At 68.1% G+C, this 57,671-nt stretch carries 42 protein-coding genes and 8 pseudogenes (1 of these 50 cut by a window edge); 17 read left to right on the forward strand and 33 right to left on the reverse strand.

The genetic code is table 11. The features are described 5' to 3' along the window. Positions 1–469: 469 nt before the first annotated feature. Both C9F11_RS47950 and C9F11_RS45270 read right to left on the reverse strand, forming a co-directional pair. On the reverse strand, positions 470–646 hold the full coding sequence (locus C9F11_RS47950; protein WP_171076223.1) for a hypothetical protein: 177 nt from the start codon (positions 644–646) through the stop codon (positions 470–472). Between the two features lie 116 nt (positions 647–762). Continuing rightward, positions 763–1,640: pseudogene (locus C9F11_RS45270) on the reverse strand (IS5 family transposase). Positions 1,641–2,214: 574 nt separating this feature from the next. Here C9F11_RS45270 and C9F11_RS45275 point away from each other — a divergent pair. From C9F11_RS45275 to C9F11_RS45285, 3 genes are all read left to right on the forward strand, one after another. Beyond that, the gene (locus C9F11_RS45275; RefSeq protein ID WP_269078181.1) at positions 2,215–4,104 is read left to right on the forward strand and encodes a prenyltransferase/squalene oxidase repeat-containing protein; all 1,890 of its coding nucleotides are present in this window, start codon (positions 2,215–2,217) and stop codon (positions 4,102–4,104) included. Between the two features lie 62 nt (positions 4,105–4,166). Beyond that, positions 4,167–4,976, forward strand: a complete 810-nt coding sequence (locus C9F11_RS45280) for a squalene/phytoene synthase family protein (protein WP_138968303.1) — start codon at positions 4,167–4,169, stop codon at positions 4,974–4,976. Next, a complete protein-coding gene (locus tag C9F11_RS45285) occupies positions 4,973–6,250 on the forward strand; it encodes an FAD-dependent oxidoreductase (RefSeq protein ID WP_249402418.1) in 1,278 nt (425 codons plus the stop codon). Before C9F11_RS45280 ends, C9F11_RS45285 begins: the two co-directional genes overlap by 4 nt. Before the next feature lie 156 nt (positions 6,251–6,406). Here the strand turns inward: C9F11_RS45285 and C9F11_RS45290 are convergent, their stop codons facing one another. From C9F11_RS45290 to C9F11_RS45335, 10 genes and pseudogenes are all read right to left on the reverse strand, one after another. Then, on the reverse strand, positions 6,407–7,249 hold the full coding sequence (locus C9F11_RS45290) for a transposase (RefSeq protein ID WP_249402361.1): 843 nt from the start codon (positions 7,247–7,249) through the stop codon (positions 6,407–6,409). A 104-nt stretch (positions 7,250–7,353) separates the two neighbouring features. Next, positions 7,354–7,812 (reverse strand): annotated as a pseudogene (locus tag C9F11_RS50035) (recombinase family protein); the annotation flags it as partial. A 207-nt stretch (positions 7,813–8,019) separates the two neighbouring features. Beyond that, positions 8,020–9,753, reverse strand: a complete 1,734-nt coding sequence (locus C9F11_RS45300) for a hypothetical protein (protein WP_138968307.1) — start codon at positions 9,751–9,753, stop codon at positions 8,020–8,022. A 125-nt stretch (positions 9,754–9,878) separates the two neighbouring features. Then, positions 9,879–10,973: a polyprenyl synthetase family protein gene (locus tag C9F11_RS45305; RefSeq protein ID WP_138968309.1), complete on the reverse strand. Its 1,095-nt coding sequence runs from the start codon at positions 10,971–10,973 to the stop codon at positions 9,879–9,881. 653 nt (positions 10,974–11,626) lie between these two features. Next, positions 11,627–12,139, reverse strand: coding sequence for a hypothetical protein (locus C9F11_RS47955; RefSeq protein WP_171076224.1), 513 nt, complete (start codon positions 12,137–12,139; stop codon positions 11,627–11,629). Between the two features lie 21 nt (positions 12,140–12,160). Then, the gene (locus C9F11_RS45315) at positions 12,161–15,364 is read right to left on the reverse strand and encodes a Tn3 family transposase (protein WP_171076225.1); all 3,204 of its coding nucleotides are present in this window, start codon (positions 15,362–15,364) and stop codon (positions 12,161–12,163) included. 202 nt (positions 15,365–15,566) lie between these two features. Then, positions 15,567–16,778, reverse strand: a complete 1,212-nt coding sequence (locus C9F11_RS45320; RefSeq protein ID WP_249402362.1) for a hypothetical protein — start codon at positions 16,776–16,778, stop codon at positions 15,567–15,569. A 375-nt stretch (positions 16,779–17,153) separates the two neighbouring features. Next, positions 17,154–17,486 carry a helix-turn-helix transcriptional regulator gene (locus C9F11_RS45325; protein WP_138968315.1) on the reverse strand — a complete coding sequence of 111 codons (333 nt, stop codon included), beginning with the start codon at positions 17,484–17,486 and terminating at the stop codon, positions 17,154–17,156. Continuing rightward, a pseudogene (locus C9F11_RS45330) lies at positions 17,483–18,562 on the reverse strand (site-specific integrase). The gene C9F11_RS45325 and the pseudogene C9F11_RS45330 overlap by 4 nt, the downstream one beginning before the upstream one ends. Before the next feature lie 145 nt (positions 18,563–18,707). After that, a complete protein-coding gene (locus C9F11_RS45335; protein ID WP_138968317.1) occupies positions 18,708–19,820 on the reverse strand; it encodes an IS4 family transposase in 1,113 nt (370 codons plus the stop codon). Positions 19,821–19,894: 74 nt separating this feature from the next. Here C9F11_RS45335 and C9F11_RS49400 point away from each other — a divergent pair. Together C9F11_RS49400 and C9F11_RS45345 are read left to right on the forward strand one after the other, a co-directional pair. Next, positions 19,895–20,314: pseudogene (locus tag C9F11_RS49400) on the forward strand (ISAzo13 family transposase); the annotation flags it as partial. 179 nt (positions 20,315–20,493) lie between these two features. Further along, positions 20,494–21,696 (forward strand): IS110 family transposase, encoded by a 1,203-nt coding sequence (locus C9F11_RS45345; protein WP_138968177.1) that lies wholly within the window; start codon positions 20,494–20,496, stop codon positions 21,694–21,696. Positions 21,697–21,813: 117 nt separating this feature from the next. Here the strand turns inward: C9F11_RS45345 and C9F11_RS45350 are convergent, their stop codons facing one another. The 9 genes from C9F11_RS45350 to C9F11_RS45390 form a co-directional block, all read right to left on the reverse strand. Continuing rightward, positions 21,814–22,116, reverse strand: coding sequence for a DUF6233 domain-containing protein (locus C9F11_RS45350; RefSeq protein WP_138968319.1), 303 nt, complete (start codon positions 22,114–22,116; stop codon positions 21,814–21,816). A 135-nt stretch (positions 22,117–22,251) separates the two neighbouring features. Next, positions 22,252–23,661, reverse strand: coding sequence for a helix-turn-helix domain-containing protein (locus C9F11_RS45355; protein WP_138968322.1), 1,410 nt, complete (start codon positions 23,659–23,661; stop codon positions 22,252–22,254). 498 nt (positions 23,662–24,159) lie between these two features. Further along, the gene (locus C9F11_RS45360; protein ID WP_138968324.1) at positions 24,160–24,663 is read right to left on the reverse strand and encodes a hypothetical protein; all 504 of its coding nucleotides are present in this window, start codon (positions 24,661–24,663) and stop codon (positions 24,160–24,162) included. 791 nt (positions 24,664–25,454) lie between these two features. After that, entirely contained in the window at positions 25,455–25,766 is a 312-nt protein-coding gene (locus tag C9F11_RS49405) for a hypothetical protein (protein WP_249402363.1), read from the reverse strand. A 12-nt stretch (positions 25,767–25,778) separates the two neighbouring features. Continuing rightward, a complete protein-coding gene (locus tag C9F11_RS45370; RefSeq protein ID WP_138968326.1) occupies positions 25,779–26,786 on the reverse strand; it encodes a hypothetical protein in 1,008 nt (335 codons plus the stop codon). Between the two features lie 80 nt (positions 26,787–26,866). After that, entirely contained in the window at positions 26,867–28,048 is a 1,182-nt protein-coding gene (locus C9F11_RS45375; RefSeq protein WP_171076226.1) for an aminotransferase class I/II-fold pyridoxal phosphate-dependent enzyme, read from the reverse strand. Positions 28,049–28,213: 165 nt separating this feature from the next. Beyond that, entirely contained in the window at positions 28,214–29,320 is a 1,107-nt protein-coding gene (locus C9F11_RS45380; protein ID WP_249402364.1) for a glutathione synthetase, read from the reverse strand. A gap of 145 nt (positions 29,321–29,465) precedes the next feature. Continuing rightward, entirely contained in the window at positions 29,466–30,725 is a 1,260-nt protein-coding gene (locus C9F11_RS45385) for an ATP-grasp domain-containing protein (protein ID WP_138968332.1), read from the reverse strand. Positions 30,726–30,793: 68 nt separating this feature from the next. Further along, on the reverse strand, positions 30,794–31,885 hold the full coding sequence (locus C9F11_RS45390) for a GNAT family N-acetyltransferase (RefSeq protein ID WP_138968334.1): 1,092 nt from the start codon (positions 31,883–31,885) through the stop codon (positions 30,794–30,796). Between the two features lie 1,364 nt (positions 31,886–33,249). On the opposite strand from C9F11_RS45390, the gene C9F11_RS45395 reads away from it, so the two are divergent. Further along, positions 33,250–33,987, forward strand: a complete 738-nt coding sequence (locus C9F11_RS45395; RefSeq protein ID WP_138968336.1) for a helix-turn-helix transcriptional regulator — start codon at positions 33,250–33,252, stop codon at positions 33,985–33,987. Positions 33,988–34,089: 102 nt separating this feature from the next. Here the strand turns inward: C9F11_RS45395 and C9F11_RS45400 are convergent, their stop codons facing one another. Next, positions 34,090–35,295, reverse strand: coding sequence for an MAB_1171c family putative transporter (locus C9F11_RS45400; protein WP_138968338.1), 1,206 nt, complete (start codon positions 35,293–35,295; stop codon positions 34,090–34,092). A gap of 283 nt (positions 35,296–35,578) precedes the next feature. Then, entirely contained in the window at positions 35,579–36,061 is a 483-nt protein-coding gene (locus C9F11_RS45405) for a toxin-antitoxin system, toxin component (protein WP_138968341.1), read from the reverse strand. Between the two features lie 1,108 nt (positions 36,062–37,169). On the opposite strand from C9F11_RS45405, the gene C9F11_RS45410 reads away from it, so the two are divergent. Then, entirely contained in the window at positions 37,170–38,141 is a 972-nt protein-coding gene (locus tag C9F11_RS45410; RefSeq protein ID WP_138968343.1) for a polyprenyl synthetase family protein, read from the forward strand. A 326-nt stretch (positions 38,142–38,467) separates the two neighbouring features. Here the strand turns inward: C9F11_RS45410 and C9F11_RS45415 are convergent, their stop codons facing one another. Beyond that, positions 38,468–39,346: a protein-L-isoaspartate O-methyltransferase gene (locus C9F11_RS45415; RefSeq protein ID WP_346347497.1), complete on the reverse strand. Its 879-nt coding sequence runs from the start codon at positions 39,344–39,346 to the stop codon at positions 38,468–38,470. 137 nt (positions 39,347–39,483) lie between these two features. On the opposite strand from C9F11_RS45415, the gene C9F11_RS45420 reads away from it, so the two are divergent. After that, entirely contained in the window at positions 39,484–40,731 is a 1,248-nt protein-coding gene (locus C9F11_RS45420; protein ID WP_171076227.1) for an ISL3 family transposase, read from the forward strand. 72 nt (positions 40,732–40,803) lie between these two features. After that, the gene (locus C9F11_RS45425; protein WP_138968349.1) at positions 40,804–41,088 is read left to right on the forward strand and encodes a hypothetical protein; all 285 of its coding nucleotides are present in this window, start codon (positions 40,804–40,806) and stop codon (positions 41,086–41,088) included. Here C9F11_RS45425 and C9F11_RS45430 read toward each other — a convergent pair. Then, positions 41,085–41,333 (reverse strand): annotated as a pseudogene (locus tag C9F11_RS45430) (Tn3 family transposase); the annotation flags it as partial. The gene C9F11_RS45425 and the pseudogene C9F11_RS45430 sit on opposite strands and share 4 nt — an antisense overlap. Before the next feature lie 170 nt (positions 41,334–41,503). Between C9F11_RS45430 and C9F11_RS45435 the strand changes: the two are divergent. Further along, positions 41,504–42,088, forward strand: a complete 585-nt coding sequence (locus C9F11_RS45435; RefSeq protein WP_346347487.1) for a hypothetical protein — start codon at positions 41,504–41,506, stop codon at positions 42,086–42,088. Between the two features lie 43 nt (positions 42,089–42,131). Here C9F11_RS45435 and C9F11_RS45440 read toward each other — a convergent pair whose 3' ends face one another. The 3 genes from C9F11_RS45440 to C9F11_RS49410 all read right to left on the reverse strand — a co-directional run bounded on the left by C9F11_RS45440 (position 42,132) and on the right by C9F11_RS49410 (position 47,262). Further along, complete coding sequence (locus tag C9F11_RS45440) at positions 42,132–44,555, reverse strand: site-specific integrase (protein ID WP_138968355.1); 2,424 nt, start codon at positions 44,553–44,555, stop codon at positions 42,132–42,134. Beyond that, complete coding sequence (locus C9F11_RS45445; protein WP_249402365.1) at positions 44,552–45,445, reverse strand: site-specific integrase; 894 nt, start codon at positions 45,443–45,445, stop codon at positions 44,552–44,554. The genes C9F11_RS45440 and C9F11_RS45445 overlap by 4 nt, the downstream gene beginning before the upstream one ends. Before the next feature lie 65 nt (positions 45,446–45,510). After that, on the reverse strand, positions 45,511–47,262 hold the full coding sequence (locus tag C9F11_RS49410; RefSeq protein ID WP_249402419.1) for a Tn3 family transposase: 1,752 nt from the start codon (positions 47,260–47,262) through the stop codon (positions 45,511–45,513). Between the two features lie 21 nt (positions 47,263–47,283). On the opposite strand from C9F11_RS49410, the gene C9F11_RS45455 reads away from it, so the two are divergent. From C9F11_RS45455 to C9F11_RS45470, 4 genes and pseudogenes are all read left to right on the forward strand, one after another. Continuing rightward, on the forward strand, positions 47,284–48,192 hold the full coding sequence (locus C9F11_RS45455) for a cytochrome P450 (RefSeq protein ID WP_138968359.1): 909 nt from the start codon (positions 47,284–47,286) through the stop codon (positions 48,190–48,192). Between the two features lie 20 nt (positions 48,193–48,212). Beyond that, positions 48,213–49,439, forward strand: coding sequence for a cytochrome P450 (locus C9F11_RS45460; protein WP_138968361.1), 1,227 nt, complete (start codon positions 48,213–48,215; stop codon positions 49,437–49,439). A 57-nt stretch (positions 49,440–49,496) separates the two neighbouring features. Next, a complete protein-coding gene (locus C9F11_RS45465) occupies positions 49,497–50,285 on the forward strand; it encodes a class II aldolase/adducin family protein (protein WP_249402366.1) in 789 nt (262 codons plus the stop codon). Between the two features lie 113 nt (positions 50,286–50,398). Further along, positions 50,399–50,675: pseudogene (locus C9F11_RS45470) on the forward strand (transposase family protein); the annotation flags it as partial. 211 nt (positions 50,676–50,886) lie between these two features. Here the strand turns inward: C9F11_RS45470 and C9F11_RS45475 are convergent. After that, positions 50,887–51,837 carry a CorA family divalent cation transporter gene (locus C9F11_RS45475; RefSeq protein ID WP_138968363.1) on the reverse strand — a complete coding sequence of 317 codons (951 nt, stop codon included), beginning with the start codon at positions 51,835–51,837 and terminating at the stop codon, positions 50,887–50,889. A 44-nt stretch (positions 51,838–51,881) separates the two neighbouring features. After that, a complete protein-coding gene (locus tag C9F11_RS45480) occupies positions 51,882–52,070 on the reverse strand; it encodes a hypothetical protein (RefSeq protein WP_138968365.1) in 189 nt (62 codons plus the stop codon). A gap of 730 nt (positions 52,071–52,800) precedes the next feature. Here C9F11_RS45480 and C9F11_RS49415 point away from each other — a divergent pair. From C9F11_RS49415 to C9F11_RS49425, 3 genes are all read left to right on the forward strand, one after another. Beyond that, a complete protein-coding gene (locus tag C9F11_RS49415) occupies positions 52,801–53,355 on the forward strand; it encodes a transposase (protein WP_249402332.1) in 555 nt (184 codons plus the stop codon). Between the two features lie 61 nt (positions 53,356–53,416). Further along, positions 53,417–54,061 (forward strand): hypothetical protein, encoded by a 645-nt coding sequence (locus C9F11_RS49420; RefSeq protein WP_249402333.1) that lies wholly within the window; start codon positions 53,417–53,419, stop codon positions 54,059–54,061. Further along, the gene (locus C9F11_RS49425; protein WP_249402367.1) at positions 53,994–54,440 is read left to right on the forward strand and encodes a transposase; all 447 of its coding nucleotides are present in this window, start codon (positions 53,994–53,996) and stop codon (positions 54,438–54,440) included. The genes C9F11_RS49420 and C9F11_RS49425 overlap by 68 nt, the downstream gene beginning before the upstream one ends. On the opposite strand, the pseudogene C9F11_RS45490 reads toward C9F11_RS49425, so the two are convergent. The 3 genes and pseudogenes from C9F11_RS45490 to C9F11_RS45500 all read right to left on the reverse strand — a co-directional run. Further along, positions 54,418–55,166, reverse strand: a pseudogene (locus tag C9F11_RS45490) (transposase family protein). The gene C9F11_RS49425 and the pseudogene C9F11_RS45490 overlap by 23 nt on opposite strands. A 318-nt stretch (positions 55,167–55,484) precedes the next feature. Continuing rightward, entirely contained in the window at positions 55,485–56,681 is a 1,197-nt protein-coding gene (locus tag C9F11_RS45495) for a hypothetical protein (RefSeq protein ID WP_138968367.1), read from the reverse strand. 667 nt (positions 56,682–57,348) lie between these two features. Beyond that, positions 57,349–57,671: pseudogene (locus tag C9F11_RS45500) on the reverse strand (IS5 family transposase) (it continues 472 nt past the right edge of the window).

The following is a 57,671-nucleotide window of genomic DNA, read 5'->3' on the forward strand; positions in this document are numbered from 1 at the left end:
CCCCCGGGCCGCCTGCCAGGAACACCCTCGCCACGATGCGCTCCCTTCCGCCCACGGGCACAGACAGGCCGGTACTCCCGATCGCACCGCACCGCTGTCCGCGCCCGGGAGGAACACCTCACACCGCCCGGCGCCCTGAGCGGTAGGGGCGCACGAAAGCACGGAAACGCCCTACCGCCGCGACAATCTCCCCACGCAGACCCGAAAGGCAGTACCCAGGTATATTCTCCGCCAGGACCCTGAAAACCGATCATCGATCTATGCTGCGCAGCCCACAAACGGCATTCAATACGCCGCCGAATACTCCAATGCGCCACTCGGCGCATGTTTGATTTGCGTAATGAATGAACGCGGAATCAACCGGGTCCAACATCCACAACCGGCGGCTTCTGGGCTTACCGCGGCTTTCCCGGCAGCCCAGACCCGACCGCCCGTGCACGTCCGTCTCGGCGGCTGGAGCGTCGCGGCATCAGGCGGCCGTCCGCAGATGGCCGACCGCTTCTTGCTCGGGCGGCTCCATATCCAAGTGCCAGATGCCGAAGCGTCGGATCTTGGAAGTGATGTACGGGGTGATGGTGGCCAGGTCGACGGGGTCGATCTCCCAGTCCTCGGCAGTCAGGTCGTTGACCACCTTGGTGATGTCCACGGCCGTATGGAAGATCAGGCATTCTCTGAACTGGCAGGGCAGTTCGTGAGGTGACATCCGCTTCGCGGTTGAACAGGCGGCGTCTTCAGCAGTCCTAAAGCGTGCTTGAGATGTGGTCACAGTGCTTGCCGTATCAGGGCGAGTTGGATGGTGGCTTCGTAGCGGACGGCGAGCTTGTCGTACCTGGTCGCGATGCCTCGGGCCTGTTTCAGCAAGCCGATTCGGTTCTCGACTTTGTGTCTGGCCTTGTACTTCTCGCGGTCGAAGCCGGGCGGGCGTCCGCCCGCCGGGCCCCGTCGGCGCCGGTGTCCAGCCTGGTCCCGCTTCTCCGGAGTGGTGTCCGGGATCTGCCGCTGGCGCAGGTGCTCGCGGATCGCACGGGAGGAGTACGCCCGGTCGGCCAGCACGTGGACAGGCCGGGTCCGTGGGCGGCCTCTGCCGGGCAGGGGTACACGGATGCAGTTCATCAGCTCGGTGAACAACGGGGCATCGCCCCGCTGGCCGGTGGTGACGGCCGTGGCCAGGTCATGGAAGGAGGAGTCGACCGCGAGGTGGATCTTCGTGGTCAGGCCGCCGCGCGATCGGCCGATGGCGTGGTCGTCCGGCTCGGCCGCCAGCCCCTCGCCACACGGCCGGCCCGGATCGAGGTCCCCCTTTTCCGGGCGCCGGCGGCATGTTGGTGGGCCCGGCAGATGGTGGAGTCGACGGACACCTCCCACTCGAGATGCCCGGCAGTATCGGCCTTGACCTGCAACTTCTTCAGAATGCGGGCCCAGGTCCCATCGATCTGCCAGCGTCGGAAAACCGAGTACAAGGTCTCCCGCGGGCCGTACCGTTCGGGAACATCCCGCCAGGGTGAGCCCGTCCGGGTCCGCCACCAGATCCCGTCGAAGACCTGTCGCCGATCCCGAGGCTTGCGCCCCATCACTGGCAACTCGGGCAACACCGCCTCCAGGCGTACCCACTGTTCATCCGTCAGATCTCCACGAGCCATCCGAAGATCGTTCCACACTGAAGATCAATATCTCAAACACGCCTTAGTACCTGCTGGCCGAGGACTGGATCTCATGGGATGCGGCTTACCCCACTCGAACGGGTGATCCCGTTGAGCATGTTCGACGAACTGCGGCCAGTGTTATTACGTCCCTGCCGTTTCATGGTCTGGCTTTGAGTGTCCATGGATCTGTGCCTCCGGTGCAGCGGCTTCTGTGTTCGCGTGGAGGGCAATCAACCCATGTCTCATCTGCAATCTCTGTGTTCCGGAGCGCCGAACGATCCACCATCCTTTCATGCGCGATGCCGGTGCTGTGCCTGTCCTGGTGCAAAAGGCCACCGCACTCCAGGACGGAGTCGAGGCATGCTAAATCGGCAGCTCGTTTGAGCGGGCCTTCGACGTCTCCGGTAAGCGATCGGCAATTTCACCCCTGAGTCTTGCCACCTCGCGAGGTTGCAGGTACTCGCAGGTTCCAACAGCCGGACATAGGAAATAGTTCAACCGCCCACTGCTTGAACCTCCCTCACACGAGGCTCCCATGACGCACAGCCCCGCCCACGCTCACCAACTTGCCATGTTGCGGTTGCTCTCTCATCAACGTGACGACGGCAGTTGGGAGGGGGAGTTCGTAATGAACACCACCCCTCTGTCACAGTACGTGATCGTCCATCAGCTCACCGGTCGCCCCGTTTCCTCTGCCCGTAGTGGGGCGATGATCCGTCACTTCCGCGCCTCCGTGACGGCCGAGGGCGGCTGGCGGCTGTATCCGGATCCCGACGCGAGTCCGTCTCCGTACTGCACGACGCTCGCTTACATCGCGCTGCGGCTGCTTGGTCTGCCCGTGGATGACCCGCTGACCGCGGGTGCCAGGGCTTGGCTGCACGAACAGCCCGGTAGGGTCGCGGCAGTTCCGACCTGGGGCAAGTTCTGGCTGGCTGTGTGCGGTTTGTACGACTACCGGGCGGTCAACGCCGTGCCCCCGGAATTCTTCCTGCTGCCGCGCTGGTTTCCCGTGCACCCGGACCGGTTGTACTGCTACGCGCGGCTGATCTTTCAGGCCATGGCGTGTCTGTACGGCACCCGGTTCAGGGGAGACCTTGGTCCGCTCTCCGACGATCTGCGCCGCGAGCTCTTCGGTGGGCACAAGCCCCGGCGCTCCGACCGCACCCTGCTGGGTGCAGACGCGAGCCTGCCGCCCTCAGCCGTACTGCGCCTTGGCCAGAGCGTGCTGTCCTGGTATGAGCGCCGTCCGGTCCGAGCGCTGCGCGAGCGGGCGCTGGAACGATGCCTTCGGCGGGTCGAGCACGAGCAACAGGTGACCGACGAGCTTGGGTTGTCGTCGATCACGGGAGCACTGAACGTTCTCGCCCTGCACGCCTCGGGAGCCGGGCCGCATGCTGTCGAGCAGGCGCTGGAGGGTTTGGAGCACTGGCGGTGGGAGGACCAGGACGGCGGCACCCGGTATCTCGGCAATCGATCGGCGACCTGGGATACCTCCTTCGCGGTCGAAGCCCTTCTCGCCTACCCGACCAGCGCCGCGCACGACGCCGTTCGCCGTGCATGCGGCTATCTCCAGGATGCTCAGGTCACCAGAGAAATTGAGAGCCCCGGTATCAACGCGCGTATTCCCGCTCTGGGCGGCTGGTGTTTCACCGACGGAGCGCACCGCTGGCCGGTCAGCGACTGCACGGGTGAAGCCCTGGCGGCACTGTTTCACGCTCGCCGGGCGCCCTGCACAGACCGGCTGGGCCAGGCGGCGGACTTCATGCTGCGGACGCAGAACAAGGACGGAGGATTCGGGACCTACGAGCCGCGACGCGGTAGTCGGCTACTTGAACGGCTAAACCCCTCCGAACTCTTCAGCCATTGCATGATCGAAGACTCCTACGCCGAGTGCACCGCCTCCGTCCTGACGGCCCTGGCTCCGCTGATGGCAGACACTCCCGAGCCCCGGAGAACACGGTTGCGCCAGGCCGTGTCGCACGGAGCCCGCTACCTCCTGCGGCAGCAACACCGGGACGGCTCCTGGCCGGCGGCCTGGGGCATCAACCGCGTCTACGGCACCTTCTTCGCCGTCCGCGGGCTGCTGGCTACCGGCTGTCCCCCGACTCATCCTCGGCTGCAGCGTGCCGCGGCCTGGCTTGAATCAGTTCAACGACCCGACGGCGGCTGGGGCGAACACTTCCAGGGATTCCTGGAAAGACGCTACGTGCCCCACCGACAGAGCCAGCCCACCGTGACGGCCTTGGCCCTGCTCGCTCTGATGGAGATCAACGGTCCGGACCATCCTGCAGTACGCGACGGCATCTGCTGGCTGCGAACACACCAAAATCCCGACGGTTCATGGGATCAGACGGCGGCCACCGGTGCCTGCCTGGGAACCGGTGTTCTCGACTACCTCCTGTACTCGGAGTACTTCCCGCTATGGGCCCTGGGCCGCTGGCTGACGCTCACCAACTGCTGACGAGCTCCAGCCTGTTCCAGTGCACTCATGCCTCAGACTCATTGGTTGGAAAGGATAATTCGATGAACACTGCTGTCGCAGATGACGTCGACGATGCTCTGCTGACGACGAGCCGCACTTTCTACCTGCCTATCCGGCAGTTGCCGCCGGGCCTCTGTGAGGCAGTGAGCTCGGCTTATCTGTGTCTGCGTGCCATCGATGAGATCGAGGATCATCCTGGGCTGCCGACCGTGGATAAGGCCCGCGCGCTGCGAGCTGTCGCTCAGGCCTTTCAGGCGGCGGTGACGCCTGCCGCCATCGATACGGCTCTGCAGCCCTATGAGGGCGTCCTTCCCGAGGTGACGCGACAGCTGTCACGATGGGCCTACTACAGCCCGTCCAGCGTCGCAGCCAGGATCTGGGAAGCGACAGCGGTCATGGCATCTCGCATGGCGGAATGGGCTGAGCGTGACTGGCGGATCGCGACGCCTGACGACCTCGACCAGTACACCTTCGCCGTGGCCGGGTCGGTCGGCCTGCTGTTGAGCGATCTGTGGTCCTGGTTCAACGGGACCGATACCGACCGGACTGCCGCCGTCGAGTACGGCCGCACCCTGCAAGCGGTCAACATCCGCAAGGACCTGCACGTCGACGCCAATCGCGGCGTAACGTTCCTCCCTGCTGGCTGGACGGCCGACGACCTCGACATCTACATCGACCAGAAGATGATCCACGCGGACCGCTACCTGAAGTCTCTGCCAGCCGGTCCGATCCGGGTGTTCTCCGCCATCCCCTACGAGCTTGCCCGTGCCACGGCTGTCGCGCTCCGGAACGGAAAGGACAAACTGGGCCGCCACGAGGTGGAAGCTATCGTGGCGCGGTGCACCGCATGACGGCGGTCGAACCAGCACATGTGCTGGTCAGCGGCGCCGGAATCGCCGGATGCGCGGCTGCTTTGAGTCTGGCCGCCACCGGGCACACCGTGACGCTGATCGAACCCAGTACCGACACAGGCAAACGATTTGCAGGCGAGTGGCTCCATCCACCCGGGGTCCGGGCACTCGACCGCCTTGGTGTCGCCTGGCGGGACCTGCCGCACCGCCCTGGTCTTGGTTTCGCCGTCTACCCGGACGACGGGCTGCATCCCATTGTGCTTCCCTATCCGGGCGGGCTGACCGCCCTCGCATGCCGCCATGACCTGCTTCTGGACCGGATCAGGCACACGGCTGCGCAACAACCCAAGGTCAGCTTGCTTTATGGGCGGCGCGTGCAGGCCGGAGCTGATGGATATCCGGTCATCACTGGCCCTACACCCCCAAATCCCGTGCCGACGAGAGGACTGTGGATCAGAGCCGAGGGCCGCACGGCCCAGTCCGGTCCGTCTCACCCACGGTCGCACACCCTGGGACTCCTCCTGGATGACGTCGAACTCCCCCTCGAAGACTTTGCACACGTTTTCGCTGCAGGCCCTTCACCCGTCCTTGCCTACGCAATCAACGAGGGGCAAGTCCGCATGACTATCGACGTCCCCGCCCATTTGAGGAGACCGGGCAAGCCGTACGACCTCCACGACTATCGGCAGGCGATGCCTGCCCCCCTCTTGGCCTGCGCGGAGGCAGCGCTACGGGCCGGGCTTGGGCGCTGGTCGGCCAACCGCAGCCAACCCCGTTCCCAGTACACCACCACGCCCCATGCCGCCTTCGTCGGCGATGCCGTGGGCAGTCATCACCCTCTTTCTGCCTGCGGGATGACCCTGGCACTGCTTGACGGTGAATGTATCGGCGCCCACGCAGTGAAGACCTACTCTCTGATACGGCGCTGGGCGGGTGCCGTCCCCGAAGCGACAGCCCTGACACTTCACAAGATCCTCGCCGATGCCGACGGCCGCGATCCAGTACGGCAGGGCCTATTCCGAATGTGGCGGAGCTCCCCCTCCGCGGCGAACCATTCCATGCAGCTCCTGGCGATGGAGGAGAACTCGCTGCGTCGCTTCTCCTACACCATGCTGGAGATCCTCAAATTCGCCATCGCCTCGAAGCCACGTTCCGGCAAAGCCCTTTTGGCCTGGACATGGTGGACTCTCCGCCTCCTCTATCGCCTTGCCGCCGTCCGAACCAATCGCGTCAGAGGAGGGTTGTCGCGATACTTCTCGCGAGGGCGCGCATAGGCATCTCACTCGGTGGAAAGCGGGAACGTCCCTACCGCATCACGAACCCAGTATCGCCACCGGATCTCACTTGACTCTGAAGCTTCTATAGATCGTCAAGCTGTAGGAGACGGCCCGGGTGTGTCGCTGAATGCGCTGGTCAGGTGGTGGTAGACCTCACGCGCGACGAAGCGTTTGAGGCACCTGAAGATGTCCTTTGTCTTGAGTCCTTCGGGGGGTGCGCCGGGCGACGTAGTCACGGGTGCGCGGGTCGTGGCGCATGCGAACCAGCACGATTGTGTGCAGTGCGCGGTTGGCCTGATGGTCTCCGCCACGGTTGGGCCGGTGGCGGTCCGTGCGCCCGGACGAGGCCGGGATGGGTGCGGCGGCGCATAGGTGGGCGAAGGAGGCCTCGGAGGCGAGTCTGTCGGGGTTGTCGCCAGCGGTGACCAGCAACTGTCCGGCGGTCTCGGTCCCGACGCCCGTCAGCGCGAGCAGGCCGGGTGCGGTGCGGGCGATCAACACGCGTAGGTCGGCGTCCGCGTCCGCTATCTCCTCGCTCAAGTGCCGGTAGCGTCTGGCCAGGCGTTTGAGGGCAAGTCTGACGGCCGTGGCCGGGTCGGTGAGATCTGCACCGTGACGGCTGGCGGCCAGTCGTCGGACCAGCTCGGTTGTGGTCAGCGAGCGGAGTGCTTCGCGGACCTCGGCGGGCGCGGTGATGATCAGCGATTTGATCTGGTTGATGGTCTGGGTGCGGGCCTTGACGGCGCTGGCGCGTACGACGCGCAGTCCGCGGATTGCCTCGACCGTGCCGTCGCGGTGCTTCGGTGTGCCTGTGGCGCGGCCGGCGAGTACCGCGGTGGCGGCGGCGTAGGCGTCGATGGAGTCTGACTTTCCTGCCGCTCGGCGAGCCCGACGGTCGGGTCGGTCCTCCTCGACGACAGTGATCTGGTTGGCTCGGAGGCAACGGCCGAGCTCGGCGCCGAAGGAGCCGGTGCCCTCCATGCCCACGACCAGCACTCGGCCGTGGGAGTGCAGCCATTCCAGCAGGTCCCGGTATCCCGGATCTCCACCAGGTGTGCGAAGTCCGAGCGCGGGATGCCGGTCAGCTCCGTGTCCCGCAACTCTTCTGCGACCTTGAGGAGTTCCAGGGCGCCGCGGCCGAGCCGTTTCATCTCATGCACGACGAGAGTGACCTTTGCTCCGAGGGTGCGGTACTCGCGGGCCGCGGCGAGGGCGGCCTTCATCTCGGGCCGCTCGCGCACGCGGGTGCTGATGCGCTCGTGGAACAGTCGGTGCACGCCGGAGGCTTCGAGGGCGTCGACCTGGGACTGGATCTCCTGGGTGCTGGTGGAGACGCGGGCGTATCCGAGACGGACCTCCATCGGCGTGGCGGCCTCCGCAGGCTTCACGGCCGGCAGGGCGGTCCATACCGATCCGGGGTGGCGTACGGCCGGGGTGGCCACGTGGAGTTCGGAGCGGAGCGCGGGAACGAGTTGGAAGCGGGCGGTGTGGTACTTGAGCGCGACCTTGCCCGCGGTGGTGCGGCACGGCGAGCAGGGCGGGGCCTGGCAGGTGGACATCGGGCAGGCGTGCGACTCAACGAGCTTGTGAGGGTCGGCGATCACGCCAGAATCGTTTCACGAGTGCGTTCCATCGATCAAGAGGAAGGAAACGACTGCTGAAACATGGCGACCTGCAACAACGGCGTCGGTGCTGGGCGTTGCAACAGGGGTCACCTATGGAACAGAGCCATCAAGGCCCAGAGCTCCAAGTCCCCTCAAGGATGTTCACCGGCAGGTGGCGGCCAGGCCGTCAGCAAGGCGAGCGTAGGGGTTGGTGTGGGCGAGTTCTGCCGCGCCGCTGGCTACGCCGAAGAACGCACGGCGCAGGTGGAGGCCGGTGGTGGCGGGGAGGCGGTAGGTGGCGCGGATGGCCTGGTCGGTGTCCATGAGGAGGCGGGCGTCGGTGCCGTGGGTGGTTGCCTCGCCGAGGACGGCCTGCTGCCAGAAGGGGCGCAGCAGGTCACGGAGTGGGGCGGCGTCTGCTTTGTCCACGTCGCCGCTGGCAGCGAGGGCGGTGTCGAAGACCTGCTGCCAGACGTCGGCGGACGGCAGGTCGCAGGCCAAAGCGGCGGCAGCGGCGGTGGTACAGGCGCTCGTGTCGACGCCGGGGATGGTGCTGCGTCGGGCGATGCGGTGGGCGCGTTCGTCCACAGTGGGGGGAGGTGCCGGCTGCCACAGTGGTGCCCAGGTGTCGTCGTGGAAGGTACTGCCCGGCAGGAGCAGGCATCCGCTGGCTCGGGCGGTGAAGGCCGTGCCGGCAGTGGTGTTGGTGAATGCGGAGAGCTGGCGTCTGACCTGGTAGCGCGGTGTCAACAGGTAGAAGACGCAGGCGCCCATCGACAGCTCGCCCGCTTCCTCATGGCCTGGTGCGCTACACGTGCAGGCGAGGGCGGCATCCGTCGCTTCGGCCAGCGCGGTGCCGTAGCCGGTGACGCTCTCGGGACCGACGACCGCCAGGACCAGCAGGAGCTCGTTGAAGCTTTCGTGACTGACGTAGTCGGCCACCGCGTCGGTGACGTCGTTGTAGCGAACGATGTTGTCGATCGCGCGTTGGATGGCGGTGCAGTCCGCCCTGGCAGTGAACTCGCCGCACCGCGCGCCGACCTGAAGGTAGTGCGAGGTGCCGAGCATGACCCGGTAATAGGGGGCGACAGCGCCGTCCCAGCAACGCGCTCCCATGTACTCCTCCGGGGTGGGCGGCTGGACATCGGTGGAGGGTGTTGTTGCTATCGCGTCCCTGGCCACCATGAGCGCGCCCACCGCGACCATCTCGCGTGCTGCCAGGGTCGCCGCCGGGCCGGAGAGGTGGGCCAGGCCCTCCCCGGATGTGACCATGTAACGGTGTTGGTTACCAGCCCGCGAGTCGTCGAGGGCGCCGCAGAAGTCCACCGCGGTGGTGATCGACAACAGCGATGCGCTGAGGTCGTGCAGCCGGGCGTCATCGCCGCGGATGAACTGCCAGCTGTAGACGCTGCCCCACATGTCGCGCATGGCGATGATGGGATCTGCGGCACTGGGTACACGTCGCTGGTACTCGGCCCACAACTCCCCGGTTTCGCCTCCCTTGCGTGGCGCTCTACGCGCGAGCTCCTCTAGCCCGCGTCCGGCCGGTGTCTCCCCTTTCCGCCACAGCCCGGCGGCCTGGACCGCAGTGGTGCGCCGTGCGATGTCGGCGACCGCCCCGGTCTCGACGGAATGGATGATCTCGGGGCGGTATACGGTGCGCAGGATGTGCTCGGCCATCATCAGGCCCTCGTCCGGGCAAGGCATCACGGTGGCGCGGTAGGGGATGTAGCGGGGCTCTCCGACCAGGTACGCGGTGGCGCCGTCCGGGGCCCGCGGGCCGTCATGGACAGTGTGTACTTCTTTCAACAGATCGAGCGCAGCACCATCGAGTAGCCCGGCACGCTCCATGTCCCATGCATCGGGCCCGGAGGCAGGGGGGGCTGCTTCAGCCATGGCTCACCCTTCGTGTTTGCGATGCGCGTCGGGCGCACGGCAGGCATCAACTGGCTTGCTGAGATGCGCCTACCCGACTCGGCGCCCCTGCCCCGAGCCAGCAGGCGCTCCTTCGGGTCAGGCGGTTACGCGGACCGCCGGGCTGCTGCGTTGGCGAAGTGCCATAGAGCGGGCAGCGCGCAGGGGTGGATGAGGTCGGCGTGGTTGAGGAGGTCCTTCACATGCTCGCAGCGTAGGTTGATCATTTCTTCGACCTGGGCACGCGCTCCGGTCGCGGTGAGGATGGAGCGGATCTCGCCGGCTTGGGTCTCGATGAGGTCCGGGCGGCCCAGCAGGCGTTCAAGGGTTTCGGCCTGGTGCGGTGCCGCAGCGCGCAGCGCGATGGCGAGCAGGACTGTGTGCTTGCCATCGCGTAGGTCGTCCAGCGGGGACTTGCCGGTGATCTGTATATCGCCGTAGACGCCGAGGAGGTCATCACGCAGCTGGAATGCCTCGCCCAGGGGCAGTGCGTAGGCGGTCAGGGCCTCGGCCAGCGCCGTAGTGCCGCCGGCAAGGGCGGCCCCGATGTGTACAGGGCGTTCGATCGTGTATTTGGCGGTCTTGTAGCGGATGATGGTCAGGGCATGGTCGAGGTCGGTGGTGGGATGGCCGGTGGCGGCCAGGTCGAGGTACTGGCCGTACATAACCTCGGTACGCATCACATCCAGGAGCGGCAGGAGCATGGCCAGTTGGCCTGGGGTAAGCCCTGCTGTGTGGACGAGCTCGTCGGACCAGGTCAGGGCGAGGTCGCCGATGAGGATCGCGGCTCCGGTCCCGAACTTCCGGGCCGTCTGGAGGGTGCAGCAGTCTGGCGGGTGGCGGTCGGCCAGGGTGCGGTGCACGGTGGGGCGGCCACGGCGGGTGGGGCTGTTGTCCATGACATCGTCGTGAATGAGGCAGAAGGCGTGGAACAGCTCCAGTGCGGCTGCCACACGCACCACTGGTTCAGGCACGGGTACTTGACCCGCGGCGGCGTACCAACCGGTGACACAGAGCAGAGGGCGCAGTCGCTTGCCGCCCGCCATCACATGGTCCGCCAACGCCTCGACCGCCTGAGACGGAAGCCGACCGGCACAAGCAGCGGACGCCTTGTCGGCCAGAAAGCCCGCCAAGACGCCATCGACCCGGTCACGCACTGCCGACAGATCCAATGGATGCGTGGAAGGAGCAAGCGTCACGATGTCTCATCTCCCCCGCCACGGCACAGCCCGCTCGTCCCTCGCTTCCCAGGCGCCGCTGGCTGCAGAGGCGTTGCCCTCGCCCTGAAAGCGGAGTTCAGGACTAGCACGGACTCCGGACCTCCTGAGTGCAAGTGAACCTGCCAGACGCATGGCACAACAGGGTGCGCTGGAGGTGCGATGAGTGGTGCGGGAGCAGTTCTGTCTGCGTGGCTGAACTGCGGGGATGTCCTGCGCGGAATCGCCTCTTCCGCGATCCGGCGGCCATCCGGAGCGAACCGGAGCGCGGGGGTGGGATACGTCTCCAACGCGCCCTGGACCAGCGGCGACTACACGCACCAGGCGTATCGGGCCGCGTTCGGACCGGTGAACGAGCGGTACTGGAACGACGCCGACGAGGCCGAGCAGCGCCGCCAGGTCCTCGTGTCGGCGGCGGCTGAAGCGTTCAGCCGACGTCGAGACGGCTTCGTCCCCGCCTCCCGTACGTACACGGCCGGCTGCCTACAGAACATCGAGCCGGGCCCGCGGGAGTGCGGGACGGATGGTCGCCGTGCACGGCACCGCCGAGACGCATCCGTTGACCGTGGACGACGTCGAGTACCCCGCCTCCCGCGCGTTCGCGCAGGGTTCGTACTGGTGGGACGCACGAGCCCGCTTCACCTGGCTCGCTGCCGGGCTCCTGCGGCCCGTCCAGTACCGTCCTGTTCCGGCAGGCGGTGCCGGACGGGCCGTTCGAGGCGCTCGCCGCACAGCTCGACGACGGACGGGTCGTCGTCCTGGTCCAGCCCACCGGGGCGGGCACACCCGCCTTGATGTCGTACGAAACGAAGGTGCCCGCTCAGGGCGCCCCGACCGGGGCGCCTGTCGCGACGGGCTGACCTTGCAGGCTCACCCGCGGCTGTCCGCACCAGCGGCCAGAACCTCAAGGAGCCGGTGAAGTTGCGGCAGTCGCCGCCGTCGCAGAACCCGATGTCCGGCGCGCTCTCGCGGAACCAGCACGAGGTGCACAGGCCGCTGCCCCTCACCTGGCGGCTGGTCCACAGGCCCAGCTCCACACCCGAGCGGTGCGGCCCCCGGTCGGCCATCGGCAGGCGCCACCACCGGGGCGAGGACAGAACGACGGCCCAGGCGTGGGCCTTCGCGATGAGCATGTCGCGAGTCTCGCACACGCTGGACCCTCCTTCGTGCGGTCAGGCGGCTTTGCCGAAGCCGGCGGGCGCGGGGTCCTGCTCGCGCAGCGAGGTGAAGTCGACGTTCAGTTTCGTCTCGTACGCATCAGGCTGGATGCCGATCTCGTGGGTGGAGTACTCGCCGAAGCGTTTGATGTGCTCGGTCATGTACGGGGAGACCTGCGCCAGGTCCTCGGGCTCGATCTCCCAGCCCTCGGCCTGGAGTTGGCGGACGATCTCGGCGATGTCCAGGGCATTGTGGAAGATCACCGCGTTCGTCAACAAAGCATTGAACTTCATCGCCTTCTCCTGCTCGACGGGGTCGTTGTCGGCGATGACCCCGCTGTTCCCGAAGCCGACCCACTGGGAGAAGTTGTTGAACGACTCGACCTTGTTGGTCGCCGCCGTCACCCGGCGCCTGAGCGGCGCGTCGGTGAGGTAGCGCAGCAGCTGAATGGTGCGGATCACCCGGCCGACCTCGCGGAAGGCCATGTAGGTGGCGTTCTTGTGCGACCCGGACCGCAGCCGCTTGAGCAGCGTCGCCGAGGAGATGGCGCCCTCCCGGACGGAGACGGCCACCTTCATCAGGTGCCGGAACTGGGACTCGATCAGATCGAAGTCGATGAAGTTCTTGCCCGCCTCGCCGAACAGCACGTCGATGTGTTCGTAGGTGGCCTGCTTGGAGGGCCGGTAGAACGTCAGGCCCTTCCAGTTGCGGATCCTGGGCATCAGGTCGAAGCCGAGCAGGTGCGCCATCGCGAACACCGGCTGGGACTGGCCCTGGGTGTCGGCGTGCACGGTGGTCGGCTTGACCTCGGAGGCATTCTTGAGCAGGCCCTCGATGATGTAGACGGCCTCCCACACCCCACACGGAATGAAATGCGTGAACAACGCGACATAGGTATCCGAGATGTGGTGGTACGCGATCCCGCCCGGCTTCCCATAACGGATGCTCGTCTCGGCGAGCAGGTTGTTGAGGTAGGTGTCCATGTGCGTGCCGTCAGCCGCCACGGTGGTGCCGTCGCCCCACGCGCGGGAGATGTCCAGGCGGGCATGCGCGTTGACCAGGTCGGCGATCGCCTCGTTCAGCAAGGCCAGGGAGAAGTGCCGGTTCGCCACATAGGCGAGCTCGTGCCCGGACACGTTCGGCAGGTGCCGGGCGGCCTCGTACGGGCCCATGTTGGTGCCCTTGACGAAGGTGCACAGCACGTAGCGGCCGAACGGATCGGCCAGCTTGGGGTCGTTGCCCGAGGGCACCCCGAAGCGGCGCCACCACTCCACCCAGTACGCGGTCCGCGCCGCGATCCCGATCAGGGTGCGCTCCGGCATCCGCGCCTTGATCTCCTGCTCCAGGCGCTTGGCGGAGGGCCGCTGGCCCTCTGCGCGGTGCGGCTTGAGCGAGGGGGCACCGGTGATCTCGTCGATGATCAGGGTCTCGTTGTCCGGGTAGCCGGAGTCCGCGGCCGCCGCGGCGGCCCGCAGCTTGTCCTCGAGTTGCTGGCGGAAGCTCACCGCGTTGAAGGAGCCGGCCTCCGCCTCGCTCGCGCACAGGCCGACCTCGACCAGGTAGGCGGGCAGCTTCTCCTCGACGATCTCCCAGTCCAGCAGCTGCTCGGACCAGTCGCCGTACTCCTCCGAGCCGACCACCGCCACATCCCCGGTGCGCAGCTCCTCGGCCAGCGCGGTGAAGACCATCGCCTCGAAGTGCTTGCGCACGAACTGCCCCGAGCGGGTCTTGTCGACGACGGCGCGGCGCCAGTTCTGGGTGGCGAAGGTGATGTCCACCTTCTCGCCTTCCTCGTTGAAGGCGGTGATGTACTCGCCGCGAGCGCCCTCGTGGCGCAACGCGTGCGCGAGCGCGTCCAGGACCCGGCCGTCCTCGCTGGTGGCGGTGAGCTCCAGCTTCTTGGCCAGGTCGAACATCACCGAGCGGTCCCGGCCGATATGCTCGTACACCAGCACCTCGAAGAAGTTGCCGTGGTGCGCGGAGACCTTCTCGATCTGCTCGTACTGGCCAGCGAATCCGCCGAAGCCCTCCACCGTCTTGGTGACCGCGCCGAGCCCGCCCGCCTGCACCAGCAGGGCCTTCGCCAGGTCGAGGACCGTGCCCGCCACCTTCCCGCCCAGGCGCTTTTCGACCTCCCCAACCGGCGCCTGCTCATCCAGGCCGTCCAGGGCCTTGACCGCGTCCGCCTTGGCGAGAGCTTCCTGGGCCGGGCCGCCGTCGTCGATGCCCTTCAGCACGGTGCGGTAGTTCCCGATCAGCGCCTCGGAGATCTCCCGCTCCGCGAGCCGGATCTCCTCCAGCTCCTCCTTCGCCTTCTTGATCTTCGAGGCCATGCGCTTGCAGAACATCATCGCCAGCTCGTCCCGCACCCGCATACGCGTCTTGTGCACCAGACAGGCCATCAGCGCGAGCCGCTTCAGCGGCGTGTAGGAGCGCAGCTCTGCGGCATCGACCGCGTCCGCCTCACCGGCGAAGTCGGTGATCTTCCGGGAGGCAACGCCCTCCATCCACTCATCGGTGTCGCCCAGCCCGTCGACCCACTCCAGTCGCGTCACCAGCTTCTTGAAGTGCGACCAGCTCGGCGCCTGCGCGGACTTCTTCACCCGGTTGTACTGCGTGGTGCCGTCCTCGTTCTTCTCCTCCAGCAGACGCAGCACCCCGGCCCGCTCCTCCGCGCTCATCCGGTCGTGAATCCCGGCGCAGATCGAGTCGTTGACTTCCCGGCGGACCTTCGAGGCCATCACGTCCAGCGTGGAGAACGCCGGCAGCTCCAGCCCGGCCTCGACTACCTTCTCCAAGGCGATGTTGATCAGATCGGCCGGGCGGTTCTTCGCCGCGGCCTCCTTGCGGATTGCCGCCTCCGAGATCCCCCGGGCCCTGGCCTGGTCGTAGGCGGTGCCCACCCGCTTGCGGACCAGGCCCCGGTGGTTCTTCGCCGTCTTCGCCGCCCGGTAGACCGGCAGCGTGCCGTCCGGCAGCTCGAGCGTGCGGCGCACGAAGTCCACGACCATCGCCGGCACTTCTTCCAGCCGGGGGAAGCACCCCATGCGCTGGTAGGACTTCAGCGTCAGCAGCAGCGCCAGCAGATGGTCATCGGTGTCCGTGACGCCGGACGCCCACTCGACCTCGTCCCTGCTCGGGGCGAAGAACAGATGCAGTTCGTGCGCGGTGATCAGCCGCTTGAACCGCGGGTACGCGGTCCGCTCGATCGAGGTCACAAGTCCCGCCCCGGCCATAGACGACAGCCCAACATCACCACCAACGACGTTGAGCCGAACGGGTGACGGGCAGGCGGGCTCAGGGCTTCAAGATCATCCCATGGCCCCTTTTGGGCTCACCTCGGCGATACCCCGGGAGGTCCGTGAGTTCGTGAATACTGAAGGGTTCTCAGCGGGAACCCGAGGGTCCAGAAGCCCGATCCTAGGGGTTGGACCCGTGGGTTCGCGGTGAAGTCGCGGGGTCGGATTCCAGGTCTCGTTGCAGAAGAGCGCGGGCGGAGTTCGCGTAGCGGATCGCGGTCTTCTCACTGAGGCCGAAGACCTCAGCGAGGTGAAGAGGGTCGGGGCCGTGGACGAGGGCTTCTTCGAGTTGGCGGTCCATGCGGAGTCGTTCCAGGGTCGCGGTCTGGCGGTGCAGAGCCGGCCCGGCGACCGAGCTCTTGCCGATGGGGCCGGTTCCCAGCGCGGTGTGCTTGTTGATCAGCAGGTGCGGGTTAGCGGTGTCGGGCCAGCGACGGCGCCGGAACTCCAGCCATTCTCGGGCGACTTGAAGGGTGAGCTCGTCCAGCCGGCGGGTGCGGCCGTCGATGGACAGCCGCCGGTTGCCGATGTCGAGGTCGTCGAGCCGGAGGCGACGGATCGCCGCAGATCGTGCCGCGTGGACGGCGGCGAGGGCGAGGATCAACCGGTCGGCAGGATGGGTGACGGCGGCGACAGATCCGTTGATGTGTCCAGGCTCCATAGGCTGGATGACGCCTTCCTCGCGCTGGCCGACCCGGATGCGGCTGGTCGGGTTCTTGAAGATGGTGCCGTTCTTCTTGGCCCGGCCGAACAGCGACCGCAGGGCGATGATCGTGGTCTGCCGCTGCGATCCTTGAACGGTTTCGAGGTGGGCGAGCACGTCGTCGCGGGTGACTTCGCGCAGGTGGTCGTAACGGTTCGACCATTCCAGCAGCACGGGCCGGATCCGGTTGAGGTAGTTCCAGACCGTCGCGGCATGGCGAGCCCGGGAACGGGGGCCGCCGTCGTGCAGCAGCCGGGCCCAGTCTCCGACATCGTGGGCAATCCCGGTGGCGAGCCCGTCGAGCTTGGACTCTAGCCACAGCTCGAACGACGACGGCCGGTCGTCGAGGAACACGCCGATGTGGTCGAGTACTTCCGTGGTCCGCTCGATGCTCAGGCCGCGCGATCGAAGCACCGGGAAGACTTCCGAGTACCGGACCACGTCGCCCTCGGCATGGCCGGTCAGGACGATGACCAGGGCCTGGTCGATGTTCAGACGCGTCTTGCGGGGCCAGCCGCGGGCCTCACCGAGGCGGTGGGCGCTATGGCGGGCCCAGGCCAGCCAGGGGTTGCCGCGGTGAGCGTCCTCATCGGTGGCCCGACCTGTGAGGTCTCGGCGGGCCTCGAACAACGCGAGCTGGCACCAGACCGCGGGCGGAGGGGGTGCGGGCGCCGGATCGGGTCGCCGGGGTCGGCCCCGGCGGCCGTGCTTGGCCGCCGATGGCTTGGGACGCCGGTCCCCGAGTGCCGTCAGTCCGTAGAAGAACAGCTGCTGGTGGCGGAGGTGAGGCAGGAAGGACTCCGGTTTGTCGCCAGCCGCGGCGGCCTCCGTTCTCGCCTGGACCCAGCACAGACGGCAGTAATCATCCCGCAGAGGCATTTGGCGCGTGCAGCCAGCGCAAACGCCCACCTTCCAGCGGCTGGCGAACGAGGAACACGTCGAGCATCGCGGCTCGAAGAACCGCCCCCAGGACAGGCAATCCGGGCAGGAACTCGGGCCCATCGGTCACATCGGAGGAAGGGACCGGCCATCACGGCGGCGAGGAACCACCGCCGGGGCCGGTTCCGAGGAGCCAGCGGCCGCTTGCCGGACATCGGTGTCCTGGCTGGGACGGGTGACTTTCTGCGGTTCAGGGATCAGCAGGTCACCGATCTCGCAGCCCAGGACGACGCAGATCACGTCCAGGTCCTCCAGCTTGAGGGAGACCGGCTGTCCGGACCAAAGCCCGGACATCTTCCCCGCCGAGATGACCAACCCGTGCTCGGCCAGGTTCCGTTGGAGTTCGGAGGCCTTCCAGATGCCCTTGTTCGCGGCGGTCAGCCGCAGGTTCCACCTCAACGGATCAGCCCTTCCAGCCGCTTCGCGGCTCGCTCTTGCCCTGCCGCCCAGGCGTCCTCGACCCGGGTCTGCTGCACATGGACGTATCGCATCGTCGTGGCAATCCAGGAATGTCCCAAAACCTCCTGGATCGAGATCAGGTCGAGCCCGTTCAGTTAGAGCTGAGACGCGCAGAAGTGCCGCAGGACATGCGGCGTCAGCTTGTCGGTCCAGCTCGGCAGGTGGAGCTTGGTGGCCTCCGCGAGGCCGTTGCGCAGGGCATCATCACCGACCCGCCGTGAGGAGCCGTCGGCGTTCTTGCGCTCTGAGGGCAGCAGCGGGGCACCGGGCCGGGTGTGGTCGTCGCCGAACTGGCCCCACACATCCTCGATGAACCACCGCAGGGTCCGGCCCGTACCGTTGATCAGCGGCACCATCCGCTCGCGTGGGCCCGATCCCCGCTTGCCCTTGCCATAGCGGACATGGAGCTTGCCGAACCGCCCGAGGTTCCACTTGATGTCGTCCAGGTCCAGCCTGCGGGCCTCGTTCACCCGCAGACCCACCTCAGACATCAGCTTCGAGGTGGTGTAGTTCCTGGCCATCGGGGCGAACTTCCGGCAGGTGGCCAGCTCGCCGGCCCAGCCGGTGAACAGCTGCCCGACCTCCGGCTCCAGCGGCGGGATCCGCAGCTGGGCGTCCTTCGCCCCGCGCGGCCGGTTCATCTCGTCGATCGGACACTCGACGACCCGGCCGGTCATCCGGTGCAGTTCGACCTTGTGTCGCAGCTCCAGGAACGTGAAGTACGTGGTCAGCGCCTGCGACCGGGCAAGCCGGGTGCCGCTGGGCGAGTTCCGCAGCACCTTCCCGAAGTACGCGTCCGCGTCGGCGGGCTCCATGTCCCACAGCGGTCGGCCGAACCACGTCCGCACCTGTTCCAGGTGACCGACGTCTCCGCGGATGGTGCCGTCCGTCAGCCCGGCCGACGCCCGCGCGAGCACGAATCCGGCCAGCGCGTCGGTCTCGAACTGCTCCAGCTCCTCCGCCGAGACCGGAGCCCGCACATCGCGGAGGTCTCTCACGACCGCCAGTGCCGCCAACCCGAGCCCCCTCACCTTCACCCCGACCGCAGATCGGTCGGACGAGATGAGAACGCTTCAAGAATCCCGAAGTTACGTCACCTGGCGGGAGAGCACACGAAGGAAGAAGAACCCCCTGGCTACGGGACTGGGGACTCGGCAGGGCTCAGGGGAACTCACGGGAGGTCGCACAGGAGATCCGGTGCGGGTCGATCCGCTCGCCGTCGGCGACTCTCATGATGATCCCGTTCAGGCAGTGGTGCACCACCAGATGCGCCCAGACCTCCTGATGCGCCAGCGCCGGAGTGGCCGAGCGCAACACCTGCGCGGGTCCACGCTGGAACGTCTTGACCTGCCGGTAGGCCGATTCCGCCTCCCAGCGATCATGGTAGAGCGAGGCCAGCTCCGCTGCTGGATAGGCCTCGGCGTCCAGCAGATCGGTCAACAGCCTGATCAGCTCGCCGCCGTCGGTGCGGTACTCGACGACCCGGACCGTCACCCCGCCCGGATGCGAGGCCCGCTGCCTACCCAGGCTCACCCGCCCCAGGTAGCTCCCGTCCGGCAGCACCTCAAGCGGCCGGGAGGCGACCGTCGACCGAGCCCTCAGCAGCAGATGTGCTCCGGCGTGGGTGTACGCCTTCCACAGTTCCACCCCGGGGAAGTTGCGGTCCATGATGACCAGCATCCCGGCCGCGGAGGAGGCCATCTGTACCGCCAACTCCCGCTCGCCACCGTTGAAGCCTCCGATCCGGGCGTCGATCGAGGCGTGTGTGCCGGTCTCGGTCAGCGTCACCACCCGCACCTGCGGAAACCCGGCCGGCGCCCCGCGCGCGTCGCTCCACCCGCCAAAGAGCTCCCGGTTGGCCTTGTTGTCCGGCAGGTCCAGTACGAAGCCGTCGACGGCGGCCAACCGCATCCCGCGCCAGAACGCCGTGCCCACCCGGGCAGGGGCCACCGGTCCGCACACCCGACGGAACACCGCCTCCAACACCTCTGGCCCCAGGCGCTGCCGGGCGCGGGTGAACAAGACCCGGTTCGGGATCGTCTCGTCCATTCCCTCCAGCGCCCCGACCAGGTTCTGCGCGACATCGTCGTAGGAGTCCTGCGCGAACAGCGCCAACGCGAGCGTGAAGTAGACCATGAACCGCGGCGAGAGAGCACCCGGCCTCACCCCGCCCCGGCCCCACTCGGCCAACACACCGTCCACCAACTCCGGCGTCACCCACGCGGTGAGCGCACCCAGCCGCACGTCATCGGATCGACCCGTCCACGGATGCATGACGTGTCAACGCCTGGCGAGCCGAATACCTCCCGCCCACCACGAACTGATGAATGGTCAAACAATGGCATTGGCCCGGCACATCGAAATGGAATCGGATCGAGCACCGGATGTTCTGCCACATCACCATGAATTGGCGCGGCCGCCCGCTGACCAGCCACGACGTCATCGTGAACAGCATCGCCGCGACCACCACCCATACCGGTCTGACCGTCCACGCCGAACTCGACCCCGGCGCCTATCCCACCGGTGTGAAGGTCAGCGACGCCGAGCTGAACGCAGTGCCGGTCACCGGCCATGCCTTCTACGGCGAATGGAACTACACCGTCCACCCCCACCCCGCCGGCCCGGCCGCCCTCACCGGATCAACGTCCGAGCCGACGGCGGTCTTCGACCGCGGTGCTCTGTCGCCCCCGTTATCTTCTTCGCGGTCCTGCAAGAGGGCCGCTGGCCTTCGGGTCCGGCATGGCTGTTCCCCCCTGTCGAACGAATGACCTGGGGGGTGGTGCCACCGGGCCCGAGAGGCGCCGCTGGAGACGCTGATGAGAGGTCCGACACCGCCCCGCCGAGCGCAATGCCCGGCACCTGGTGGGCGGCAGGTCTGCATAACGTGGATGCGCGCACGACGCCAACGCCCCGGCCAGCACCGTACGAACCCGTTCGGGAGGACGGCTTGATGGAGTACGACGAGATAGGCGTCTTCCTGGGCCTGGATGTCGGCAAGAGCCACCACCACGGCCACGGCCTCACCCCGGCGGGCAAGAAAGTCTTCGACAAGCAACTCCCCAACACCGAACCGAAGCTGAGGGACGTCTTCGAGAAGCTGAAGACCAAGTTCGGCACCATCCTGGTGATCGTGGACCAGCCCGCCTCGATCGGAGCCCTCCCGCTCACCGTCGCCCGGGACACCGGCTGCAAGGTCGCCTACCTGCCCGGCCTGTCGATGCGGCGGATCGCCGACCTCTACCCCGGCGAGGCCAAGACCGACGCCCGCGACGCGGCCGTGATCGCGGACGCCGCCCGCACCATGCCGCATACCCTGCGCTCGCTGGAACTCACCGACGAGATCACCGCCGAGCTGACCGTCCTCGCCGGGTTCGACCAGGACCTCGCGGCCGAGGCCACCCGCACCAGCAACCGGATCCGCGGCCTGCTCACCCAGTTCCACCCCAGCCTGGAACGCGTCCTTGGACCACGACTCGACCACCAGGCCGTCACCTGGCTCCTGGAACGCTACGGATCACCGTCCGCGCTGCGGAAGGCCGGACGCCGCAGGCTCGTCGAAGTGATCCGGCCCAAGGCCCCGCGCATGGCGGTCCGGCTGATCGACGATGTCTTCGACGCGCTCGACGAACAGACCGTGGTGGTTCCCGGCACCGGCACCCTCGACCTCGTGATCCCGTCGCTGGCCCGCTCGCTCGGCGCCGTCCACGAACAACGCCGGGCGGCAGAAACACAGATCAGCGCCCTGCTGGAGGCGCACCCTCTTTCCCAGGTCCTGACGTCGCTGCCCGGCGTCGGCGTCAGGACCGCCGCCACCTTGCTGGTCACCGTCGGCGACGGGAGCGGCTTCGCCACCTCCGCCCACCTGACCTCCTACGCCGGCCTCGCCCCGGCCACCAAGTCGTCGGGCACCTCGATCCACGGCGAACACGCACCCCAAGGCGGCAACCGCGTCCTGAAACGCGCGATGTTCCTCTCCGCGTTCGCCGCCCTGCACGACCCCGCCTCCCGCACCTACTACGACAAGTGCCGGGCCAGAGGAAAGACCCATACCCAGGCGCTTCTCCGCCTGGCCCGACAACGGATCAACGTGCTCTTCGCGATGCTCCGCGACGGCACCATCTACGAACCGAGAACCCCACGCCTCGCTTGACGAAAGACATAGAGGCCCCCCCGGGGGCGCGGGCTCCGCATGGCCCGGTGGTGCGCAGAGCTAGGGCGGCACGCACCACCGGGGCCTCCTTCTGGAGCTCCACGAACGCGCCGCTGGCTAGCTCCACTCGGCGTCGGGGGCGTCGCGGTCGGTGATCCAGTACGACAGGGCCACGGCCGCCTCGCACTGGGTGCAGGCGCGGGCGCCGGGACGGTAGAGCGCGGTGAGCGCCTGGCCGAGGTTCAGTTCCTCGTCCCCGTCCGGGGACGAGGGGCAGTCGTAGCCGTGCACCACCAGGCCGGTCATCCGGCCGCGCACGGCCTGGCGCTCGACCTTCCACGCCCATCCAGGGGGCGGCTGCGGCGGGTGCACCCGCTCAGTGGCGACGGCGCTGTAGTCGGTGCCGTCCAGGGGGCGCACGTGGGCGGCCGGTGATCTCCTGGCCAGTGGGAGTGATCAGGGTGATCGGCGGCGGGTCGGGCGGGGCAGTACTCACCAGGCCCACCGTACGGCCGCCATGGCGGAACGGATAGCGCGGGCCAGGGCGAGGCGCGGTCAGCGCAGCCGCTCGGCCTTCGCCACCAGCTTCTGCCGCCGGGCCACTTCCTGGGTCGGGGCGCTGGTGCGCTCGAGCAGGCGGGTGATCTCCGCGCATGTGAGCAGCACGTTCTCGGGCCGGGCGTCGGCCAGGGCCGATCGCGCGGGGCCGGGGATCAGGACGTCGGCGGCCCGGCGGGCGGCCAGTTGTCGTCGTACGTCGGCGAGGTGGGTGCGGGCGCGCGCTGCGGCGGGGCGGTAGGTGGCTGCTTTGCGGGCCTGCATGGCCGCGTAGCGGGGCCCGTGGGGGGTGTCGCCCTCGTCTCCGGTGGAGACGGGGGGTCGGCGGCGGGGGGCGGTGAGCCCGTCGGGCAGGTGGAGGTGGCCGGTGCGGGTGCGGCGGCGGATCTCGGCGGTGAGGTAGGCGGCGGCGTGGCGGGGCCGCTGACGCACGGTCCAGCGGGACAGTTCGCGGGTGATCTCCTGGGCGGTCCAGCCCGCGGCGAGCAGGGGGCGCAGGGCGTAGGCGAGTTGGCGTAAGCAGAAGCCTTGGGTCCACCAGGTGTGGAGCTGGACGGATCGGGCCTGGCTCATGGCGTGCGCGGTCTGATGGGCAGTCCAGTCCGTCGGTCGCTTCGGTCGCTTCGGTCGCTGGAGTCGGGTGGGCGAGGGCATCGCGCGCTCGCGCGGCGCGCTGTCTTTCCCCTCTCCCCGTACAGGTTCTGTCGTAGGGGGCTGAGGTGGCATCACAGAAGGGGTGCACGGGCGGGTGTTGTCCACAGGGGTGCGCCGCTGCGGGGAGGGCTGCTGGCGGCGGCGCTCGATGGCCGCCGCGGTGGCGTGGCGGCGGCCGCTGTCGGTGACACCGGTGACCCTGGCGGTGTAGCCCTTGCCCGTGGTGGTGCGGCCCATCGCGCGGTCCCACACGGGCGGCGCGACGGCCGCGAAGATCGTCGCGGTTCCCCGGTAGCCGTGCTCACGCGTCCAGGCGTCGCCGTGGCGGGTGCGCATCGCGTTGCGCTTCGAGCCGTGCTCGACGTAGGCGAGCAGACCGAGTTCGCGCAGCACGCGGGCATGGCGGTAGACGGCGCGGCGGCTCAGGCGCAGCTGGCGGGCGGTGGCGTCGGCGCTCAGGGGCAGGTGGCCGTCCTTGCTGCGGTGCATGCGGGCGGCGAAGACGGCGGCGAGGCGCAGCGTGGTCGGTCCCGCGTCGGGGTGGAAGCCGGAGCCGACCATGAAGTGCGCGGCGGCCAGGAAGTCGTGGGCGCGGCGCAGTCGGCGGGAGGCGGTGGCGGTGACCTCGTGGTCCGCGGCGTCCTGGACGAGAACGGGCTCGTGCAGCCAGGGCGTGCCCGCTATCTCCGACGGGAGGCGATCGGGAGCGCCCGGCAGTTGGGTGTGGCGGCACGCCCCCGCGTGCTGCATCATGGCTCCTGTCTTCTTGTCATCGAAGGCGTGAAGCCCCTTAGGGGTTTCGGGTTCGTCCAGAACCTGTTTGTGTCCGGCCCCAAGAGGCGCGGATCTTCGCCAGACCAGGGATGGCCCCCTGGGAATGGCGGTTTGAGTTCGGCCTGATGGCCCGGTGGGGACCGGGCCTCAGGACCGCCGTGCGAGCGAAGTGCTCAAGAAGAGACCGGCGCTCCGTTTCTCATCCAGTGCGTCTGGTCATCGGGCCTTCGTCGGAGCTCACTTGCCTGTGCCTGTTGCTGAGTGGGGTGTGAGGCGGCGCCGACGGCCCGGGGCCACCGTGGCTGGCGTCCGGAACCGACAGAGGACGCGCGGAGGGCTAGCCTCTGGATGTCGTGATGAGGCGTCGGGTGCGGGGGCTGCCTCGGCGACGGTTCAGACACCGTGTGCTGCCGTGGTCGTACGCCACCAGCAAGTGGCCCGGCCCTGTACCCGGGGGCTGCGCGGGTCGACGCATGCCTACGCCTGGCTGATCAGGGCGGTGATGAACACGACCGCCCAGATCAACGGCACCAGGGCGATGTAGGACTGGGGCCGTTGGAGCACGGGAGGGCCCTCTGGCAGCGGGGTTGCTCCGGGGGCCGCCGGGCCGGGCGGGTCCAGGGCGGTCAGCTTGCGGTAGGCGACAAGGTTGCTGAGCAGTGTGAAGGGTGTGAACAGGGCCAGAGAGAAGGGTGACCACCAGCCCTGCCACAGGGTTTTCGTCGTCAGCTGCCGTACGACGGCAATGCCGCAGGTCTGGCACCACGGTCCACGCGCGCTGTGGAAGCGCATGAAGACCACCGCACCCATGTGGGCGCGGATGGTGGTCTCGACGACCGGCTGCGCGCGGCAGATGATGCAGGAGTGTGACTGCGGCCATGGCTGCCATGGATAGCCGGGGCCAGTGGGCTGGGTCGGCGGGGCCGGGTGGGGTCGGACGTTGTCGTAGGAGGGGGGTTGTGGTGCGTCCGAGGTGGTCATAGGTGAGCCTTTCGAGGTCGTTACTGCGTGGGGCTGGGCGGGGGTGTCGCCGACGCCAGGGCTGTGGGGGCGTGAAAGGGGCTGTGAAGCCACGGGCGTGCGCGTGCGCCGTCAGGGCGGCCCGCGGGGTGGTCGGAGTGATCGGGGATGCGCTGAACGGGCGAGCGCTGGGCTGCGGGGCGCGGGTGGGTACGCGTGGCTGCGGCAGCGCGGGATGAGAGAAGTGCGGCTGCCGCTGCTGGACGTGGGTGGGGGGCCTGGCGTTGTGGCCAGGCGGTGCGCGCGGGTCTGCTGCCGGTGGTGTTGCGGTATTTCGACAGCGGGGACCGGCGGGGCAGGGCGGTGGTGGTCACCGGAGGTCCTGGGCGAGTTGGTGCAGCACGGCGGCGAGCGCGGACTGGTCGTCGGGGGGTGACGCGGAGCAGGGCGTGGGCGAGGCCGAAGCCGAGGCGGATGTCGTTCGTGGCGGGCTGGCCGTGCTGGTAGGCGAGCCAGGCGGACAGGGCGTGGGCGAGGTCCTGGCGGGCCTGGGCGCGCGGGCCGTTCAGCCGGTGGACGGCGAGCGCGGCTTCGGTGTACAGAACGGTTGCCCGGCCGTGGGATTGGGCCATGGCCGCGAAGTACGCCTCCAGTTCCAGTCCCATCGCCGGGTAGGGGTGGTGGGGGCCGTACCGGGCGATGAGATGCTGGGTGGCTCGGTGGGCGGCGTGCTGCGCGGCCTGCCACTGCCGGGCACGGTGGGCGGCTCGGACGGTTTCCAGCAGGCCCGTGCTCTCGGGGATTCCCTCGTGTCATTCACGTGCCCTGGGCCTGCGGCACGGGAGCGGGGGTACCGCAGGCTCGAGGGTGCCGTCGGCGGTGATGCGCTGATGCTCGGCGCGGCCGTCGGGGTGAGCGGTGCTGATCAGCAGGCTCTGTTGCCGCTCGATGGCCGCGGCGGTGAGGGCGGCACGGACGTGGCCGAGACGGACCGCGGCTGTTTGGGGGCTACGGTGCAGGATGCCTTGGGCGTGGATAGTGCCGTCCGCCAGGACGATGATCGTTTCATGGTCGCCGCCGGCACTCTGGCCTCGCGGCGCGGCGCGTCCTTTCGTCTCAGTCATCGTGGCGGCAGTTCAGCGGGAGTCGACCAGGGCGTAGCGGTAGTCGAGGATCGTCGGTTTTCCCTCGTCGGGCAGCAGCACGAGGGCCTCGCCCTGGAAGAGGTCCGTGACGGCACGGCGGGGCCGCTTGTCGTAGATGGCCTCGTTCTTGTCCGGCTGCATCCGCAGCTCGGGCCGGGTGACCACGAAGGTCTGCCGGTGTGCCAGAGGCACGATGGCCAGCACGCCGCTGCGGGTGCGCAGCGCGTAGGCCGTCTCGGACGCCGGGCGGATCGGGGTGAAGTGGACCAGCGCCTGGCCGTTGACGTGGTCGGCGCGGTTGCGGTGGGTGTTGAGAATGCGCTGGGCGCGGCCGGTGACGTGCGAAAGCACACGGCCTCGCTTCTTGCCGCCGGTGGTGAACAGGTCCTCCACCGCCGCGGTGACCTCCTGGGGAGCCAGGCGCCAGTGGGCCGGGCCGGCCTTGTGGTGGGTCTCGGCTGTGTCCGCGATCCCGCGGCGGGTGGTCGGGGCGGGCATCGACCTGGGAGGAAACAGCGAGTAGACCTTCTTCCACTGCCCGCCGGGGGTCTTGTCGAACACCATGAACGTGCGCTCTCCGCCGCTGGTGGTGGCCTCGGCGGCGAACCAGCCGCCGCGGGCGGGGATGTGGAAGGAGCGCCGGGTGAAGTGGAAGGGCTCGGCGTACTGCTTCTTCTCCTTGGGATTGAGGGCGGGTAACTGGGCGAGCTCGGCCTTGCTGCGCTCATACAGCTGGCCTGCCTCCACCGTGGCCAGCAGCTGCGGATCCTGTGTCTTGTTGGCCTGGTTGTTCGTTCGCTCGTAGTGGTCGAGCACCCTGCGGGCCTGGGCAGGGGTGATGACGCCGCGGAGGGCCTGCCGCTTGTCCGCGGGCGTGGTACGTGAGGGCTTGCTGCCGGGGACGTCGCTGCCGCTGCAGCTGCTCAGGGTGGTGGCCGCCACTGCGGCAACCAGCAGGCTGGTCAGCGCCGGACGGGTCGTGGGGTGTGCGGGGCTCATGGTCTTCCTCGGGTGAATGGGGTGTTTGGGGTGAGGAGAGTGCCGGGCTCGGTCAGCGCGCACCGCCCGCCCGGGGCAGGTCAGATGGGTGCGGTCTGCGGCAGCGGCCCCAGGGCCGCCTTGCCGAAATAGGGGGTTCCGGGCGGGCGGGTGCTGCCCGGGCGTGCGGCGAGGCTCGCGGGCAGGCTGGACAGGGCGTGTTCCAACTGGTCGAACTCGCCGGTGTTGGTGGGCGTGCTCACGCGCATGCCGGAGACGCGACCCCGGGTGGCCCCGTCGAAGGTGCGTACAGCGATTCCGTGGTTCGCCAGGTGCGCGGCCACGGTGACGGGCTGGTCGAGGTGGACGAACCGGTAGTGGATTTTGCTGGGGACAACCGCGTCGCCGAAGTGGCGCCGCAGCAACTCCTCCGTCTGCGAGGCGCTGCGGCGGATGTGGGTCAGGGTGCGGTGCAGCCACGCGGTGTCTGCCAGGGCGGCTTTGTGTCCCGTGACGTCGGATGCGGACAGCGGCCAGGAGGGAATGCGTAGACCTGCCCGGTGGGCGAGGTCGCTGTTGCGGGTCCACATGATGCCGCTGCGGGCTCCCGCCAGGCCCCATGCCTTGCCCGTAGACTGCAAGATCACCAGGTTGCGGGGGCGGGTCTCGTGACCTGGTCGGCTGGCCAGGCTGAGTCGTGGGCCCTGGAATTCGATGTAGGTCTCGTCTGCGATCAGCGTGGACTGGGGGAAGGCGCGGCAGGCCGCGAGCAGGTCTTCGCGGCCGATGTACAGGCCGAGTGGGTTGTTGGGGTTGCTGATCAGCACGTAGCGGTGGGCCTGCATCGCCCGCCGCAGGCGCTCCAGGCGGTGCGCGGTGGTGTCGGTTCGCCCCGGATTGGGAGGGTAGAAGGTGGCAAAGGCGAAGCGGCGCAGAGTCTCGGTGTACTCGGGGGTGAGCATCCCGAGGTCCTCGGTGCTGAGCAGGTCGGAGAGCACCAGCAGGAGTTCGCTGACACCGCGGCCGCACACCAGCTCGTGCCGCGAGACTCCCAGGTGGTGGGCGTAGGCCTGCGCGTAGTCGTCGACGGCCTGGTAGGGCGTGGTCCTCAGGGCGCCTGGGTTGTGCGTGAGCTGGGACATGACGGCGCGCAGGGTGCTGGGGGGCGGGCCGAGGCGGTTGGCGCACTCGCTCAGATCCAGGCTGATGCGTCCGTTGTCGTAGCCGGTCAGGTCGCCGCCCCGGTGCTCATCGTGCGGGGCCCGGATCTCGTGGACGGTCATGGCATGCTCCATCTCCGTGGTGTGAGCGGGTGGTTCGGGGCGGTGTCCTGACAGTGCGGCTGCTGGTTGGCTGTGCTGGCTGTCGGCGGACGGCTCTGCCCCGGGCGGCAGCGTTGGAGTGGCTGGCATCGTGTCCGTGCGGGTGCGGCGCCCCCTTGCGGCCCTTCACGCCGCGTCCCGGTACAAGCCGGTGTGCTCCAGGTCGCGGATCGTCTGGTGGTCCTCGTGGATGGCGAGGGCGTCGTGGGCCAGGAGCAGGAGCCACCCGGCGGTCTGCCCGGCCTGGAGGGGAGTGTGGGCGTGCAGTTCGGTGGTGGTGGCCACGGTGGGCAGCCTGGTGAGGGAGTCCAGCAGGTCGGGCTCCAAGGTGGCGTCATGGCGGGGCCGCAGGGCGACCTTGCATGCGTGGATGTGGCGCGGAGTAAGGGGGCGGCTGTACTGGCCGGTGGCCAGCAACTGTGCGGTGTCGTGGGCGGGGTGGTGGCCGGTGGCCTGATACAGGGCCTGCGCGGCGAAGTCGTGGTCGGGGTCTGGGTCAGTGCGCAGGGCGAGCAGCACGGGGCCACGCCCGGGGACGAAGGCGAGAGTGACGTGGGCGGGACCGAAGTGCACGCCCAGAGCGGTCAGCGCACGCCGGGTGTAGAGGGTGAGGGCACGGGCCAGCAGGCCGTGACGGCGGAGCAAGTCGGCGCGGTGCAGATAGTGGTCGTCGGTGTGTGTCTCGGACCAGATCGCGGTGATGGTGTGGGCAGGGGTGCCGTCGGATCGGGGCCGGGTGAGGGTGTGGAGGCGGTAGTGGGGGGCGTTGAAGTGCTCACGCAGCACGAGGGGCTGGCCAGCGGAGGGTTGCAGGGCATCCCAGGCGGAGCGGATGTCCTCGGCGGTAGTGCACCGGTGAGGGCGCTGGGAGTGAGCGGGGTCGGGGTGCTGCACGATGTAGTCGGTGGCAGCCGTGTCGGCGGCCCAGGCCAGGGCGTCGGCGAGGCGGGGAGTGCGGATGCTGTGGGGCGCGGTGATCCCAGCGTCGCGCAGGGCGGCACTGGTCCAGCCGGTGTCGCGACGCAGGTCACAGGTGGCGGGGTCGTTGCCGGGCAGGTTCAGGCGGCTCGCGAGCCGGTCAGTGAGTACGATGCCCTCCGCTGACCCTGCCAGGACGGCGCGCACGCCCAGGCGGGACAGGCTGGCGGCGGTATGGAACAGGCTGCCGCGGTGGGTGAGGCGTGCGGCGTAGCCGGGGCCGAGGGGTGGCTCGGGGGCGTGGGCAACGGCCACGCAGCGCCATCCGTGCGGGGCCAGCGCGGCGATGTAGGGGTCGCTGGTCCGCGGCGCGACGATGGCGGCCAGGGCGTCGCGGTGGGCGAGGGGTGCTCCGGATTTCGGGGGTGGCCATGGTGGTGGATTCCTGGTCGGTTGGGGGTCAGGCCACGCACACCGTGGCGGTGTCGGCCTGGATGTGGATGCCGCAGGAGTCCTGGGCGCGGTCCAGCCGCTTGAGGCAGGCGGCAGCGATGGGGCCGGTGACGATGGCCAGTGCCGTGCGGTCGGCGGCGGTGACGTGTTCGCCGGGTGCGGCGGTCCACAGGAACTGGGTGAGCCAGGGGGCGGTGAAACCGGAGTTCACGGCCGTGACGTATCCGGTGGCCTGCGGGTAGAGGAAGCGCACGGCCGCGCTGCGGCGGCGCGTGGGGGTTACGTCGGGCTGGGCGCCGGTCGCGAGGTCGGCGGCGATGCGGGGCAGGTTGAGGCCGGTGGCCAGATGCACGAGGCGGGGGATGAGGTCGCCCCCCGGGCGCGCGTTGATCTCGATGATGCGGGGGCCGCGCGGAGTCAGGCGCATCTCCAGGTGCAGCACGCCGCGTTCGATGCCGATCGCCTGGATGGCGCTCGTCACGATGTTGCGGATGCCGGGGTCGGCCAGCAGGGGATCGGCGTCGACGAGGTGGCCCGTCGCGAGGAAGGACGGCTCGGCGCCCAGGGACTTGCGGGTGATCGCCGCGATGCGGGTGGCGGTCGGGGTGGCGACGACGCATTCAGCGCTGATCTCGGGGCCTTCGAGGTACTCCTCGATCAGGACCCCCGGCGTCCCGGTGTGCTCCAGGCCGAAGAGCGTGGCGGTGCGGGCGTGGTGGAAGGCGGTTCGGACCTGCTGCGGGGTGTCGGCGCGGCGTACTCCGACGCTGCTGCCCAGATGCCGGGGCTTGAGGACGACCGGCTTGCCGAGCACCGCGGCGTGGGCGACGGCGGAGTCCGCGTCGTCGACGAGGTAGGAGCGGGCGGAGGGAACCCGGGAGGTGCTGAGCAGGGCGCGGGTGAGGAGTTTGTCCCGGCAGGCGGCTGCCGCGGCCGGAGTGGCGCCGGGCAGGCCGAGGCGGCGGGCGAGCTGTGCGGCCAGCTCGACGTGGTCTTCCAGCAGTGTGAGTACTCCGGCCACCTTGTCGCGGGCGCACAGGGTGCGCGCGGCCTCGGCGACGGCTTCGGCGTCCGCCAGGTCCGCCGTGATCGCGTGGTGGGCGTGAGTGCAGGCCCAGGCGGGTGGTTGACGGTCCAGCAGGGCGATGGGATAGGCGGCGGCGAGCTCCTCCAGGGCCCAGGACTGGTAGGTGCGGTCCCCGGCACCCAGGACGATGAGCAGTGGCGCGCAGGTCTCCGGACAGGAGGGCTGAGGGCGTTTGGGCACGGAAGAGTCCTCCTAGGCGGCGGAAGAAGGAGGGGCGGCGGCTTCCGCGGGTCGGGTAGGGATGCTGGTCAGGCGGCGCAGGAGCGCAGCAGGTGCTGGTTGAGTCCGGCTTGCAGCGCGCTGAGGCGGGCGAGCAGGCGCGGGTTGTCTCGGGTGAGGTAGAGGGCCGAGGTGAGCGCGACGGGCAGCATGCCCAGCCGGGCGGGCTCGGGGTAGGTGTCACGGCCGATGTCCAGGACCTCCACACCACTGGCGATCGCGTACTTGACCGTCTCGTACATCAGCCAGCCGCGTGCCGGTGAGGTGTGTGCGCGGGGGATGCCGCTGGCGGCTGCCCACAGGTACAGGGTCCGGCCGTGGTGGAAGGCGAGATACCCGTCGTGGGTGCGCGCACCGTCCTGGGCGAGGAGCCCGACGGCGCCGGGAACCCGGGTGAGGGAGGCGATCATGTCCGCCCCGTACACCGAGGGGGCCCGCTCGCCGTCAGGGCGCAGCAGGCCTGTCAGCTGGGGCAGGTGGGACAGCAGTTCGGGGCCCCGGGCAACGGTGAGGGTCAGCCCGGCCTGCTGTCCGCGCCGGTGGGCGGCTCTGAAGGCATTGCGGACCTGGCTTGCGGGGATGCGTGCGAGGAAGCCGGTGAGGGTGGTGCTCAGGCGGGTGCGGTGGCACCGGCCCAGGATGATTTCGGCATCGGGGAAGCGGGCTTCGCGCCACATGGTGCGTTCTGCGGGCGGCAGGTTGGTGATCATCAGGGCGTCGCTGCCCAACTCGCGGGCGAGTGCGTGGCCGCGTTCGACGGCTTCGGCCAGGACCGGCCCGCGCGCGCCGGGCAGGCCCCCGTAGAGGCTGTAGAGGGAGGGAGCGCACAGCACGTCGGTATCGAAGGTCCTTCGGGGCACGTTCGCGGCGGTTTCCAGGGCGCGCCACAGCGGGCTGGTGTGCACTTGCGCGAACGCCATCCGGTGCTGGTGCGGGCCGTCGGTGAGGAGCAGGTGCTGGCGGGTGCTGATCTGTTCGGTGCGCACCAGCTGCCAGGCCGCGGCCCACTCCGCGGTGTGGAAGGGGGTGGCCGGATGGCGGTCGGCGGGCAGGTCCGCTGCTGAGGGGTGCCAGGAGCTGCTCACGCCGTGGAGGCGGGGTCGTACGGAGGTCGCAGTCATGGTTCTCTCCGGGGTCAAGGCGCAGGGCGGGCGGTGGCGGCGACCGGCTGCGGGCGGGTTGCGTCCGAGCGGCAGCCGGTAGGGCCAGATGCTGAGGGTTCGGTGGCGAGGGCGGGTGAGGCGGTCGGTGCGGTGGGCGCGCGAGGGAGCGGCGGCCAGGGTGGAGCTCCAAGTCCGAGCGTGCAAGCCGCGGCCGTTTGTTGGGGAGATCTTGTTGAGGGCGTCGGTAGAGGCGCTCGTCGGCTTCACCAGGGCGCGGCCGCGTCGGTCGGCCAGGCATCCGTCGGCCAGCGCGCCCAGGGCAGGCGGCCACCGCCGTGGTTCCGCGGGCGGTGGCAGGCGCTCCAGATGCAGCTGAGGCAGGGGCTCTGGGGGCGGTGGCTGGGTGCCGCGCGCTGGTGGGAGGGGGTGCCGCCCCACACGGCACCCCCTCGCTGGCAGTCAGCGCGCGTGCCGCGAGCCCGGATCGACGGCCGCCGTTCGGGGGGAACGGTGTGGGCTGACTGCGTGGGTGCCCGATCGCATCCCTGGGAGATTGGGGCGGTCCGGGCACGTTGGTGTGTCGTACGACTGCGGGAATGTGCCGTGGGGACGGCGCTCGCTGGGCGGCCCGTCCTGTAGGCGGTTGAGCGGATGCTCCGTGGTGGGACGGCGCTCGAAGCAGCTTGCCTGCAGGAAACGGGCGGTCAGTGATGCCGGCAACACTGCCACGGTCGGTATGGCCGGGATGTGGGCCCGTTCTTCGGGTGCTGTGCTGACGGTGCAGGTCGCGAGCGCGCGTGATGGCTGGCGCGCGGGGCGAGGCGGAGTTGCATCGTGCACCTGGCGGGAGTCGCGGATAGCTGCTGCTGGCGTGGAGTGATCTGCATGTTCATCCCCGTCGCGTCGCTTGTGCGAGATCGTTTGGGTGGATGTGTGAAGTCATCTGCCACACGGAGCAGTTGCCCTGCGGTCTCCGCGTAGCGTGCGTCGCCGAACCCGGTCAGCACTGCGTGAGCGTGAGCTGGCGTGCTGTCGGCCGCGTGGGCGCGACCCACGATTCCGACGGGCGGCGGCTCTTGGGATACAAATCTTCGACCACCACACCACAGGTGTCAACAATTGGAGACGCCTTGATGGAAGACGTCTGTCGGCAGCCGTGGTGACCTGCAGGCACGCGCTCCGGCGCCAGTCGCCAGGAGGCGGAGAACCATCAGCCCGCCCTCGGCCCGCGCACCAGAGCCCTCTCGCCGACACCGTGCCCACTCATGCGGTGAACGCTCCCGCACACAGAGCCCCGACGGCTGCCGCGGGGTGCAGCAGGACAGGGCAGGGCCAAGGACGCCCGGCAACAGCCGCTGCACCATTGGCTGGAGGGCTGCCTGATGGCTACGCTCGACAGGCCCACCGTCTGTGGCTTCAGGGGAGACCATCAGGTGAACGCAGCCGATCCGACGCCAGCCGGCCCCTGTGACGGGGCAGCACGAAATGATCAGCTGGAGATCCGTCAGCTCCTGGAGCAAGTCGACGACCTCGCACGGCGCCTGGGAAAGAGCCGGGACCAGGTGCTCGATCCAGCACGCGTCTCCTACGCCACAGGCATTCCGCACCGGCGTGTGGAAGAACTGCTGGCCGGAGCCTGCCCCCTGACTCCGCCGGTGCCTCGCGAGGACCTCAAGAGATACAACAACTCCCTGTTCGTGCAGCGGCTCGCACTCCTGCACCAGACTCGGGTCGACGAGAACGGCCAGCGCTACTCCCAGCGCGCGATCGCCCGGGGCACAGGCATCTCGATTCCGCAGATCGGGCACCTCCTCGAAGGCGAGCGCAGCCCCAACAACGATCACGCCACCAGGATCGAACGCTTCTTCGGCGTAGCCGAAGGCTTCTGCTCCCGCCCGGAGGGCGCCGCGCTCATCGCGGCCCTCCGCCCCCTGGTCGCCGAGGAGTTGCCGCAGCTGATCACCAGGGAGCTGCTGGAAGAGCTGGGCGTCCACGCCGTAGCGCTGCGCCGTTCAGGCTCTGCCCCCAGGGCGGGCTCCTCCGGGCTTAGCTCGATCCTCCCGGCTCTTGAGGAACTGGCTCAGCGCCAGCGCAGGGCGCGCGGCGAATCCCCTTCCTGAGCTCCGCCCCGCTGCGCCATTCAACGATGCCGTCTTCGCCTGGCCAGCCGGGACAGTGCTTCGCGGCAGGAGGGCTCGGAGGCGGCCTATCAGAAGCCGTTCTCAGGTGACCTTCTGCTGCCCGGCTTCCGCGCGGGCCCGCCGCCGGGCCTCATCCACGACGGGAGCGGTCACGAGGGCCTCGGAGATGCGGACCAGGTCCAGGTGTGCCGCGGCGAGGGGGCGGTGGACCGGGCCCGTCCCGAGCAGGGTCCGCGGGGCATCGTGCTGGCGAGGCTGGTGGGCCTGTTCGGCAACCACCGCGGCCGCGATGGCGGCGGCTGCTGCTGCGGCCTCAGCTTCCTGCGGAGTCGATCCCCCGGCCAGGGCCTTGTGCATCGCGGCGGTCCGTACTGCCGGGTCGCCGAACAGCGAGAGCTCCAGCAGCCTGTCGGCGATCACGGTCTCCCGCTCGGTGAGCCGGATGCTGGGCAGGGCCCACCGTGGAGGGCGGGTGCGCCTCTTGCCTTGGGCGTTGGCGCTCACCTCGCGCCATAGCGGGGCCAGGCTGCGGTACTGCCGAAGGTGGCAGCGCGCGCTGCTCAGATGCGGCCCGGCGATCGGCAGGATGTACCCGATGGAGCTGATCACCGAGCTCATTGAGGCCAGGGGCGGGGCGAGGTAGGTGCTCAGGTAGTCCCGGTCGTGGCCCGTCCAGCGGGCGCCGACGGCGAGGAGCTTCGCCACGTCGTAGCCGAGGAGACCTGTTGCCGTCCCCACCTGGCACAGCAGTCCGGCGCGGTGCCAGGTCGGGAGGTGGCGCATCCACCGGCAGCACAGGACGGCCATGGTCACCGCCGCGGCGGCGTGGGCGAGGAGATAGAGGACGATGAGCTCGCGGATGTACGGTTCGCCGGCGTAGTAGGTGTCGAAGTCGCGCGGCCGTCCCACCGGGGCGTCGCCCAGGAGGAACAGGACGCAGAGCGCGAGCACGACGGCGGTGTAGGCGACGATCCAGTGGCGTGAGTGGCGGCGGACTTGAGCGGGTGGTCCGCCACGCCAGTGAACGAGCAGCACCATGCAGGAGGCGCTGAAGGCGGTCATCAGGCAGTACACCAGCAGGGCCGAGGAGTTGGGGACCCCGGTGGCGTTGTTGATCCCGGTGATGATGGGCGGGGCCGCACAGATGAACACGGCGGCGGCGAGGGCCATGAGCGTGCAGACACAGCGCAGCAGGACGCTGTGCCAGTTCCGGATCAGGGCGGGCAGCTTGATGGCCAGCGCCAGCGTCGGTGCGATGGCTGCCGCGAAGTACCCGGTTGTGTTCAAGGGCTGACCACCACATGGTGTGAGGGCGGCGCGTCTTCGCCGCGGCTGGGCTCCCGCTCGCGGCGGGCGCGTACGACGTGAAGGAGCTGGTGTGCGCTTCCAGCAGTTCCCGGAGGAAGGGATCGCGCACCGCGCCGGGGTGCTCTGCCGACCCTGCGGGCAACTGAAGACCGACAGGAATGCACAGCAAGCCCATCCCGCCGACGGGCGACTGGCTCAGGCATCAGGTCATTACGCGCGACTCCCCCATGCGCCGAATGCCGTAACACCGTGTCCTTTTCGGTCAATGACTCTGCGCGTGTTCCTCACGGCTGAGCGTGGCCATTATCCGGCGCGCAAGCGGAAGCGCCGCTTTCGAATGTCCGGGGGCGAGGCGGCGGCGACAGCGGGCGGAAAGCAACACACCGAACCTGTCAGCATCGTGCTCGATGGATTTCCCTCCGCCTGACCTGGCAGCCCACTCCAGAGCCTCCACGACATCCTGCTGGCTCGCGCTGCCCGACAGCAGTCGCGCTGCCGCAGTGCGGCCCTCCGGAAGCACTTCCTCACAGCCTCCGCAGTACAGGTGGTAGGTCTCGTGCCCGAAAATGGCAATCTGATGGAAAGGCGGGGTATCCGCTTCGACGACGATAAGGTCACGGTCACGGCACCGGAACAAGGCCCCGGAGATCGGGCTGGACGCAGGAAAGGGGACCAGCTCGCACGCGACCGTGCGCGCGCGGTCCTGGCTCAGCAGCAGGCACCAGTGCTGGAAGAGATCAGCCATGTCCGCCCGAGTTGAAGGCCGGTAGGAGTCCAGACCACCGACCATCCGCCCGCGGAGACGCCTCATCGCAGCACGTCCGGTCAGCACCTCTCGCACGTAGCACCGCCTCCGCAAACTGACACCACGCTCCGGCTCCGGCAGCGTTCCCCTCCGCTCCGCGTGAGCTGCCGCCAGGCGGTAGCGCTCATGCCCGAACGCACGCGCAGAGGGCTGGTATCGAGGGCCTCTAATCGGCCTGTTGTCAAGCCTCTTCGCCCGCCAGACTTCACGTGAACCCCCTTTGTGGTTGCTCTCCGCGAACGTGAAGCATGGCATACAAACTCTGTCGGCAACACACCCGTTTCGATCACGGCACATCGCGCGATCACCCGGACAAGCACCTTTCAGCCAGAACTCAGAATGCCGATGCATCTGGGCAATTCAGCAGCCGAGGCGCGATCGGGCGACCGAAGCGCGGCGAGGCCCTCGCGTATCGCGGGTACAGGAACCTCGCCGCCCACGAGGCGCACGGCATCACATCCATTCGCAATAGCAATGATGTGCATATGTGAGCAGGGTATTTCCTCGCCAGAGCAGTCATCCGCGCCTGATACAGCGGCAGTTCGGACCGAAAAACAAAACGGACACCCCGGCGTTCGCGCACACGCCACGGCCGCTGCTCCCCGTTCGCCCGGGCCGGAGAGCCAGCTGCCCACAGGCCGATTTCCAGCCATTCCCCGGCCGACCAGGACGGCCAGCACACCCGGCCGCGTCGGCGTGTCGCCCCGCCGCGCGGCTGGACCGCCAGGAGCCCGGCAGGCCGCCCTTCACGACGACGCAAAGGCCCCGGGCAGCACTGCGCCGCGCATTCTGCCTGCCGCTCAGAGGGCCGGGCGCATCGCATCGGGCCACCCCGGCACGGCGCACTTGCTACGTGCCCGGGCGGCCAAGCGACGACCGGCACCACACCGCGCGTACACGCCTGCCACGACGCGCACCCCAACCCCACCCATCCCAACTCTCCGTAAACCCATGGCCTGTGACCGAGAATCGATCTGGCTCAGATCGGGCCCGAATGGTCGAATTCCCTCCACGATGCCCGGCTTTGCCGCACCTATGAGGACCCCCTATGAAGGAACTGGCGTACCAAGGCCTCTACCGAGGCGTGGCCTCGGAGATTGACAAAACACTGGCAGCAGCACTCGATAAGCTTCCGGTTCATACGTCACCGTCTACGAAAGAAGCAGTGACAGAACTTCTGGCCGAACGGGAGCTGGCATACCCTCTCTGCGTCTTGCCCATGATTGCCTACGCTGCTGAAACAGGTACGCCTCGCCCAGCCGCCCCGTTGTCCGCAATCCACGTGCTGTGGTGGACATCCGCCTGCTACCTGGACGACCTGGCGGACGGGCACCACCCCATAAAGACCGGCTCCCTCAGCGGCAACGAGGCGCTGCTCGCCGCTACCGCCGCTGGTCACTCACTCCCCCTGCAGGTCATCCAGGACCTTGACATATCACCTTCCGAACACAAGGCGCTGATTACCGAGTTCATAAGCGGCTGGACCATCGGAATCGAAGGCCAGCTGTGCGACATAAGAGAATCAGCCGAAACCGCCTCACGCGCCTCCGCGATCGCAACCTACCGAGGCAAGTCGGGAGCTCCATACGGAATGATCACAGCCATGGCTTCCATTCTGTCCGGCGCCATTTCAACGCGGACCGCACTGTGGCGCGAGTTCGGCTACACCTTCGGCATCCTCTGGCAGATGTTCAACGACCAGCAGGACATTCTTTCCGGTCGCCACGAAGACCTGCGCAACCGCACGGTGACATACCTGCTTGCATGCGCAGTGGAGGACGCCCCGCCCTCGGTCCGACAACGACTCGTGAACCTGTCGTCCGCAGCCCAGCACTCGGAGGCTTCGCGCCAGGAACTCACCGGACTGCTGGTGGAACCGCCACTCCTGCAGCGCTACCAGCGAGAGATGGCCGCGTTCCGCGACGAGGCGCACCTCCTTCTGGACACGCTGGGCGGCAGCGAAACGTACCTGGTCATGCTGCGCGAACTGGTCGATGATTCGGCACAGCTTCGCCTCTGAGCCCGAGCACGCTGCGGTACGGAGCAGGGCTCCGGGGGCCTGCTCGACTGGGGCCCGTCTGCAGGAGATCATGACGCGGTGAGCACGAGTTCGGTTCAGGTCCCGGGCTCCGGTATTGACGGGGCAAGCAGTCAGGGCAGCGATGAGTCGCGCGTGGCACCAGCGCCGTGCGGGCAGTTCACGACGGCGGGATGCAAAGGCACTACGGCGGGCGCGGGACGCCTTCCGCGGCTGATGCGGACAGCGGGCCAACGGAACTGGCGGCAGCTGCGGCCAGCTCCCCTCTTCCCTCGGCCCGGGGCCGGGCAGCCCCGCCGCACCAGGCTTCACACGATAGGCCAGCGTGGGCCGGTGACGGGATCGTGTGCCCACATGTACTGAGTGGCGCCGCCGTCGGTGACCGTCATGCCGTAGTCGTACAGGTCGGGACAGCCCTCTTGGAGCCAGGCGTCCCAGGCGGTCTCGAGTTCGTCGGCCAGGCGCCGCGGCCCGCCCTGGTCGGCGATGGTCTTGCCGTCGCCGACGGCGGACAGCACCGCCCAGGACGCTGCGCCGTCATGGATCCAGGCGTTGAGGCCGTCCTCATCAGCGGCAACGGTGATACAGAGGTCGGGCAGGGCGACGCGCAGGGCGAACCGCAGATGCGCATCGTCGCTCAGCGGGGCCAGATCGCGCAGGAAGGGCCGTTCGTCGTCGCTTTCCCCTCTCCCGCGCACCTGAAGGAAGTCCGGCTCGGCGGCTTCGGTGCCGCGGGCGGGCATGAACTGCGCGAGCCCCTGGACCCACCCGGCAGCCGACTGCCCGTCCTCGGCAACGGTGAGCGCCACATGCCCCAGGTGCCCCCACGGGGCGACAATCCGTCCGCCCGGCCGTGTCTGGGCGACCCAGGCCCACGGGATCCGCTCGACGGCGTAGGTGGCGATCATGCGGTCGTAGAGCGCCCCCGGCGGCCAGCCGCCGGTGCCGTCGGCCGCCTCGACGGCCACGGCCGCCCCCGCCCGCTCCAGTGCCCGGCGCGCTGTTCGGGCCAGTTCCGGGTCGGTCTCGACACTGACCGTGCGGTGCGGTCCGGTGCGCCAGCTGAGCAGGGCGGCGTTCCATCCGCAGCCCGTGCCCAGCTCCAGCACCCGGTGGCCGGGCTCGAGGAGCAGGGAGTCGAGCATGTCGACCACCACTGCCTGGCAGGACAGGCTCGAGGCGGGCAGGTGTGGACGGTCATGATTTTCCCCGTCTCAGGTGGTTTGTGCTCGTATAATAGGGTCTGGCCGCGATTGCGTGAATCCCCGCGTCAGCATGTGAGTGCGGGAACGCTTCTTGCGGGGATGTCTTGGCCATGGGGGCCGTGGCGGTTGAAGGCGTGCTGTTTCCCGGGATCAATGTGCGCATCGTGTCGATGCGCGTCGCCGCGGAGGTGGTCGCGGTGGAGGCGCTCGCCTGCGGGCGTCCGCCGCTCTGTCCGTCGTGCGGGCGGCGGGGAATGCGCGGGCACTCCCGCTATGTACGGCGCCTGGCCGAACGGCCGTTGGTGGGACGGCCGCTGGTTGTCCACCTGAAGGTGCGCCGGTTCTTCTGTGAGTCGGCCGCCTGCCGGCGGCGCACGTTCGTGGAGCAGGTCCCGGATCTGAGTGAACGGTATCGCCGTGCGACTGCGGGGCTGCGCAAGTGGCTGCGGGCCATCGCGGCGGGAATGGGCGGGCGGCCTGGTGAACGCATGTGCCGCCGACTGCAGGTGACGGCTGGCCGCACCCAGTTGCTGGGGCTGCTGCAGGCGCCCGCGGTGCCCGCGCGAGCCCCGCGTGTACTGGGCGTGGACGAGTTCGCCTTCCGCCGCAGGTGGCGCTATGGCACGGTGCTGGTCGACGTGGAAGCACATCGGGTGGTGGACGTGCTCCCGGACCGGGACGCGGCCACTTTCAGCAGCTGGCTGCGCGAGCACCCTGGTGCCGAGATCATCTGCCGGGACCGGGCCAGCGCCTACAGCAGTGCTATCCGCGAGGCCGCACCAGATGCCCAGGAGATCGCGGATCGCTGGCACCTGCTCCACAACCTCTCTTCCGCGGTCGAGAAGACATGCCATCAACACCGTCCCTGCCTGCGCAAACACACCGAGGCCGAACAGGAATCGGTGACCCGGCCGGTGGTGATACCACTGCCGGCACCCGTCCTGCCCCCGCCGAAGATCGCAGTCCGGACCCGCGACCGGTACGCGGATATCCACCGCCTTCTGGACGCCGGGTACTCGCTCTCAGCGATCTCCCGACGTCTGCACCTGGACCGCAAGACGGTCCGCCGGTTCCGTGACACCGACCTCAGACTGCTGCTGGCCTCCGCCCGCCACGGCCGCCCCAAAGGAGTGCTGGAGCCGTTCACCGGCTACCTGACCGAACGGTTCACCGAGGGCTGCACCAGCCGGCACCCAGCTCCTTCACGAGATCCGGCAACGCGGCTACCAGGGCACAGCAACGCCAGTGCGCCACTACCTGAAGGGACTGCGGACCGGGACCGTGGAACCGGCCCGCGGCACCATCCCCAGCCCGCACATGATCACGTCATGGATCATGCGGCCGCGCGGCACTCGGGGTCCGAGTAGGAACGGAACAGAAAACCGGCGTAGCTGTCAGATCTTTTGACGGGCCATGAGTAGAGCTGCCAGGGTGCGCCCATGAGTGACGACCCGACGCTCGGCTTCCTGAAAGCGGACGTGGCGCGGTTCTGCACTGGTCTGGAGGAACTGGCCCCGGCGATCCGGCTGCGGCTGCTCGTGGAGTTGCGGGCCGAGCTGGGCGAGCTGACGGATGCGGCCCTGGATGAGGGCATGGCTGCGGCGAAGGCGGAGGGCTGGGGGTTGCGGCAGATCGGCGGGCAGGTGGGCCTGTCGCACGAGAAGGTCCGCTACCGGCTCGCCCAGGCCGCGGGCAAGGACGAGTCGGCCGGGGAGCTGTCCTAGACCGTGGCGGTCTTCTCGGGCTTGGCGGTGGAGCGGAGCTGTCCGCCCTGGATCTCGACGGGCAGGGCGAAGCTGTAGCGGCCGTGGAAGTTGATGTGCGCGAACTTCAGCGGCGAGAGGCGGGCGATGTCCTCGTCACGGACGTGGATGCCCTCGGCCCGCATCTCACCGATGATCTTCTGGAAGTACACCGTATTCCACAGGACCACGATGTTGAGCATCAGTCCCAGCGCCCCGAGCTGGTCTTATCCGAACTAGCCCAGCCGACGGCCCGGCAGGGGTCTGCGCGGGTCGAGTCACTGAAAGTAATTGTCTGAAGTCGTGGAGCCCTGGAGTGTCCGGGCGTGTCGCGCACCGCTGCGTTCTGCACGGTCACCTGTGACAAGGCGCCCGGGACCAGGCGACAATCCCGCATATGGATGACGCGTTCACACTCCTTCGGCAGGCCGTTGACGTACTGCCGGAGGGCGCCATGGCAGAGAACGGCCAGACGGTTGGAGATGTCCGCAAGGAGATCGAGCTCCAGGAGTGGGAGATGGCGCTCGATGTGCTCATCGAGATCGCGGATGTCCATCCGGTATCCATCACCTTCTGGGAGATGCTCTCCGAGGCTGCCCGGCAGATGATGCTCGACCGCAGCCGCCGTTGGTGCGAGTGGCGGGGCTGGGAAGCCAAACACGGCACGATCCGTGCCACCTTGACCCTTCTGGGAGCCGACGAGGGCGGACGCCAGAGTGCCTTCTCAGGGGACGGCCAGCTCAGACCGCTGTGGGACATCGGTCACCGCACCGCAGACGGACAGCAAGATCTGAACATCGCGCGGCTCTGGGTGGAGTTCGAGCCGCAGCTTGGCCCTGGAGAGACCGCCGACGTTCGCCTGGCTCCCCTGCAGCCCGAGCAATGGCAGCATCTGAAGCCTGGTGACGTGATCACCATGCACGAGGCCCGACCGGCCGCTGGCATCGCCGAAATCATCGAGGTCCTGCCGCCTCGCGCCTGAGACCAGGCCAGCCAGGGGCGAAGGGCCCGTGGTCGGACGGCTGTCAGCCGCTGTCAGAGCTGCCGGTGAGTCGGCCGGCGCTGGTGCGGAAGTCGGGCATGCCGAGGTGGACTGTGGTGTGCCGGGCTGCGAGGTCGCGCATGGCGGCGAGCTTCTGCTCGGCGGCGGCGAGGCTGGCCTCGATCGCGGTGACCTCGCCGAGCCAGCCTTGTTCCTTGGCCTCCTGGAGCCGGTCGAGCAGGTTCGCGTGGATCTCTTCCAGGCGGGGCCCCTGCTCGGGATCTGGTCGTAGGACGGGGCATCTGATGCAAGCGTGCTCATGGACGCAGGGAGTTCCGAAGTCGCGTGCGCAGACGCCCAGCGCCACCTTGCGCAGCTCGAAGTGGGCCAGGAAGTCCTGCCACTCCTGCGCGGTGGGCTCGCGGTACTCCTCGCTGGGCCGCAGCGACCGGCGGCGGGCGATGAAGGACCGGTGGTGGTTGATGACGTCCTCGGGGTAGATCGCGGCATATCCGAGTGTCGTGTCGACCGTCCGGTGGCCGCAGATGCGGGCGGCGATGTGCGGGGGCAGACCGGAGCGGAGGGCGTCGGTCACGAAGATTCTGCGGAAGACGTGCGGTGCGTACCGCAGTTGCTCGTTGGCGGGCCCGGTCAGTCCGCTCGCGGAGAGGGCGTCGTTGAGGCAGGTGTAGATGTAGTTGCGCGGGATCGCTCGGTCCTCCGGGCCGCAGCGGCGCTGGAAGAGGAACGGCATCGGTGCACTCCAGAGCCTTTCCAGACTGTCGTAGGCGGCGACCAGGGGCATGGCCTGCTGCCCGCGCCGGACGCGATGAATGATCGCTGTCAGCACCTCGCCGAGCTCTGGCGAGACCAGCAGCAGCCGCTCCTGGTCGAGCTTGGACGGGGCGACCTGGAGCATGGGCACGATCTCGCCGGTGGTGGGCAGCTGGTAGGCGACGAAGCTGTCGTGGGTGAGTTCGAGTGCTTCCTCGATGCGCATGCCGGTGTGGCGGAGGACCTCGACGATGGCCCAGGCCCAGAACGCGCGTTCTTCCTCGACGGTCAGGTCCCGGCGCCGGCCTGTGGCGGGGTCGTCGGCGTAGACGCGGGACGACACCCCGGCCCGGCGGAGGAGGGTCTCGCCCGCCGGGGTGGTGAAGGAGGCTTCGGCCGTGGTCTCCCGTCCGGTGGCGAGACAGGTCTGGGCGTCCTTGAGCTGGCGCTCGACGGCTTTGACCAGGGCGGGGAGTGCGGGCAGGAGGGTGCGGGTGCGCTGGTCCATGGCCGCTTTGCGGCGGGCGCGGTTCTTGGTGTGGTCGGTGTCGCTGTCGCGGACCGGGCAGGGAGCGACCCACGGGCCCCACCGTGCCGGCTCTTCGGCGGCCCAGCGGGCGAGATCCTGGTAGAACGCCCGGACCCAGCTGAAGACGGTGTGCGCGTTGACCCGCGGCCGGATGGGGATGCCGTGACGGTCACGGACCATGCGGACGCGTTCCCGCCAGGCCGTGACGGTATCGGCGTCCAGCCGCAACGAGTCGATCCCGGGGTGGTGTTTCTCCATGTCACGCCAGAACAGTCCGGCGAGCGAGCGGGCCATGTCCTCGAGCGTGGTGTAGTCGACGTCCACCGCGCGCTCGGTGAGGTAGTCGACCAGGAGGTCGCGTATCGCGGTGCAGGTAATGCCCTGCCGGTCGACCAGGGCCGCCGGTGTCAACTGCCCCGGCAGCATCACGGTCTTCAGCCGGGCGGGGGCGTCGGGTCCGAAGGCACCGAGCCTTGCGAGGAGTTGGTAGAAGAGGTGCTTGCCGTGGTGGCCGTTGGTCTGGTGCTCGCCGATGGCGTGCTGCAGCTCGACGCAGTCGCCGATGGTGACGTCGTGAACGGTGCTGCCCTTGCGGGTCACGATCCAGGTGACGCGGTTGAGGGCGTTGTTGCAGTCGTTGGCCCCCGTGTGGCCGGTGGCCGTGTACCGGTCCTTGAGCGCCGCGAAACCGTCGGGATCGGTGACGCTACGGATGTGCGCCAGCAGTTGAGAAGGGCGCTGCCGGAGCAGCCACCGGTAGGCGGGGCGTACGACTTGTCCGCCCAGCAGCGGGATCATGCCGCAGCACAGATCGGCACGGTCGTACTTGCGCGCCCGCTGGTGCTCGGCGAGCCACTGCATCGGCAGCCGCGGCCACTCCCGCCCGGCCTCCTCGGCTCCGCTGGCCGTCCAGCGTTCCTGCCAGGTGCGGCCGGGCTGGTCCTCCAGCCAGTCGAGCAGCTTGATCAGACCGCGGCGGCGCGTGCGCTGGTTGGTGTCCGTGTCCGCGGTGAACGGCAGCGCGAGCGTGCGCTCCAGCACCTTCTCGCGCGATTCCTCCGTCTGCCACCAGGACGTCGGTACTTCCCGTATCTCCTGGCCAGGAGGCAAGGGAGCGTGGCGAACAGGTGCGGAGGGGCGGGCGGTCACTGTCTCGGTGGTCATGCCGGGCCTACGCCGAGGGCGGCCGGGCCGAGCAGTGTCTGGAGGACCTCGGAACGGTAGCCCGGGGCGGGCATCACCGGCTTGACCGGCTCCGCAGCCTGCCGGGCGTGGTGTGCCAGTACGTTCGCGACGACCTCGCCCTGGGCGGGTTCGAGGTACTGCTCCGTGGTGCTGATGTGGAGATGCCCGAGGACCCATTGGACGTCGGTGAGCGAGAGCTTGGGGTCGCGCACCATCCTCTTCGCCGCGCTGTGTCGCAGGTCATGCAGGGTCCAGTTCGCCCCCAAGGTCTCGTTGGCCCGGGTGAACACCATGCGGGCCGCGTCGTAGCTCAACGGCCTGATCGGACGCCGCAGAGTCCACCACAGAGGCTCGTCCGGCCCGTCGAGAGGTTGCGGGCGGATCTGCTGCTGGTAGAGACGCAGCCAAACGAACGCGTCGCTGGAGGCGGGAATCCACTGCAGAGCCCGGGAGCCCTTGCGGATGACGCCGACCGTCTGGTCACCGGGGCTGACCCGGTCCCGGCTGACGCCGAGGAGCTCGGAGGCGCGCGGGCCGGCCGAGATGTAGAAGGCGACCAGCGCGCGGTCGCGGTGCGAGGGAAGAGCCGCGAACAACTCGTTGAACGCCTGGTCAGGGATACCGCGCGGGGTTCGCCGGGGTTCCTTCGGCTGGTAGGGAGCCCGGCGAGTGGGGTGCCGATAGGCGTGCATCGGGTTGTGGTGGACGTTGAGATGCTCGTCCTCGGCACGCTTGCTCTTCGGGAACGGGTTGAGCAGCGGCCGTCCGTGCATGTCGCGGTGGTACTCGTGGAAGCTGCGGACCACCGCCCGCGCGTGCCGCCGGGTGCGGGGCGCGTAGTTCTCACCCGCGTACCGCTTGCTGGTCACCGGGTTAACCGACCCAGGCGCCGGAGCATCCGGCCGTCGAGGCCGCGGTGGCTTCTTGACCAGCCTCAGCCACAGCGCGAAGTCCCGGGCATCCGCACGACTTGCCCGGTCCCACGGCACGTCGACGGCCCACAAGAACCGGAACCAGGCCAGCAGTTCGTACACGTACGAACGAAGCGAAGCTGGACTGTCGTCGTCAGCGAGCATGTCGAGCAGGAACTCGCTGACCGCCGACACCTCGACGCCGTCCCCATCCAGCAGCCGGAACGGTAGGGCCGGGTCGCCGGTCTCCTCGACCCGGCCGACCCTCGGCACCGCAAGTGCTGTGACATCCCGTAACTCCGTACGTTCCTGCACCTGATCCTCCACGAGCCGCTGTGGTCTCCAACGACTCGTGATGACAGCACATGAGGACGGTCGTACGGGAAGGCTTCGCGGGGAGTGCGCTGGGCCGACCGGCCGATCTCGTCACCGTGCGTCGAACTCCGGGGACGCTCCACCTCACCCCTCGGTAGTTCGGTCAACAGGTCTTCCATCCCGTCGCGGTATGACTGCCGCAGTTCGCCCTTCTGTCCGTGGAAGATCTTCCGGGCGAGTTCGTGACGCGATTCCTGCCGGTTGAGCTGGGTGTTGACTCTCCGGCGCAGCAGTTCGTCGGTGAAGTACGAGGACAGATACGCGCTGCGGTCAAGGCGGCCGAGTTCCATGACGGCCTTGCCGGTCGGGGTGGGCTTTCCGCCGGGCGCCAGGACGCGCAGCGCCTCGGAGGCTTTGATCGTGCCGGAGTGCAGGGACCCTGCCAGGCGGAGCATCTCGTCCCAGTGCGCGGTGATCTGCTTGAGTTTGATCTTGTCGCGGGTGACCGGGTTGAGCGGCCCGTAGTCGGCGTCCGGATCGACGCGGTAGAGGGTGGCGCTGCCGACGTCGGCCAGGCGCGGGGAGAACTGGTAACCCATGAGGCGGAAGAGCCCGAAGACGATCTCGCTGGCGCCGTGCGTGTCCGAGGTGATCTCGACCGGGCGCAGGGCCGTCTCCTGTTCCAGGAGGCCGTCGAGGATGAAGAAGGAATCGCGCTGGGTGCCGGGGATCAGGATGCCGTGCAGGCCGCTGAACTGGTCCGAGAGGAAATTGTAGAACGTCACTCCGCGCCGGCGGGTGCCGAAGTACTTGGGGTTCGGCCCGGAGTTGAGGGTGCGGATCGGGGTGACGAAGCGCAGTCCGTCGGCGGAGGCCAATTCCCCTCCGCCCCACGCCTGCACCAGGGGCAGGCGCATGTGGTAGTCGACCAGGCGTGCGTTGGCTGCAGAGAGAGTCGACGCGCGAATGTAGTTCTGCTCGACCCAGAACAGCCGGTCGCGGTTGAGGGCGTCGACGCCGTCGTGGACGATCGGCTCGATGCCGACGTTGGTGGCCTCTGAGGTGAGGACCGCAGCCACGGACAGCTCGAGGTTGTCCATGCGCGAGTTGGCCTCGGAGACGTGGGTGAAGTCGGACAGGTAGGGCACCCAGGAGTCGACCTCCAGCACGATCTCGGGCAGGTCGACGGCGGGCATGCGCGCCTCGATCTCCTTGTTCAGCTCGATCAGGGATTCGGGTTCGTCCAGGCGATCCAGGCCGGTGAGGATGATGCGGTCGCGGCCGCCCTGCTGCTCGATGCGGACGTTGGGGTTGGCAGCCAGGCCGTCGGCGAACTCCCGGTGGGCCTTGTCGAGCCGGCCGGTCCACTCGGCGAGGATCTTGTCGGGCTTGAGGTCGAGGTCGAGTTCCTCGCAGACCCGGGCGCGGGCCGCCTCCCACAGCTCGACGGCCCGGAGCACGCCCGGCAACGCCGCCTGACCGTGCCCGCCTTACGCCCCGTCTTCGCCGATCGCCTGCGGCCGCTGATGCGCGAGGTCATGCACGAGCTGCTCGACCAGGTCCCGTCCACGGGTATCTGCGACGCGGTCACCAGCCTTGCCCGCCCCTGCACCGTCCCCGTGATCTGCGCCGCCCTCGGTGTTCCCACCAGCGACACCGCACTGTTCTCCCGCGTCGCCGACGCCTGGACCCGTGCCTTCTTCGACTCCGCCGCTGTTCCCGAAGCCCTGGACGCCCACCAGGCCATCGACACCTACACCGCGCGTCTGATCGACCAGCGCCGGGGTGCCCCGGGCCGCGACCTCATCAGTGAACTCCTCGCGCAGGAGACCGGCTGCGGCATCTGGGAGCCGCGGACCCTCATTGAGTTGCTCTCCGCACTCATCGTCGCCGGCACCGACACCACCCGCGTGCAGCTCGCAAGCATCATCGAACACCTCGCCCGCCGCCCCCAGCAGTGGCAGGCGTTGCGCAAGGATCCCGCCCGGATCCCGGCCACCGCGGAGGAGATCATCCGCCTCACCCCGGTGGCCAGTCTCCTGCGCAGAACTGCCACCGCAGACGTCGACCTCGGCGGGCTCGCCATCCCGACGGGCACCATCGTCACGCTGGCCATCCCGACCATGAACCGTGATCCCGACGTCTTTCCCGATCCGTACCGCATCGACCTCACACGCCCCAACGCCCAAGCGCACCTGTCCTTCGGCGGTGGCGCCCACTTCTGCCTCGGCAACGCCCTGGGGCGCGCTGAGATCCACGAAGCCCTCGCCGTGCTCACCGAACGCATCACCCACCTCACCCCCCTGCGGCCTGCGACCTGGCGGCCTCCGAACTCCCTGCAGGGCCCCACCGAACTGCCGATGCGCATCTCCCCCAGCCGCGGAGCCTGACACCGAGGCGAGGAGGCCCCATGCACTGGACCGAACCCGTTGACGTCCTGCACTTGATGCGGCAGCACGAGATACGGGAGAACCCCTACCCGCTGTACAGCTGGCTGCGGGCGAACCATCCCGTCTACCTCAACCCCACCGGCAACATTGCCCTGATCAGCGCCTGGCGCCATGCCCGCATCATGAAAGACCCCGCTCTACGCGGCATGAGCCAGGACCGGCTGGCCGGCGCCAACCCCCGCTACGCCACCTCCCATACCCTGCGCATCATGATGAACTCCGTCGTCAATAAGAACCGCCCCGAACACACACGACTGCGCAAGGTCCTCTCCCCGCTGTACGCCCCGGCCACCGTGGAGCGACTCCGCGTACAGGTCACCGAGAACCTCAACCGGCGCATCCTCGGGATCAAGCAGCGGCTGCTCGACGGCCAAACCGTCGACCTGCACACCGAGTTGACGTCTCCGTTCGTCGCCGACGCCGTCGGCGCCCACGTCGGCATCCCCGAACCCGACCGCGTTCCGCTGCAGCACTACGTCCACAGCGCCTTCGCGGCCTTCCACCCCGCTGCCACCGACGCCGTCCACTGCCAGGCAGACCAGGCCACCTCCCACCTGTACGCCTACTACGCCGACCTCATGGACAGGGAAGATCCCCCTCCCGGGACCGCCCTGGACATGCTGGGCAGACCAGACGCTCCGGCCCGCTGCCACATCACCGAAGAAGAACGGCAGAACCTGCTGTGGGTGGTGTGGATGGGGGCTCACGAATCCTCCATCGCTGCCCTCGATCACGCACTCATCACCTACGTCGCCCACCCCCAGCACGCCCCCCTGGTCTCCATGCCGGACACCCTCACGAACTACATTCACGAATGCCTCCGCTACGAAGCGCCACTCATGATCAATGCCTCGCGCATCGCCGCCGTGAAAGACCTTGACATCGCCGGAGTGCACGTCCCCGAAGGATGCGGCGTCCACTTCCTGCCCGGCGCCATCAACCGCGACCCGCAGCAGTACGACAACCCGGACACCTTCATCCCTCAACGCACCAACGCCGAGACCCACATCAGCTTCTCCCTCGGAATCCACCGCTGCGCCGGAGCATCACTGGCCACGCTGGAAATGACGATCCTGCTTCCGGCCTTCCACCGCCATCTCGGTGCTCTCGCCCCGGCCCTCACCCCCGATTACGCCCTGGGCACTACCCAACGCACTCTGAAACACCTCTGGGCACAACTTGCGTAACCCGCCATCAAGACGACAACGGCCGGCGGCCCGCTCCCGACCCGAAGGAGAAACCCAGTGACGATCAACAAGCCGGGCGAGATGCCACCGGACAGCTTCTTCCTCCACCCCCCGGCCTTCCCCAACCATGGCGAACACCGCACCCATCTCAAGCAGCGCCTGGCAGCGGCGTTCCGCCACTTCGGCCGCCTCGGCTTCGATGAGGGCATCGCAGGGCACATCACCGTGCAAGACCCCGAGCACACCGGGACCTTCTGGGCCAATCCGCTGGGCGTCCCCTTCCTCCACATCACCCCGCACCATCTGGTCCGGGTCGACGGAGACACCGCACGTACCGTGGAAGGCGGGCACGTCGTCAACATCGGCGCCTTCTACATCCACGCCGAGATCCACGCCGCCCGGCCCGACGTCCAAGCCGTCGTCCACCTGCACTCCACCTACGGGCGCGCATGGTCCGCACTCGGAGAACCACTCGCCCCCATCACCCAGGACCACTGCCCGTTCTTCGAAGACCACACCGTCTTCAACGACTACAACGGCATCGTCCTAGACCGAACCGAAGGCAAACGCATCGCCACCGCCCTGGGACCGAGGAAAGCCCTCATCCTGCGCAACCACGGCCTACTCACCGCAGCCGAAACCCTCGACGCCGCCGCGTGGTGGTTCACCCTCATGGACAAAGCCTGCGAGATCAGCCTCCTCGCCCACGCCGCGGGCCGCCCCGTCCTCATCCCGGACGAAGCGGCCCGCGCCACCCGCGACCAGATCGGCACCCACCTCATCGGCTACAACAGCGCCCAGCCACTCCTCACCCTCGCCGACGAAACCCTCCACGACAGCCGATGAACGCACCATCCGGCAGCACCTCGCTCAAAACGCTGTGGCCTCGACTCGCCTCACACACACCCAATACGAGAGCCGAGGCATCTCCCCCGCATCCCCGGTGACGCCCGAGATGGATCATCCGCATCTGCGAGCGCCAGGGCGGTCCCATCCTGGCCAATCTCGCCTACCAGGGCGGGCCCCTGGCTGACCACGGGCATCAAACGCAGACCCCTGCAGGAACTCACCCCCACCGAGAAAACCGTCAACCGGGCCCTGGCCACAGCACGGGCACCGGTCGAACGCGGCATCACCCGCCTGAAGTCCTGGCAGACCTTCCACAGATCCCGATACAACCCCAACCGCATGACGTCCATCGCCAAAGCCGTCCTCACCCTGGAGCGGCACAGCTGAAGGAGCTCAGTGCCTCAAGCGCCCCATCTGCCGCTAGCTCTTCAAGATCCTGGAACACCCCAGACACGGCAGCGAAGCGAATCCTGACGATCTCCCTCAAGCAGCTTGACGCGATATAGCAGCCTCGGGGGCAGGCTGGTGAACTGGGCGAGTCAGTCCTGGCCAGCGGGTGTGTTCGGTGGGGCGCGCGTTACTGATCGCGGTGGGGTGGTCAGCGCAGCCAGCCGCGGCGGCGGATGTACCAGAGCGGGATGAGCGCGGCGACGAAGGTCAGCAGGGTAGTGATCAGGAAGCCGTGTTCCCAGTTGAGTTCGGGCATGTTGGTGAAGTTCATGCCGTAGAACGTGGCGATCAGGGTGGGCGGCAGGAAGACCGCCGTGATGATTGTGAAAACCTTGACGATCTGGTTCTGCTTCACATCCAGCGAGGTCATGATGGACTGCTGGAGGTAACGGACCTTGTCGTGCTCGTAGCTGGCATGGTCCTTGACACTGTTGATGTCCGCGACCAGGACGTCGATCTGTGCGGCGAGGGCGTCGTCGGCGGCGCTGGTCTCGGTGCGCAGGTGGCGGGCGGCGCGGGCCAGCATCAGCTGGGACTCTTGGCAGCGAGAGACGATCTCCTCGGCCAGGTTCATGCGTTTGATGGTGTCCTGCATGTCGCTGACGCCGATGTCGGTGCCGTGCTCGTCGTAGCCGTCGGTGGCGAGCTGGATCTCCTCGCTCATATCCTCCAGGACGTCGCTGGCGTGGTCGATGACGTGCTCCTGCGCCTCGTTGAGGGCATACAGCAGCGCGTACATCACGCCCTGTGCACTCTCAGCCAGGTGCGGAAGCCGCCGCAGGCGAGCCAGAGCCTTGCCGAACGCGGCAAACGGGGTGGCGGGCTGGAGCGTGACCAGGACGTCCCCGCCCAGCGCGAAGACGATCCGCTCGCGCCGGACGGTCTCCCCGTTGCGGATGTTGACCACGACGGGCAGGTAGATGAAGGTGTCGGACTCCCACACCCGGCTTCCGGCAGTGTCGAACTCGACCCCGGTGACGTCCTGGGCCTTGGTCATAGCGTCGAGGTCACCGGCGGCGACCTGGAGCCAGCGCATACGCAGGCTCGCGACGGCGCAGCCATGGTCCGCGACGGTGGCCGTGAGCTTCTCATCGGTCATGATGTCCCTCCTCAGGGTTGTTGTGTGCGAGTCACATGGGCGGCCTACGGGTTGTAGGGGGAGGTAGACGACGAGCCGCTGTCCTTCTCGGTCGGCGGCTCCGGTGCGCCATAGTGGATAATCAACAGGGCGGCGCAGATGAACAGGTACAGAGCGACGGTGAAGGCGATCGCCTGGCGTTCCAGGTTGGGCCGCTTCTTCGGCGGCGTCGCGATCTTGTTGAGCATGACCATCGAGGTCACCTCCTTTGGGTGAGGTAATAGCAGGGCAGATGCCCCGAGCTGCAACGCGGGCAAGCCGTGCGCAGGGCAGGGAACGGTGCCGCCGGCAAGCAGGCGCCGCCCAGGAGAAACGGGTGCTTCACCCAGCATTGAGGCGCGGGCCACGCGGCAGCACGTGCACGGGCATAGATCCGCAAGGCCGCCGGGGCAGCATCAGGAAATCCGGTTAGGCGCGGGCTTCCGGATGCGGAGCCAGGCTATGCCCCGGACTGCAACTATCCATGTCTGTCCCTCTCAGCCGGGCGCGGGTTGGTCCCCACGCGGAATTCTGCGGACCAGCCCTCTCAGGACACGCCATACAGGCAGCGCACACCGGGCCGGGCACTCGACCATACTTGCACATCTACGCAACAAGCAGCAAAGGCTCCCGGCCGACACGACGCAAAGACTTTCAATCTGCCGCGTGACAGGAGGTGGCCGCCCCGTCGGCAGTCAGCGCGTGCGACCAAGACGTTTGCGTACCGGTTCCCGTATGCAATTCAAGTACGTCACTGAGCGACTCTGTCGGGGATCTTGAGGTTCGTCGGCGCGATCGCGTGATCACGAGGCATGCTCGGGACGGTTTTGTAGGTTGCTGCCGTTGTTGAGGTGCCCGATGTCCGTCCGTCCCCGTGCCTGTGTGCAGGTCCCGCCCCTGACCGCGCAGGTCGCGCGGGCGAGCAACCCCCGTGGGGCGACGGCCATGTGGGTATACGACCGGCTGGACGGACTATGGCATGACGAGGACTTCACGGCGTGGTACCCACGCGACGGGCGGCCCGGGCTATCGCCGGCCCAGTTCGCCACCGTCTCCGTCCTCCAGTTCCTGCTCAACCTGTCGGACCGTCAGGCAGCGGAGGCGGTCCGCTGCCGCATTGACTTCAAATATGCCCTCGCGCTGGAGCTGGACGACCCCGGCTTCCACCACAGTGTGCTGTCCGACTTCCGTGACCGGCTTGCCCAGGAAGATCGTGCCGACCGTCTGTTTGATCTCGCACTGCAGCGGCTGACAGCAGCAGGATTGGTCCAGCAGCGTGGGCGCCAGCGCACCGACTCCACGCACATTCTTGCTGCTGCGCGGGAACTGACCCGCCTGGAACTGGTCCTGGAGGCGGTACGCGCCGCCCTGGAAGAGATCGCACGCACCGCCCCGGAAGTACTCGATCGCCTGGTCACGGCTGAATGGGGCGAACGCTATGGGCGTCAGGTGCGTATGTGCAGCCAGCCCAGTCACCCGGCTCACTCAGGCCGGTACTGATGCCCGCGACCTGCTGACCGCCGTCCATGCACACGCCTCGTGGTGCGAGAGGGGACGGCAGGTGACGGTACTGAGCCGGATCCTGCTGCAGCAGTTCTACGTCGATGCCCGCGACCGGCTGCGTCCCCGCGATGAGAAAGCCGGCCTGCCGCCGGCAGGTCTTCGGATCGAATCTCCGTACGACACCGCGGCTCACCACGTCAGCCGGAACGACAAGAAGTGGACCGGCTACCACGCCCATGTCACCGAGACCTGCGACGACGGGAGGGTGAACGTGATCACGGACGTGGTCTCGGCCGCAGACATCAAGGCCCTGCCCAGCATCCACCAGCGGCTGAGCAGGCGGCGTCTGCTGCCCGAAGAACACCTGGTGGACAGCGGATACACCTCAGCCGCGGCCATCGACACCGCAGCCCGCGAGCACGGCGTCGAGCTGGTCGGTCCCCTCCCCGCCAGGGGACGAAGCTGGCAGCGCAAGCAGCAGACCGGCTTCGCCCGCGAGGACTTCGTCATCGACTTCGATCGGCGCACCGTCACTCGCCCCCAAGGCAAGGTCACCGGCCGCTGGGCCCAGGCCCCGGCCATGGCCCCCCTACACCGCGGCCCGTTTCCACCAGACCCATTGCACTCCATGCCCAGTGCGTTCCTCCTGCACCAGCGGAACCTCGCCCCGGACCGTCAACTTCCTCCCGCGGCATCTGCATGAGCTCCAACCCAAGAATCGCTCTGACCAGCAGGATCCCGCATGGCGGCGACTCTACGGCTGCCGGTCCGGGATCGAGGGCACCGTGAACGAGATCGTCAACGGCCATCGGATGCGCCGCTGCCGCTGCCGCTGCCACGGACTGGCCAAGACCCACGTTCAGCACATCCTGACCGCGATCGCCATCAACGCCGAACGTCTCAGCGAACAGAGCGCAGAGCCCTCCCCTACCGTCCCCGCCCCCCGACCACGTTCCAGCGCTACCTCGAAGAGCGAGGACTGCCCCGACCGCTGTGGTGGCGCCAAGGCAAATGATCAGGACTGCCAAGATCCCCGACAGAGTCGCTCACTGAGCTTCTTCAGCGTTGCCGCTCCAGGGTGAGGACGGCTTTGGCGATGGACATCATGCGGCTGGGGCTGCCTCGGGATCTGCGGAAGATCCGCCAGGACTTCAGGCGGGCGATGCCGCGTTCGATGGGTGCGCGTACTGCGGCCAGGGCCCGGTTAACGGTTTTCTCGGTGGGGGTCAGTTCCTGCAGAGGCCTGCGTTTGACGCCGGTAGTCAGCCACGGACCGGCGCCCTGGTAGGCGAGATCGGCCAGGATGGGAACGCCCTGGCGCTCGCAGATTCGGATGATCCGGTGGGTGCGGGCGGCGGTCAGGTCGTGGGTGCGGCCCGGCAGAGAGGGCGAGAGCCACAGGAGCCGGCCGCCGGGATCGGTGACAACCTGCACGTTCACGCCGTGGCGTCGGTGCTTGTGGGAGTAGTCGGCCCGGCCGTCGCCGACCCGTCGCATTCGGCGGGAGTGGCGTCGGGCAGGACGAAGTCGGGATCATGCTCGCGCAGCGTCTTCAGCAGACCAGGAGCACGCTCGGCGAGCAGGTGGATGACCGCACGGGTATAGGCATAGGCGGTGGACTCGCTGATCCCGAACCCGGCAGCGATCTTCGCCAGAGTGGTGTGCTCGCGCAGGTACACCAGTGCCACCATCGCGCGCTGTGACGGGCGGAGCTTGCAGCGCCGGTCGCCCTCACGCGTGACGATCAGCATGGTGACCCACTCCACGAGTGCATGAGGCAGGTCGAGTGCGGCAGGATGCATGACCAACGAGGCCCCCGAGCAGCGTTGTTGAGACGTCAGACATCTCGATCAACAGCCCGGAGGCCTCGCTCGTTGCGCTTCACGGACCGTCACCCAAACGGTGGCCACATCGAAGAAGCTCAATGAGTGGTCATCGGAGCTTCGTTGGGTACGGGAATGCCAACGTGAAGATTAGTCACATCTCCATGACCTGCAGCTTCTCGCGGCCACCGCGAATAAGAATAGCCCTGCTGAATGGCCTTCCAAGTACCCTCGCGCCCCAGTGTATGCACCATCATCCACGCTATACAGTGCGGGGTCGCATCAGGCGAGTGTAGCTGGCGCCTACGGCTTCGGGGCCTGCGCCGATTCATAGACGGAGCTCATCCTTTTGATAAGTTCATCCATTTCCGCAGCTATCCGCTTCTCTTCGTCTGCATCCGTGGCGCTGTTGTACCTGTCCTTGAGGGCGTCGTACTGCTTCCACAGGGATCGGAGCCCCTCCGGGGCATTGGTCTCAGCGCGCCGGATGGACATGACCCCCTCGACTGTCGGAAGGTCCTTACCGGGTGCCTTCACCGCCGCCTGCATAGGGTACAACTCAACGATATCGTTGGTGTTGTAGGCCGTTAGGGTCGGCATGCTCCACTGAGCCATGCGCCTGACTTCCAGCGGTAGTTTCTGCTGGCTCACCCTGATGGATTCCGCAGGATGTACCACCGCGATGTATCCGGCGTAGACACCACCGACAAAGCGCGACTGACCTGAGGCCTGATGGTAGCTGGGGACGGGCAGTTCTTGAGCAACGCTGCGGGTGGTGCCGTATGCGTGCGCATCCGTCGTCGACCTGTTGTAGGTGAACGTGAACCCGCCCTTGCCTCCCTGATCTGAGATCTTGGGGGACAGCTCCACGGTGCCACCGATGCTGAATCCCCTGGTTTCGGTCCGGGTCTTCGTCTCATTCCAGCCCTCAGTGACCGTGAGCTTACCCTTACCGCTTCCAGTCGTGACGGCTCCGCTGTCAGCCAGCTTCGGACCCGCCTCGATCAGCCTGCCGGTAAAGCCGCAGTTGTTTGCATCCTGACCGCAGTAGTCAGTCAAACTTCTACCTGCAGCCTTGTGAATAAGACTCTCCTCGTCCCAGCTGTTGTGCACAACGAGGTCGTATTTGCCAGTCGTGGGTGCCTTCATGCCCGGGCTCTGCTCATTCAGCTGGCGGAGCACCTCAGAATAGCGGGTGGCAGTATTGACCGTGTGCTGTTCCGGGCTCCCGGCTGCGTCTTGCAGCGTCGTCTTCTTGGTTAGTTTATCGTCGAGCTCGGGCAAGCCCTTGAAGCCAGTGATCCCGGGCAGCTTGGTGGGCATTTTCCATTTATCGCCATAGGGAAGGTCAATGATGGTGTCGCTGCTAGTGTCGGTCGTGCCGCTGCCCTCCTGGTAATCGATTGCGAAGGCGTTGCCCTGGGTGGCGAGGCCTGCGACGAGGGTGCTGGCGAGCAGCACCGACGCGCTGACACGGCGAGCCGTGGTGGTCTTGCGCATGAAATTTTCCTTCCCTGATGGTGCTGGCAGAATCTATCTCAGGGCACAGACTAAACCGCCCTGAGATCGTGGAGGTTGTGGGGGTGGCTTGCATCTTGTAGAGAAAATTTCACTGAGCTAGGGTTTGCGGGCCAAGAGCGTCCGCCGGTAGGCATTGAGGTGTGGTTATCGGATGCGGGGGCTAGTGGTCAGGTGCCCCAGGCGTGGATGTACTGGCACCCAGCCCGGCGGATCAGGCTGCGCAGGGTGATGATGGCGGTAGCCAGGGCGACGTAGAATTCAGCGCACACACGCCATCGTTCCTTCAGTGTTGCCTCGGAGCTTACCGACAACATTCATCCAGGAGTTCGTCTGCTCGTACACCCAGCGGCCGTCGGTCTGGATGGGAACCTTGGCACCATGTTTGGTGATCCTCCTGATGTACTGCGCTCGGCAAGGTCGGCACACATGGGTCGGTACTCGAAGTCGGGGTCCAGGCTCAGCTGCGGGTTTTGTGGGACATGGACGAGCCAGCAGTTCAGTTCGGCAAAGCCGCCGAGGGTATCGAGCAGCAGCGTGTGGTCTCAGGCATGGGCTCCGGCCAGGACGGCGACCACCGGTAAGCCGTAGCTGTCGGTCACCTGGGGCCGCTTCAGCCCTGCTTGCCCCGGTCAGCTAAGAGGTTGTCTTACGTGGTGAGTTTTGTGAGCTTTTTGTAGCAGGTGAGGGCGGCTGCGAGGCCGAGGAAGTGGCTGCCCTTTCGTTCGTATCGGACGGTGAGGCAGCGATAGCCGAAGGCCCAGGCGATGGACCGTTCGATCTTCCAGCGGTGTCGGCCGAGTCGTTCGCCGGACTCGGTTCCTGGACGCGCGATACGCGGGAACCGGAACCGGTCCCGGAGCCAGGCAACGAGAAGTACGCCTTGTCCGCGCGGATCTTGACCGGTCGTCGGCGGCGCGGCCCGCGCCGGGAACGGATAGCGGGTATGCCGCAGATCAGGGGCTTGAGGGC

The organism is Streptomyces sp. YIM 121038 (genome assembly GCF_006088715.1).
Lineage (GTDB): Bacteria > Actinomycetota > Actinomycetes > Streptomycetales > Streptomycetaceae > Streptomyces.

What these genes read in the sequence shown, in the direction of transcription:
- C9F11_RS45275 (WP_269078181.1), top strand. Translation starts at nt 2,215, where the DNA reads ATGTTGCGGTTGCTCTCTCATCAACGTGACGACGGCAGTTGGGAGGGG.
- C9F11_RS45280 (WP_138968303.1), top strand. Translation starts at nt 4,167, where the DNA reads ATGAACACTGCTGTCGCAGATGACGTCGACGATGCTCTGCTGACGACG.
- C9F11_RS45285 (WP_249402418.1), top strand. Translation starts at nt 4,973, where the DNA reads ATGACGGCGGTCGAACCAGCACATGTGCTGGTCAGCGGCGCCGGAATC.
- C9F11_RS45300 (WP_138968307.1), bottom strand. Translation starts at nt 9,753, where the DNA reads ATGGCTGAAGCAGCCCCCCCTGCCTCCGGGCCCGATGCATGGGACATG.
- C9F11_RS45335 (WP_138968317.1), bottom strand. Translation starts at nt 19,820, where the DNA reads ATGCATCCGTGGACGGGTCGATCCGATGACGTGCGGCTGGGTGCGCTC.
- C9F11_RS45355 (WP_138968322.1), bottom strand. Translation starts at nt 23,661, where the DNA reads ATGATGCAGCACGCGGGGGCGTGCCGCCACACCCAACTGCCGGGCGCT.
- C9F11_RS45360 (WP_138968324.1), bottom strand. Translation starts at nt 24,663, where the DNA reads ATGACCACCTCGGACGCACCACAACCCCCCTCCTACGACAACGTCCGA.
- C9F11_RS49405 (WP_249402363.1), bottom strand. Translation starts at nt 25,766, where the DNA reads ATGACTGAGACGAAAGGACGCGCCGCGCCGCGAGGCCAGAGTGCCGGC.
- C9F11_RS45370 (WP_138968326.1), bottom strand. Translation starts at nt 26,786, where the DNA reads ATGAGCCCCGCACACCCCACGACCCGTCCGGCGCTGACCAGCCTGCTG.
- C9F11_RS45375 (WP_171076226.1), bottom strand. Translation starts at nt 28,048, where the DNA reads ATGACCGTCCACGAGATCCGGGCCCCGCACGATGAGCACCGGGGCGGC.
- C9F11_RS45390 (WP_138968334.1), bottom strand. Translation starts at nt 31,885, where the DNA reads ATGACTGCGACCTCCGTACGACCCCGCCTCCACGGCGTGAGCAGCTCC.
- C9F11_RS45395 (WP_138968336.1), top strand. Translation starts at nt 33,250, where the DNA reads ATGGCTACGCTCGACAGGCCCACCGTCTGTGGCTTCAGGGGAGACCAT.
- C9F11_RS45405 (WP_138968341.1), bottom strand. Translation starts at nt 36,061, where the DNA reads ATGGCTGATCTCTTCCAGCACTGGTGCCTGCTGCTGAGCCAGGACCGC.
- C9F11_RS45410 (WP_138968343.1), top strand. Translation starts at nt 37,170, where the DNA reads ATGAAGGAACTGGCGTACCAAGGCCTCTACCGAGGCGTGGCCTCGGAG.
- C9F11_RS45425 (WP_138968349.1), top strand. Translation starts at nt 40,804, where the DNA reads ATGAGTGACGACCCGACGCTCGGCTTCCTGAAAGCGGACGTGGCGCGG.
- C9F11_RS45435 (WP_346347487.1), top strand. Translation starts at nt 41,504, where the DNA reads ATGGATGACGCGTTCACACTCCTTCGGCAGGCCGTTGACGTACTGCCG.
- C9F11_RS45440 (WP_138968355.1), bottom strand. Translation starts at nt 44,555, where the DNA reads ATGACCACCGAGACAGTGACCGCCCGCCCCTCCGCACCTGTTCGCCAC.
- C9F11_RS45460 (WP_138968361.1), top strand. Translation starts at nt 48,213, where the DNA reads ATGCACTGGACCGAACCCGTTGACGTCCTGCACTTGATGCGGCAGCAC.
- C9F11_RS45475 (WP_138968363.1), bottom strand. Translation starts at nt 51,837, where the DNA reads ATGACCGATGAGAAGCTCACGGCCACCGTCGCGGACCATGGCTGCGCC.
- C9F11_RS45480 (WP_138968365.1), bottom strand. Translation starts at nt 52,070, where the DNA reads ATGGTCATGCTCAACAAGATCGCGACGCCGCCGAAGAAGCGGCCCAAC.
- C9F11_RS49415 (WP_249402332.1), top strand. Translation starts at nt 52,801, where the DNA reads ATGTGGGTATACGACCGGCTGGACGGACTATGGCATGACGAGGACTTC.
- C9F11_RS45495 (WP_138968367.1), bottom strand. Translation starts at nt 56,681, where the DNA reads ATGCGCAAGACCACCACGGCTCGCCGTGTCAGCGCGTCGGTGCTGCTC.